The organism is Rhodococcus sp. F64268 (genome assembly GCF_023015605.1).
Taxonomy (GTDB): Bacteria; Actinomycetota; Actinomycetes; order Mycobacteriales; family Mycobacteriaceae; genus Rhodococcus.
On the sequence record NZ_JALKAI010000014.1, the window covers coordinates 1 to 57,671 of the forward strand.

Genomic DNA, 57,671 nt, shown 5'->3' on the forward strand with positions numbered 1-57,671 from the left:
GGATCGGACGGTGGCGTAGGAACTTCCATCCAATCCCGTAGGTCGCACCCATCACAGTCGACACGCCGTTCACATGGCGACAAATCCCGAGGTCACAGGGCTACGCGCCGACCTTTCCGGGACCCTGGGACTACTCCCGAAATCAAGAAAGGAAACCTTATCCCCCTCAACGGAAACACGAACCCTGTCATGCAATTCAGGAATAATCCATTTGCGTTCCACCCCAGATAATCCTTCGAGGGCCGATGACATAACCTTGGTGAGGACGAACACCCTTGAGAGCAGTTCGAAGCCGTGGAAAAGGTCCCGCTTCGGTGCTCAATCCAGTGCAGCCGCCAATCGTTCACCCAACGCAACGCGGTGATCGTGGCCCGCATTCCTGCCTAGAACCAATGTCGCGGCGGACCATCGGCCCGCCGCGACATTTGACTCAGCCCCCTCAAAATCTACTAGGGAGGATCCCATCCATCGACTTGAGTACCTTAACGATGGACATCTGGACGTGCCCGAGCTGTGTAAGTCCGCACTGTGAGCTTCTAGGCGACTGCCCTAGGGATCCTCACCTCCAGCCGGTTGTATTTTGAGGGCATTGAACCTATATCCATCGATATTAGTGGAAGGCTCCCATTCGAAGTACACTTCCTGACCGGGACTCAATTCATGAAATCCCTTCATATCGATGACGCTAAAGTGCGCCCAGCAGCCACCTGGGGTGTCCTCCGATTCGATCACACCCCACCCGTCCGTTTTTTTCCAGAATGTAACTGACCCAACGCTCATCAACTTCACCACCATATTAGTCGATCCCACTCTCATGATGCATAGGAATCACGCATCAAAGTCGAGCACTGTATACACAAAATACCAGTCTACGAATGATATTCCACCCCACTTATCATCGAAAGAACAGTATCCGTACAATTCTTGCGCAGCCCCTATTGTATTGAATTTTATGGTGGAGTGCATAGGATAATCCACAGTAATTATCGTCTCTGGACTGTATTTGTCGTAGTGGTAATCAGTCGAATTTCCATCTTCATTCCGGAAGGCTTCGCATTTCGCAGGTGTAGCTCCGCCAGCTGCGGCGACAGACTCCACGTACGGGCTGAGCCTCATTCCCCAGGACATGGGGTAGTAGCTAGGAGCCTGACTATAATCTACTTGCCCGCTAAACTTTCCGATTTCGTCCTGTCCGACAAACGTGGTGTCATTCGGATGGAATTGATATCCCCATTCCCCCGGGTTGGGGTCAGAGACAGAACTCAAATCTAGGGTGCTCATTTTCTTGTGTTGAAATTCCTGACTTCTAACCCCGGTTGGAGAGGTCGTCTCATCAGTGGTGGGGTATCCATGTTCCCCATTTTCATATCCGGAATTCTCGTACTGCCATAGGAACATTCCCGTGATGGGGTGTGCCCCGGTGGTTGGGTGCCAGTAGATGACACCGCGCTCGAACCGGCTCATCCGCCCCTGACCGTCCGGCAGATCCAGCGGGTCCTGGATCGGATAACCGAGCAAACTACCAGGCGTTTCGGCCCCGACGGTGTTCCACTTGTCCCGAATCAGGCCGTTGCGGATCGCAGAACCGATCGCATTCTGGAACGCGACGTAGATCGCGCCGCGCTGGAACTCCTGACGACGCCCCACCCCATCGGCGTGCACGATCTCATCGGTCGTCGGATACCCGAGCATCCCGGTGGTGGACTCGTAGCCGTGGATGCCCCAGCGGTTGAGGAAGCTGTTGACCACCGGGTGCGCCCCTGTGTTGGGGTGCCAGTAGATCGGCCCATTCAAAAACGTTACCCGCTCCCCGGTCCCATCCGGGTTGACGATGTTCCCGCTCGACGGGAACGTCAGAAAGCTCGCCGGACCACCGAGGGAGTTGTACTTGTCCCGGATCGCCCCGCACACCTGGAACGGCGACGGCCAATAGGTTTGGCAGGTCACCGCCGCAATCGACATCCGCGACAGAGCGGAGCGTTCCTGCGCCTCCATCATCTCGGCCTTGTCGGCGTCTTCCTTGGTGAACGGCGCCGGGATCTCCTCCCGATCGGAACGCATCTGACCGGGCACGATCTCGGATTTCGGGTTCTGGGTCGGCGCCCAATCCAGATCCGGCTCGGCAGTCTTGGACGAGAGTTCCGGATCGTCCGGGGTAACCGGTTGATCGGCGGCCGGTGCGGCGGGCAGCAGCTCCGCCGGCAACGGTGCGAGGTTCTCCTCGACCGGCGACACCTGCTCCGGCGCAACCTCGGGTGCGGCGGGAGCCGAGACCGTGTCGGACGCCGGGGTGACCTCCGGTGCCACGGGTTCGGGCACCGCCGTGTCGGTGATGCATTCCACCGGCACAGCAAGCGGCGTCGTGGTGGTGGTCGGAGGGGGCGTCGTGGTCGTAGTGGTTGGTGGTGTGGTGGTGGGCACCGCGCACGGATCCACCACAGCGGTCTCCGCTGGTTCCTCGACTGGCACCAGCTCCGGTGCGGCCGGGGTTGTCGTGGTCACCGGCGCGGTCGGTGGTGTCTCGACCGGCTGGGCGAAGGCTGCCGATCCCCCGGCGGCAACCATCAACACCGTCGTGCCCGCGACCAGAGACCGCCGCAGCCATCTGTGTCGGGACATGACGGAGCCACCTGTGGTGTGCGAATCCATCTGTTACCTACTTCTCGTAGTCCGATAGGTACAGCGGTGGCGCCATCGCTTCATTGCAACGTAAACGGTTTCCCAAAAACCACAAACGCAACAGATAACACTTTTGTCACAGAAACCGTTCGACCTGTATTTTTCTGCAAACGGGTACCGAACCCGACATTCGGTGCTAGACAGACAAGATCGTCTCCACCCGGAGACGAGGGGCACCCCTGCGGGGGATGGCCGCGAATTGATTTGCAGGAGAGCGTAATGCGGATGCATGACGGCGTGACGAGGTCGAGGATGCTGCGACAGCGACGGATGACCACCGGTGTGGCCGCCGCGGCCCTGGCGGCGGAGGTGCCTGACCGGCGGTGGTGTGGCCGCGGCCGCGCCGCTACAGCCAGCGGCAGACTGCCAGACGTATTGGCCGTCGCCATTCCAGGTATGCGATCAGATCAAGGACCTGTACAACAGTCTCGGTGGGGCGGCGAGCCCGCTCGGGTTCCCGTCGTCGGCGGCGCAGCCGTACGGCACCGACGGGCTACGGCAGACGTTCACCGGCGGCGCGATCATCTGGACACCGGGCACCGGCGCCTACGTCGAATAACCCCGGCGGCTGCGGCGCGGGCGGGCAACGGACACCCGGATCAGAAAAAGATCTGCCGGACATCCTCGATCCGGGCCAGCTCACCCGCGGCGGTGTCGGGGTCGCTGGCGGCCAGCCGCACCGCTGCCTGCGCGGTCTCAGCGATCCAGCTCGAGTCGTCATCGCAGGTGTAGGTGGCGTGATCACGCATCCGCCCGTGTCGGTCGACGTCGAAGACCATCACCCGTTCGTGCGGGTCGGCGAACATCGCTCTGCGGATGAAATCAGCGGCGCCGGGGCGGCGTTTCGGCGGTGCAAGCTGTGTCAGCTGCCAGCCCAGCAGCTGTAGCTCGGCGAACGGATACTGCGTCAGGAACTTGTACTGTCGCGACCTCATGATGGCGAGGATGCCTGCCGGCACCGACACGCTCCCCCTACAGACGCACTCCCTGACACCGGGACTGTGAAAGGAAAGTCGGGTGCGGGGTGCGTCGACTCGCCAAGAATGCCGTCGGAGTCGCCGGGGCGAGCCCGACGGTTCGGGGGGTGGAGGGCGGGGTGCAGAGGACACTTCGGGAGTGCACCACCGTCATGGTGGGCACCGGCTGTGACCGTTCGAACGGTGTGGCCGCCTCAGGTGCAGGTGTGGCGGCGTCGAACTGGTCGAGGACATCGCGCGGAACCCGGCCGCGGGAGCTGACCGCGATCTCCTGGCCTTTCGCCCATGCGCGGATCAGCGAGCTGATAGCGGTCCCGGCCTGGTTTGCGGGTCTGTGATGTCCGTCGCGCATTTTGTCGGCGTTCTTCGCTACACTGGGTAGCAACACGGCCAGCCTTCCGCTCTTTCGAGGGGGAGGCTGGTTTTCTGGTTTCCGTGAGTCGCTCCACCTACGGCAAACCGTTCAAGACCATCCCCGAGCAGCGCCAACTGCTGGAATCGCGAGGGATGACGATACCGGACCACACCGCGGCTGAACGGTGGCTGGGTTCGGTCGGCTACTACCGCCTGAGCGGCTATTGGTACCCCTATCGCGTCCGAACTCAGGCTGCCGGTGCACCGCCGGTCATCGGCGACGACTTTCAGCCGGGCACCTCGTTCGAGCAGATCGTCGAGCTCTACGACTTCGACCGCACACTCAAACTTCTCGTTCTCGACGCCATCGAAAGCGTCGAGGTCGCGATGCGACTGCGTGTCGGCCACACCCTCGGTCGCCGCGGCGCCTTCGCTCACACCGACCCGAACATGCTCAGACCGAGTTCGTCGGGGTGAGCAGTCCGTCCCTACCGCCAGCGCACGCCGAATGGCTCGAGAGCGCGCACGCGAAATGGATCCGCAAAGTCGCACAAGAACAGTCTCGGTCGAAGGAAGAGTTCGTCAAACACTTCACTCGTAAGTACGGTGGTCCCCTCCCGGTGTGGGTAGTCACCGAGATCCTCGACTTCGGGGGCCTGTCCCGACTGTACGAAGGGCTCCAACAAAAAGACCGCGACGACATCGCCTCCGGCTTCGGTCTGACGGACAACTCCGGAGCCGGTCACGGTGCCGCCTTGGTGAGCTGGATGAAGAACCTCAACTACATTCGGAACACCTGCGCACACCACTCGCGGCTGTGGAACCGCAACATCGACGTCCAACTGTCCTACCGTCATCTGCTGGTGGTCCCCGAGCTGCACCACGCCGCGTCACCGACCGTGACGAAGCGGGTCTACGCATCGTTGGCGGTGCTGGCCTACCTTCTCGAACGCATCAGCCCGGGATCGACATGGGCGGCGAACATCATTCGCCACATCAGGACCGGACTCGCGAAGATGAATCGATCCGAGGCCGAGATAGGCTGCCCGTCAGGATGGACGACCGAAGCCCTCTGGGTGCAGCAGACCGATCCGTGATGGACAGCCCTCGCTTTCCACTCCGTCCCCGCCGACCGATCAGGTCAGATGTGGTCGCCGCACACCGGACTCGTGTCGACGGTCCAGCCCCGCTCTTCGAGCCACCGCACAATCGCAGCAGGCAACGCACCGCCGCCCTCGATGCCGCTGATCAGCGCCCCCTGCCCGCAGCGCGTGCAGGTGACCGCCACAACCTGCTCGTGGGGCTGACAGCGGGCGCAGTGCCGCCGTTCACGGACCTGCCCGCCTGGGTCGAGGTGCAGCCAGAGCGTGTCGAGGTCGTCGAGATGCGGGATCATCTCCCGCCGCGTCGACGGCCGGTATCCGCAGGTTGGGCACTCGAGCCGATCCGCCGACGCCGACGCCGACTCCGGCACCGTCACAGCCGATGAAGCAGGCACGGGCTCCGGCGAATCCGCGGCGGTAACCGGCTGGGCCGGCCGCGCAGGCAGGTGCCGGTAGAGGGTCGAGCGGGTCAACCCGGTCTTGGCGACGATCTCGGCGACGGTGGCGCCGCCGTCCCGGAGTTGGATCGCGTGCGCGATCTGGGATTCGGACACCACTGACGGGCGGCCGGTGCGCCGGCCTTTCGCGGTGGCCACCGCCCGAGCGTGGGCGGCCCGTTCGAGGCTGTAGGTGCGTTCCATCTGCCCGAACAACGCCAACAGCACCACCGCCAGCTGCGCCATCGGATCGTCCGGATCCGACGAGTCGATCCGGATCGGATCGGCGAGGTTCCGCACCCCGACACCGCGTTCGTGCAGGTCGTGGATCAGGTTCAAGGTGTCCCGCACGGTGCGGCCCATCCGGTCCAAAGTATGAACAACGATGACGTCCCCGCCGCGGGCGTACTGGAGCAGCGCCGTCAGACCCGGTCGGTCGAGGGTGGCCCCGGACTTCTTGTCGACATAGATGCGCTGCGGGTCGACCCCCGCCGCGGTGAGAGCATCGATCTGCCGGTCGAGGTCCTGCTTGGTCGTCGACACCCTCGCCTAGCCCAGCTCCATGCGCCGGACAGTACCGAAAGTTGTGTCCGTACGAATGTTTCGACACGCAGTTGTGGACTCAACTTTTGAGACGCGGTTTCCTGGCCTTCACCACAGGTGGACCGGTAATCGTGAACCGTCCTGAAAGCAAGGAAATGAGACACTACGCAACCTCAATCCCTTGGCGTTGGACCGGCGGCGCCGACGAGCTTCTCCGCGGTTCAGCTTGCGACTGGAATAGGCCAGTGGTCGATCTCAGTCTCAGTGGCGTTGTCCTGATCCTAGGATTCCTGCCGGAACCGTCCGGACGCTACTGGATGGGCCATCGAAGTATCGCTTCGGACCAGGGGTAGCCGTAGTACTCGGACAGCGACACCATCAACCCTCGTCCGGAGCCCTCCTGATCTCGGCCAGTCAGGCAGGTTCGCGGCGCGACGCCACTCAGCCTGCGAGAAAGCTACGTCGAGCGTGTATTCATCCCACCGCGTTACTCATCCAAAGTGCCCGCGTACGGCTCCGAAGCGGACCTCGCGCATCTTGATCGGTGGCTGCAGCGCGTGGATCCTCACGAAGACCTCGGCCTGATCCGCCGTTTCAGCTATGCGCCGGTTGCGTCGGCCGGGCCTGCGCCGGCCAGGATTCGCGACGGAACATGGTTCGCCCAGCCGGATTCGGGCCAATTGAACCAACCTGACGATGCGAAGGTCCCGCCGTCCGGGTGCAACGTCGTCCCGGTGATGAATGCCGACAACTTCGATGCAAGGAAAACCACACTGTTCGACACATCGGTGACGTGTCCTGCCCGGCCCATCGGGATCGCGACACGGAGCCCGTCGGGAGTCGACAGGGACGAATCACCGCCGCCGAGGGAGGCCAGCTTGGCGAGGTTGGGAGTCGGAACGTAGTCGGGCGCCACATTGTTGACCCGGATGCCGTCAGGGGCAACCTCGATCGAGAGCGTTCGCGCGAACTGCTCGACAGCCGCCTTCGCCGCCGAGTAGACAGCGAAACCCGGCGCCGCCCGGTGCGCTTCGATTGTCGTGAGATTGATGATGCTGCCACCGCGCCCACCGGCCTGCATCCGGGGCACTGCGAGCGAACACGCGTGGAGCACGTGCGAAAGGTTGGTGCGCAGAATCGCGTCCCACCCCTTCGCGCCGGTGTCGACGAACTGCGCCCGAAACGTGCCTCCGACGATGTTGACGAGGGTGTCGACCCGGCCCCAACGCTCGTCGACCTGCTCGAACAGCGCCGTCAGCGCGTCGGGTTCGCGGACGTCGCCCTGCGTGACGATGCAGTCGACGCCCTGCTTGTCGAGCGAGTCGCGTAGCTCCTTCACCGCAGAGTCATCGAGGTCGATGACAGCGGGACGCACGCCGTTCGCGGAGAGATCCTCCACGATGGCGGTGCCGAGGCCTCCGGCGCCGCCGGTGATCACGGCGACGGTTCCGTCCAATCCAGCACGTTCTTCGAACCAACCCATACCGCTCACCCTCGCCCGATATAGGTGGATCCGAAGGACTCGAGGAATTCGACGGTGGCCGAAAGACTCTCGATGGGGCACGACACCAGCACCCAGTCGACTCCGGCCTTCTCCAGTCGGTCGAGCACGTCGCGATGCCTGTCGACGTCGACAGTGGGCGAGGAGATCTCACTGCTGTACGAATAGACGACATCGATGTGGTCGGTGCGGCCTGCGGTGACCGCCTGTGCACGGAGCTCGGCGATATCGCCGCCGAGTTGCTCGACCGGGCCGAGTTCTGCGGTGCGTGCCGTTGTACTCAGGGTCGCGCCACCGGACATCGGCATCCACCCCTGGGCGCGCTGCGCAACCCGGCGCCTGGTCAGTTTGGAGTTGCCTCCGATCCAGATCGGAATCGGATCCTGAACGGGGCGGGGTCGGGCGATGATGTCCTGTGCGCTGAAATGCCGCCCCTGGTACGAGAACGGTTCGCCGCTCCAATGCATCGGGAGCACATCGAGCGCCTCGTCGAACAGTGCGTTGCGCTCGTCGAAGTCCACGCCGAGCGCATGGAATTCACGTTTCTGATAGCCCGTTCCGATGCCGAGGGTGAACCGACCACCGGACAGCTTGTCCAAGGTGGCCGCTGCCTTCGCGAGCAGGAACGGATTGCGGTAGGGAACTACTGCGAGATAGGTGAGCAGCCTCAGCCGCTCGGTCGCGGCGGCCACGTAGCCGAGCGCGACGAATGAATCGAGAGTCTGATGCCCGCCGCGGTCGAGCCACTTCGCACCCGGTGCCGGATGTTCACTGAACGAGAGAGCATCGAATCCTGCCCGTTCCGCCGCGACGGCGACATCGCGCAGCGGGCCCGGGTCGAGAACATCGCCGTCGGAACCGCTGATCTCGGGGTAATGGAAGATGAAGCGCATCGCCTGCCTCGTCGCACCTGAGAATCCAACCGGGATTCTGAATCGAGAAAACTATCCTTCCGATTCAAGATAGTCACATTCTCAGGTGATGCAACAGGGTCTGCGCGCAGTCCGGCCGCGGGCTCGTGGTCGCTACTTCGCGTCGGCGCCGTCGAGCATCCACTTGCCGTCGATGCGCTTCAGTGTGATGAGGAACCTCGTCGCATCGGTTCGCCCCTCCGGGACGACGACGTTCTTCACGTCCTGATCCAGAAACACCAGCACCGTGGCCGTGTCGCCGTCGAGCGTCTCGAGTCCGGCGTGCGAGACCGTCGCGACCGACGCGCCCTGGCCGTTCTCGACAAGTCCGCGCAGGTCACCCGCGACACCCGAGTACTTCGCCGCGAATTCCTCGGTGGAGGCCGCAGTCACGGCCGCGAGTGAATCGTCGAACGACTGGTAGTCGTAGGTGCCCAAAGTGGTCGCATACTCCCGAGCAGCGGCGACCGCATCGGTACGCAGAGACTCGGCCTGCTCGGCCTGCCACCACCGGAAACCGAAGAAACCCGCGGCGAGAGCCAACAGCACGATCAACGCGATGGCTACCGTCCGTCCCTTCCCGGAGCGGCGAATGGGCTCCTGTTCCGATGCGTCGCTCTCGGTGGCGACGGAGACGTCGATCGGTTTCTCATCAATCAATTCCCGAGTCCTTCCAGGAGTTTCTGCCAGTAGTTCAGGACCTCGACGCCCGTCGGGATCAGGAGGGGGTCGTCGGCCATATCCGGCCCGGACACGGCGCCCGGAGTGGTCTGCCCCTGCAATCCCAGATCATTCGGCCTCGGCGCAACACGTGCGCCGCGTTGGGAGAGATCTTCTCCTGGCGGGCAGTACAGGGAGTGGTTGGGCTCACGCGGACTCTCGTCACCGACCATCATCCGCTGGGTGTCGTAGACGCAGACCGGTCCCTGCGTCCCGACCAGAGAGAAGTCGGCGCGGTCGCCGTCGACGATGCCCGAGAGGTCGGCGAGCGTCGCGGGCATTGCATCGAGGAGCGCAGAGGCCGCAGGCGCACGCGGACCTGCCACCTCTCCGATCGTGACGAGATTGGTCATGAGCACACCGAAGTTGTCCTTCGTACCGGCGAACAATTCTTCGGTACGTGCAAGCGCATCGGGTGAACGGTCGAGCAGGTACACCAGCGATTCTCTACTCCCGACGAGCTGGTCCGACACGTCGCGGAAGGCACGCATCGAACCGGGGAAGCTCTCCGAGTTACGCGCGAGAGAGTCGATCAGTCCGAGGCCTTCGTCGAGCAGTGTCGCAATGGTCGGGGCGCGTTCGGCAACCATTGCGGACAGGGAGTCGGCGTTCTCGAGCAGTGCCTGGAGTTCCGGTCCGGTGTCGCGGAGTGCAGTGCTCCATGTATCGCCCAGCGACACGATCGAATCGGCGTCGATGCTCTCGACGAGCTCGGTCATGTGCAGCAGCAGTTCATCGAGACGCATGCCCTGCATCTCCTCCGGCACCCGGAGTGTGTCGCCGCTGCGCAGATACGGTCCGTCGGCGGTCTCGGGCTCGATGTCCAGCGCAAGGATGCCGATGGCCGTCGCAGTGGACACCCGGCCCACGCTACCGACAGGGATCTGTGTTCCAGGATCGAGCGCGAGTTCCGCTGTGGACCCGACACCGCCGGAATTGATCGTGACCGACTCGACCGTTCCCACCGCGACACCGCGATAGGTGACCGAGGTGCCCGGCCCGATACTGCGTGCATCGGCCAGCGTCGCTGTCAGCTCGACGGCGCCGCCGAGACTCTGCGGTCCGAGCACATAACGGACGCCGAACACGGTCGCGAAGATGCCGACCAGCACGAACGCCACCAGCTGAACGAGAACGGGGCGGGTCATCGGAGTCCACCTTGCAGCAGGTCGGCGAGGTCCGACGCGATGTCGACGGGCTGCGATGCGTCGGTCTCTGCGCCGGGCGGCAAACCACCGGTGACGAGCAGATCGATCGCGGCAGGGATGTCGAAGGCACCGTCGAAGAGCAGATAGTCGCCCCGCACCGCCGAGTTGAAGCCGGCGATGAAACCGTTGACGTTGACGAGCATCGACCCCACCGTGGCGTTGAAGTCACGGATTCCCGCAGTGATCTCTGCGAGGTCGTCGACCGCGGTACCGATCGTGGCGTCTTCGGCCATCACCGTATCGATCGACGACACCGCTGTTGCCGTGCTCGACACCAATGTTCGGAGGTCCTGTTGCTGCGCGGCAAGGAGCCCCATCAGAGCCGTACTGTCGGCGATCCCGTTGTCTATCAGCTCCTGCTGCTGCGCGAGCCGCGCGGTCACCGAATCGACGGCCGCGAGAGTCCGGTCGAGATACTCGGTGTTCTCGTCGGCCAGCGCCATCGTGGAGTCGAGCTTCGTGAGCATCGTACGGATCGACGCCCCGCGGCCTCCGAAAGCAGCATCGAGCTCGGTAGTGATGGTGCTGAGTTGGTCCAGCCCGCTGCCGTTGACGACATTGCCGAGCATCGCGAAAGTGCTCTCGATGTCAGGTCCGAGCTCGGTCCGGGTGATGGTGTCTCCTTCGGCGAGCAGTTCCTTCGATGCCTCTTCAGGCAGGTCGATCTGGATGTACGGGCTGCCCAAAGCCGAGGGCAGACGAACCGACGCACCGACGTTCGCCGGGAGATCCACGGACTCGTCCATGCTCAGCTCGACGAACGCCTGCTTGCCGTCGGTGGACATCGAGTACACGCGACCCACGATGGCCTGCCCGGCCCGGACCTCCGCACCGAGATCGACACGGTCGGCGCTCTCGAAGACCGCGGTCACGATGAATGTGGATCCTGGCCCGGTACGACCCATCGGCAAACTCTGGAAGCTCAGGCCACAACCCGACGTCAGCAGCCCGACCACCACAGCGAGGGCGACGAATACGATCCTGCTCCGCCGTGTCATCGCGGACCTCCCTCTCCCAGAGCGCGATCCAGCGACTCGGGAACAAGGTCCTCATACGGATCGGACAGGTCGAACGGCACGGTGATCGGATTGGTGAAACCTGCGCCGGTACACAGCGGCAGGCGTTCGCGAGCGCACAACTCCTGCGCGCGAGGGAATTGACTGATCTGAGTCGAGATGTTCAGACGGATCCGGCCACGTCCGTTCTCCCCGATCGCCTGGTCGATGTTCTGCATTGCCAGGGGCAGGACGTCGAACAGCTCCGCGAGCCCCACCTCGTTCGCGGCAAAGGTGTCGGTGAGGACACGGGCATTCGCCATGACCTGTTCGACGTCACCTCCGCGCTCGGTGAGGAGGGTGTCGAGCTGATCGAGGATCGTGCTCAGCTGGGAGATCGGTGCCGACACATCGAGGTTCTGCCGCTGCAGCTCCTCCCCGAGTTCGGCGACACCGTCGACCAGTTCGGTGAGTGATCCCTCACGAGAGTTCACCGCGCGCACAGCCACCCCGAGATCATCGATCAGTCCGCCGATGTCCTCGGACTTTGCTCCGACCACCGAGGTCGCCTGCCCCAGCGCGACGATGGCACGGTTCATCTGCTCACCGAGGCCCTCCGTCGCGTCGGCGGACACTTCCAGCGTGCGACCGAGATCGCCGCCTTCAGGCCCCATCGCCGCTGCGAGCGTGTCGATGCTCTCGAGCATCTCGTCCCAATTGATGGGTGAATGACTACGTTCGACGGGAATCACGCCGTCGTCGCCCAATTGGGCTCCACCGCGGTAGGCAGGCGCGAGCTCGACGAACCGGTCGCTGATGACCGACGGGTTCATCACGAACGCCGTGACATTCTCAGGTAATGCGATATCGGACGGGACAGACATCGTCACTTCGACGTATGTCCCGGCGGGACGGACCTCTTCGACGGTACCGACGGGCAGGCCCAGCACCGCAACGTTGCTCCCGGGGTAGATTCCGCTCACGGTGGCGAACTGCGCAGTGACGGTGCGGGTCCGGTCCGGGCCCACCACGTACCAGACTCCGGCGGCGCACAACGCCAGCACCGCAACGATCGCGACTCCGCGAATCAGCCATGTCTTCGCAGTCGGATTCACTTGCAGCCCTCCATCACTGCGATGGCGCACAGGAAATTGTCGGGTATGGGACCTGCGGGTGCGTGCACGTCGACCCACGTCCCGTTACCCGACGCATTGGTGGCCGCGCGTAGAGCGGACGGGAATTCGAGGAGGATGCGGTCGATGTTATCGGCGTTCGCCGCAAGCGTGTCGGTCACCGAACGCATGTTCCCGACGAGGGCGTTCAGGTCGTCGGAGTTGTCGGTCAGGAACGTCTCGGCCGACTCTGTGAGCGTTCGAAGATCCTCGACCAACTGGAAGAGCGCGTTTTTCCTCGCGGTGAGGATGTTCACCACCGCGGTAGAGTTCTCCACGAGCGCGGCGACATCTTCGCTCTGATCGGTGACGATCGACGTGAGCGATTTCGATGCCTGCAACAGGGAAGTGATGCGAGCGTCGTTGCGCACCAGCATCTGCGAGGTCGCTTCCACCCCCGCGAGCGCTGAGGAGATCTGCTCTGAATCGGATGGCATGGTGTCGGCGAGAGTCTGCATCATCGCCTCGAGTCCTTCGACGTCGAGGCCGTCGGCCACACGCTCGGCATCGGTGGCGAGCTCGTCGAGACTGTATGGAACACCGGTGCGGTCCAGGGGAATCAGACCGTCATCGAGCTCACCTGCTCCGGCAGGCTGCACCGAGAGATACACCTTCCCGAGAACGGTCTTCAGTTTGACCTCGGCGCTCGTCCGGTCGCCGAGTGTCTGCGACCGGTCGATTCGGAAACCGACGATCAAGCGATCACCGGACAACTCCATCGACTCCACCCGTCCGGCCGGAACTCCCGCCACATACACAGGATCATTCGGCTCGAGTCCTGCAGCGTTCGCGAGTTCGGCCGTGTACGAGTCCGTGCGCAACCAGTACACCACCGTCGGGGCTGCCAATGCCGCCAGCATGAGCACCGCTACCAACGCCATACCTGCGATACCCAGCACGATCGGGTTCGCATTCCGGTCGTGTCTACCGGAGAAGATCGCGGCGAAGGTGTCGCGAAGTGTGCGCCCGAGACTCATCGGCACACCTCCGAATAGGTCGACCCGAAGATGTTGGTCTCGAAGTCGTTCGATTCGATCGTGAAATTGCACATGTAGAGGTTGAGCCAGCCGCCGTAGTCGCCGATCCTGTTGATCTTGTGACCGAGTTCGGGCAGCAACGCCATCGAGCGGTTGAACTCGTCTGTCTGTGGAACCCAGGCATCGGTCATGGCTCGTAGGTCGGTGACGGTGGTATCGAGCGGTGCCATCGCGCCGGCCATCAGCACCGCGGTGGACCGCACCGCAGCGGAACCGCGATCGATGAGGGTGGCGAGCTGATCGGTGTCGCCGGCGAGCGCCTGCCCCACCACATCCATGCCCGAGATGAGTTGTGATATTTCGTCGCTTCGCCGGTCGACGACAGTGACGAGTTGTTCGAGGTTCACGATGACGTCGTTCAACACCTGTTCCTGCTCGACGATGTCCGTGCTGACGGAAGCCACGTGCAGAAGCAGTGATTCGAGGGTCGCGCCCTGTCCTTGGAAGGCGTCGACGACCGAGGCGGCAAGGGAATTCATCTGCGCCGGGTCGAGCGCTTCGAAGAGCGGCTTGAATCCGTTGAGCAGGGCGGTGAGGTCGACGGGAGGGGTGGTCTGCTCGATCGGGATCGTCGAGCCGGGTTCGAGCACCTGACCGGCCGTGTCATCGGGCAGGCTCAGGGCGACGTACTTGACTCCGATCATGTCGCCGTAGTTGATGTCGGCGAGCACGTCGGTAGTGAGCTCGTGTCCGGCCTCGATTTCGAAGTCGATTGCAGCACGGGATGTACCGTCGTCCTGCGGTTCGAATCTCACATCGGACACCTGGCCGATGCGGACCCCGGCGAGGGTGACGTCGCTGCCCGGGGTGAGACCTTCGACATCGGTGAATTCCGCGGAGTAGTCGGTGGTGGATCCGACGATGGGGCGTTCCAGGGTGTTGCCGACCAGGACCGCTGCAAGGACCCCTACCAGGCAGAACCCGGCGAGCTGGATTCCCGGGCCGATATTCGATCTCACGGGATACTCACCGCCGCTCCTCGGACCAACGGGCCGAGCAGGACCGAAGCCGCGGTGGATGGATCATGCAGTAGTGCTGCAGGATCGGCCGGGTCGATACCGGCAGAGATCTGTTCGAGAAACCCGAGCGGCGCGCTCTCTGCAACGCCCGACACGACCTGTCTGCGGCTGGTTGCGGAAGTCTGCACCGGGTCGCCGCAGTTCGAGCCTTCCATGCCGGGGTACCGCGGGCAATCCGCACTGGTGTACGGCATGGGATCAGCGAAGTCGGCGATGGCGGTGATGTTGAACCGGCCTGTGGAGAATACTCGTGCGCCCGCTTCACCGAAGATTCCCACGTTCTTCAACGTCGCGTCGAGTCCCTCCGTGTTGCCTGCGAAGGCGCCGACGACCGGCGCTCCGTTACGCACGACTGCGATCATGTTGTCGGTGTTCGCGGAGAGCAGGTCGGCTCCCTGCGTTCCGAGCGCGGCGCCGCCGGACAGGAGGCGGGCAATTCCGTCCTCGTGTTCGAGCGCGATTCGTGACAGTTCCGAGGCATTCTGCATCACAGAGATGACGTCGTCGGTGGCGGCAGACATCGACTCCGCCACGGCCGCCATCTGCGGCGCCGCCGCGATACCGGTGTCGACGAGCGGACCGAGGTCTTCCGTGAGCGCGGCCATCCGATCGATCGTGACACCCAGCGCTTCTCCACGCCCCTCCAGGGCTTGGCTCACCGCATCGAGTGCGATGGACAATTGTTCGGGACGCAACTGTTCGAGCATGTCGGCGGCACGATAGTAGAGATCGGCGAGTTGCACGGCCTCATCCGACGTGTCGAAGACGACCTCGGCGCCGTCCGACAGCCGCGGGCCGATCTCCGGATTCTCCGGCGGGACGAGCTCGATGAACACGTCGCCGAACAGCGTGCGCGGCACGATCCGTGCTACCACGGACGCGGGAATCTCGGCGATCCCGTCCTCGCCCAGTTGCATGGTGAGGCGAGAGCTTGCGACACCTGCGTCGATTCCGATGACGGACCCGACGTGCACCCCCTGGTACTGCACACCCGCGGCCCCCTGGATCAGGCCGGCTTCGGCCGGAACTGTCGCGTTGACCTGCGGATCACGCGAGAGAACACCTGCGCCCGACGCCACGAGCAGGCCGCCGATGATGATCAGGACGACGGACGCGATCGCACCGATCACGGCGAGCGCGCCCCTTCCCGGCCCTCCCGTCCGGTTCCTGCGTTGCCTTGCGACTGTGCTTCCGGTTCTCGACCGTTCGATGGTGGCAGTGCTTGTCACGACAGCCCGACCCCCGGAATCGTCGGGACCAAGCCCCACAATGCAAAGGTGAGAACCACATCGGTGACACCGATTGCGAGGATGCTCGTGCGCAGTGCCCGCCCGGCAGCGCGGCCGACGCCTTCGGGTCCGCCGGACGCATAGAACCCGTAGGAGCAGTGGACGATCGCGACGATCATCGCGAACACCACGGCCTTGGTGAGTGAGTACCACAGGTCGGACGGGGACAATGCGAGGTGGAAGTAGTAGTCGTAGGTTCCCGCCGAGTTCCCCTGGAAGTTCATGACGACGAGTCGGGTCGCGACGTACGATCCGAGCAGGCCCACCATGTAGATCGGGATGACACATACCGCAGCGGCGATGAGACGCGTGCTCGCAAGGAAGGGCACCGATCGCACGGCCATCGCGTCGAGTGCATCGATTTCGTCGGAGATCCGCATCGCCCCGAGCTGTGCGGTGAACCCGGTACCGACCTTGGCGGCCAACGCGATCGACGCGACAACCGGAGCGAGTTCGCGGGTGTTGGCGATCGCCGAGAGCATCCCCGACAGCGACGTCATACCGATGAGTTCGAGCCCTCGCTGGGTTTCGACCCCCACCATCATGGCGGCAACCGCGGACATCGCGAGCACGATGCCTATCGTGCCACCACCGGCGAGCAGCGACGCGTAGCCGAAGCTGACTTCCCCGATGTGACGCAGGACGTGCGAGAAGTACCGGTGCAGCGCCGTGGGAATACCGGCGACAGCACGGAAAGCGAACACGACGTGGCGGCCGACTTCGGCACATCCGTCGACCACTGCGGTGAACGGACGCCCCACCGCCGACCGCGCTCGTGCCGCGGTGGAATACGAGATCATCAGTACGTACCCACTGCCGGTACCATCACCGTGTACATCTGGGACAGAACGGTATTGACGACGAACACCATGATGAAGGCGAGCACCACGCCTTCGTTGACTGCATCGGCAACACCACTCGGACCGCCTTTGGCATGAAGTCCCTTGAACGACGCGATGAGAGCCGACGTGACACCGAAACAGGCCGACTTGACCATGGCCATGACGAAGTCCGACAGGCGTCCGTACTCGGACAGGGTACGGAGGAATGCTCCGCCGGACCCGTCGTTGAGATAGATCTCGTACAGATAGCAGGCGCCGATACCGACGACGGTGACGAGCGCGCACAGGACGATCGACACGAGCACCGATGCGATGAGGCGGGGGACCACAAGCCGGTCGATCACGTTGAGGCCGAGGACCTCCATCGCATCGATCTCCTCGCGAATGGTGCGCGAACCGAGGTCGGCGCAGATTGCAGAACCACCGACCCCGGCGAGCATCAGCGCGCACACCAGCGCCGCCGCCTGCCCCACGACGACGAACGATACGATCGCGCCTGAATAGGCGCCGGCGCCGAGTTGCCCGGCGAGGGATCCCACCGACACGGCGATGAGCACGCCGATCGGCAGCATGAGCAGAAGTGAAGGTCCGCTACATACCCTCGCGATGAACAGTGCCTGCGTAAATGTCTCCCCCAGAGACAGTTTCCGCTGGGCGACTACACGGAACGCCGCGACGAGCGTCTCGAGCGAAAAGCCGACCAACGCACCGACCTGGATAGCCAGGTCGTGCGCAGGGCCTTTCGCCTTCGGAAGCTCGAATGCCACGTTCCCCACCCCCCCCCTCGGTGTCTACTGTTCATATGCCGGGCATCGACGGCCGGCGCCTGGTCCATCCCCTCCGCATGCCGTCCTGCAGTGTTGCGGAACGGACTTCAGGAGTTCAGCCCTGCGTGACGGCGGACAGCCCGCCGCGCAGTTCGCCCTTGACGACCTTGCCACTCGCGTTGCGCGGCAGTGCGTCCACGATCACGATGTCCTTCGGATGCTTGTAACGCGCGAGATGCTCGTCGAAGTACGGCTGCAGGACTTCGAGGGTGAGGTCGTCGTTGCCGGGCTTCGGCGCAATGACCGCGACGGGTACTTCACCCCACTTCGCGTCGGGACGACCGATGACAGCCGCCTCGAGAATTGCGGGATGTCCGAACAGGACGTTCTCGACCTCTGCGCAGTAGATGTTCTCACCACCGGAGATGATCATGTCCTTCTTGCGGTCCACGACGTAGACGAAGCCTTCGTCGTCGATGCGCACGAGGTCTCCGGAGTGGAACCATCCGCCGTGGAATGCCTCCGACGTGGCCGCCGGGTTGTTCCAGTAGTCGCGCATCATGGTCGGACCGCGGTAGACGATCTCACCGACCTCACCGGGAGCGACATCGTTCATCTCGGTGTCGACCACTCGTGCCTGGATGGTCGGGATGACGCGCCCGACCGAGCCGAGCTTGCGGATCGCATCCGCGCCATCGAGCACGCACGTGATCGGCGACATCTCGGTCTGGCCGAACACCGCGACGTTGAACGCATCCGGGAAGGTCTCGGCCATGGCGCGCAGGATGGTGTCCGAGCTCGGGGCAGCGCCCCAAGAGATGTTGCGCAGGGCGAGCTTACGCGGATTCGCTTGCTGCGCAGCACACACGGCCTGCCACTGCACCGGCACGAGGAACAAGCTGGTGACCTGCTCGGCCTCGAGCACGTCGAGCAGCGCACCCGGATCGAATGCGCCGACGGGGTGGATCACGGTGGTGGTGCCGAGCATCAGGCTCGGTGCGATCGATCCGAGCGCAGCGATGTGGAACATCGGCGAAGCACAGAAGCCGATGCCCGTCTCGTCGAACTGCTGGAAGGCCCTGATGCAGGTGAGCGCTTGGGCTTCCATGTTGGAGTGGGTGAGCACTGCCCCCTTCGGGCGACCGGTGGTGCCCGAGGTGTACATGATCAGCGCCGGGGTGTCGTTCGGGATATCGACCTGCGGGTGCGGGTCGCCTTCTTCGGCCACGAGGGCGTCGTACGATACTGCGTCGCCCTCGGGCTCCGCACCGATCGTGATCGCCAGGTCGATGCCTTCGGACTGCGCGCGGGCGGCAGCAGCGAGCGGCACGAGCGGGCCCTCGGCAACAATCGCCTTCGCGCCCGAATCGGCCACCAGGAACGCAACTTCGGATGCGGTGAGACGGAAGTTCACCGGCACGGCGATCGCTCCGATTGCGTTGGCCGCGAGCACGATCTCGATGTACTCGGGTCGGTTGAGCATCAGGACGATGATGCGATCGCCGAAGCCGATGCCGCGACGCGACAGCGCATCCGCAAGCTTCTCGACGCGCTCGTCCAGCTGCGACCACGTGATCGACTCTCCGAGGAACCGGAACGCGGTGCGATCAGGTGTCATCAGGGCGTGACGCGCGACCTGGTTGTTCCAGTTGTTGCTGCGGTAGCGGTGCGCATCCGAGACAGAAGGGGAAACCATCGACGGTCCTCTCGAGACAGGAAAGCTTCAGGACGAAGGGGCGCGGCAAATACCGGCATCCGGTGTGATGCACCCTACATGCAAATTCCGATCGTGACCAGACATTTGTTAATCGAAATTCACATCGGATTCGATGAGAAATCCGATCAACGGACACGCGGTGCATCCTTCGGCAGGATGCCTGAGAAATAGTGCATGAACAGCTGTTGGAGGCCCCGGAGGGCGGGTGACGAAACCGCATCCGCCACCCGCACCCGGGGTTCACATGTACACGCGGACTCTAGCCGAAATCGGGCCGCCGCTTCTGCAGCACGGCCATTGCACCCTCGGCGAAATCGGCGGAGGCGAGCAGTTCGACCTGGCCGGTCTTCTCGAGCGCCAGCGCATCATCGAGAGCGGGAAGAGTCGCATTGTTGAGTGCCTGCTTGGTGAGCGCGAGAGCGCGGCGAGGACCTCGTGCAGTGCGAGCCGCCACTGCATCGACATGCGCGGTGAGTTCGCCGTCCGGCAGGGTGCGGGCCACGAGACCGTAGTGGGCGGCGTCGGCCGCCGACACACGTTCGCCGAGCAGCGCCATCTCGGCCGCACGGGCCCGGCCGATGGCCGCGGGGATCAGCATGCTCGATCCACCATCGGGCATCAGTCCGATGTTGACGAAAGCCAGGAGAAAGTAAGCACTTTCGGCTGCGTAGGTGAGATCGGCCGCCACGGCGATCGACACACCGACACCGGCGGCGGGCCCGTTGACCGCCGCAACGACGGGCACGGGCGATTCGACGATCGCGCGAATCAACGAGTTCGCGGTGTCCATGACGACATTCGGGTCGGTCGGGTTCGCCCCCGCAGCCGCAAGGTCGGCCCCGGTACAGAACGCGGTGCCCTCACCCGTGAGAACGATGGTCCGGACGCGCTCGTCCGTTCCGGCCGCTGCCACCGCGTCACGCAGTGCGCCCATCGTCCCGAGATCGAGCGCGTTCATCCGCTTCGGGCGGTTTATCGTGATCCGGAGAATTCCGCCCTCCAGGTGTGAACGAAGACCTTCCACGGTGATGCCTTCCGCCGTCTCGGTCATGCTCGTACCCCTGCCTCGGCCGCAACGATGCCGTTCAGACGCCCGGTGATGAGCGCCTCGGCCTCGGAGACCATCCTCTCGACGAGCGCGGCTACCCTCGGAATGTCGTCGATCAGCCCCTGACTCTGGCCCGATGTCCAGATACCGGCATCGACATCGCCCTCTTCGAAGACGGTGCGACCACGAGCGCCTGCGACGAGGTGCGCGATGTCGGCGAATTCTGCGCCGCGGGATTCGATCTCGACTACCTCCTTGCTGACCGCGTTCGCCGCGACACGTGCTGTGTTGCGGAGCGTACGGAAGATCAGCTTCGTGTCGAGCTCGGTGTTCGCCACGATCTGTTCTTTGACCTGCTGTGCCACAGGGGACTCGACTGTGCACATGAAACGGGTGCCCATGTTCACGCCGTCGGCGCCGAGGGCGAGCGCGGCGACGAGGCCTCTCGAGTCGGCGATGCCGCCCGACGCGATCACCGGAATCCTGAGTCGGCGGGTTGCGGCGGGGATGAGAACCAGACCGGGGACGTCGTCCTCGCCGGGGTGCCCGGCACACTCGAAGCCGTCGATGCTCACAGCGTCGACGCCCACACGCTCAGCTTTGAGGGCATGCCGAACGCTCGTGCACTTGTGGATGACCTTGATTCCCGCATCCTTGAAGAACGGCAGGTGATCGACCGGGTTGGAGCCGGCGGTCTCGACGATCTTGACGCCCGACTCGATGATCGCGGCGCGGTACTCCTCGTACGGCGGCGGTGTGATCGACGGCAGGATGGTGAGGTTGACTCCGAACGGTTTGTCGGTCATCTCCCGGCACCGTGCGATCTCGCGAACCAGGTCTTCCGGAGTGGGTTGCGTGAGCGCTGTGATGAATCCCAGCGCACCTGCGTCGGCCACTGCTGCGACCAGCTCGGCACGGCCGACCCACATCATGCCGCCCTGAACGATGGGGTGCTCGACCCCGAACGCCTCGGTGAATCGGGTCCTCAAGAGTCCTCCTCGAATCGGCGCGGGACGCGCCACTACGCCCCCACGTACCCGCTCTTCCAGAGTCAATCGGAAGAATCAGCATTAACTTTGGAGGTCGCGATTGTGTTTGTCAATACACTTTGTTCTGGGGTTTTGGTACGAGATCGGTGGTCGAAGTACATTCTGATTCACGGGTCTCAGCTGTTACCTTTAGGATGACTCTCCGCGATCGGTCGCGGGTCCGACACAATCGACGAGGAGTTCAGGTGGCCGAACACGCGCAGGTCGGGGCGCGCGCACGATCAATCGCCGATGGCAAGACCGCCGGGGTGCGCCGACGCCCCAAGAACCGCAAGGCGCAGATCGCAGCCGTCGCGGCCGAAGCCTTCAGCGAGCGCGGCTATCACGGCGTGAGCATCGACGAGATCGCCAAGACCGTCGGCATCTCGGGGCCCGCCCTCTACCGCCATTTCCCGAACAAGTACGCGCTGTTCCGGCACGCGGTCAATGAGCTGGCCGACTCTCTCGGAGCTGCCGTCGACGAGTTCGACTCCGGCGACGACACCGATCCGAGCGACACCCTCGACCGTCTGCTCACTGCGACGATCCGCACCACCATCACCAACCGTCGAACCGGCGGGCTCTACCGGTGGGAACGTCGTTACCTGTCCAAGGACGACCGTCTACAAGTTCGCGGCAAGATGGTCGCGATCAATCGACGCCTCGCCCAACTCACGGCGCAGCTTCGTCCCGACCTCACCGCCTCCGACTACGTGGTGCTCAGCACTGCACTGTTGAGCACGATCGGCTCGATCACCACCCATCGCGCACCGCTGTCGAACCGTCGGCTCCAGCAACTCCTGCTCGACGCGTGCCACTCGATTCTGGCGACACCTCTCGCTCCCGCCGATCCCGATTCCGGCGAGCCGCCGACCAAGTCCGGTCTCGCTACGTCCAACAAGCGCGAAGTGCTGCTGCACGAGGCAGTTCTGCTGTTCGACGCACACGGCTATCACGATGTGAGCATCGAGGAGATCGGTGCCGCAGCCGGAATCAACGCTTCCGGTGTGTACCGGCACTTCCCGAGTAAGGCCGATCTGCTCGCCACGGCGTTCCACCGTGCGGGCGACCGCGTTGCGATGTCCGTCGAGTCGGCACTGACCGAATCGTCGACCTCCGACCAGGCACTCGAGCATCTGGTGGACGTGTTCGTTCGGCTGGCGTTCGATCACAGTGAGCTGATGTCGGTCTATTTCGCCGAGATCGGCAACCTCCCGAAGGCCCACCGCAGCGACCTCCGCAATATCCAGCGCTTGAACATCGAGGAGTGGGCGCGCATCGTCGCCGAGTTACGCACCGATCTCTCGGCCGTCGAATGCCGCTTCCTCGTCCACGCTGCGCTCATCCTGTCCCTCGACGTCGGACAGGTGATGCGCTTCCGGAGTACGGAATCCAATCGGAGACGAGTGCAGCAGCTGATGCTGGCGGTGCTCGTGGGCAACCGCAGCGAGTCCGGTGAGGTGCTGCGCCCATGAGCCGTATCGCGCGGGCTGCCGTGTTACGCGAACACAGCGCTCCCATGCAGATCGAATCCGTTGTGGTCCCCGAGCTCCGGGCCGACGAACTCCTCGTGAGGATCCGCGGCGTGGGAATCTGTCACACCGACCTCACCGCAGCGTCCGGCGGAGTGCCGATCCCCCTTCCTGCGGTACTGGGCCATGAGGGTTCGGGGGTGGTCGTCGAGGTCGGTGCCAACGTCGTCGGCCTGCGCGTGGGCGATTCAGTGGTCATCGGCTTCGATTCCTGCCGGAGCTGCCGCAACTGCCGCCGTGGCCGTCCCGCCTACTGCGCGCGGTTTGCTCCGCTGAACTACTCGGGTACCCGACCCGACGGCACGTCCGTATTTCACGACGGCTCGGGCAAACCGGTTCACGGCAACTGGTTCGGTCAGTCGTCGTTCTCGTCGCTCGTGGTCGCGACCGATCGTAACGTCGTCCGTCTCCCTCCCGGTGTGCCCGTCGAACTCGCAGGCCCACTCGGGTGCGGACTCGCCACAGGAGCCGGCACCGTCCTTCGCGTCCTGCAGCCCGAATCAGGTTCATCGATAGCAGTATTCGGTCTCGGTGCGGTAGGAATGGCGGCGGTCATGGCCGCGAAGATCGCTCGCTGCGACACCATCATCGGCATCGACCCGAACCCCCGTCGGCATTCGCCGGCACTCGAGCTGGGCGCCACTGCGGTCTTGTCTCCCGACGAGGTCGACGACATCGGCCGCCACATCCGCCGCAGCACCGACGGAGGCGTCGACTACGCGGTGGAATCGGTGGGGTCCGAAGCAGTCATCCGCCAGGCGATGTCGTCACTCGCGAGCCCGGGAGTGTGCGCGACCCTCGGCCTACGCGGAGGACGGAACCCGATCACGATCGATCAGACGCATCTACTGAGCGGCCGCACACTGACCGGGGTCATCGAGGGCGACGCCGACCCACACGTCTTCCTTCCCGAACTCGCAGCATTCTGGCGCGACGGCCGCTTCCCCGTCGAGAAAATCACCAGCACATTCCCCTTCGACAAGCTCGACGACGCCTTCGCCGCAGTGACTGCAGGTGAGGTCGTCAAGGCCGTACTCACCTTCGACTGACAGGAACCGACATGGATGTCGCCTCGGAACTCGCAGCACTACGTGCCCGCACCGACCGAATCGACCCCCGTGAGCTCGACGCTCTCTGGGAGCGCCTGGAGCCCGCACGGATCGACGACCTGGTCGGATACCGGTGGAGAGGATTCAGTTTCGACACCGGTCACCGCACCCACCACATGCTCGGCGGTGCCCGCTGGTACGGGAAGTCCTTCGTCTCGGTCTCCGAGGTCCAGCCGCTCGTATGCCGGGACGACGACGGAGAGTTGTTCTCCGACAAGAAGACCGGTCGCGGCGAAGCGAGCCTGTGGGACGTCGTGTTCCGCGGCGAGGTGACCGCGACGATGGTCTACGACGGGATGCCGGTGTTCGACCATTTCAAGAAGGTGGACAACGACACCGTCATCGGCGTGATGAACGGCAAGGGTGGACTCGTCTTCGACGGCGGCGAACACTATTGGTTCGGGCTCGAACGCGACGTCGCGCTCTGACCCACCGCCCGTATCCGGATGTCGTCCTCGGTTCGATGAATCGGCCGAGGACGACATCCGTCGTGCTGGGGCGTCAGACGATGCGACGACCCGAGGCGAAGCGGCGCCGCATATCGCGCAGGTAGTACGTGGCGGACAGTTGCCGGATCGGCCGCGGCACCCTTCTGTACACCGGGGGCACGACCTTCCAGAACAGATCGAACCGGCGCTGGTCGCGAGGGCTCCACGGCAGGGAGAATTCGTCGCGCATGCGCTGGGGCAGAAGGCCGATGGTCATGAAGCGCTGTAACGGCATGAGCAGCTTCACGGGAAGCGGGGAGTCGCCGCCCCCGAGCAGACCGCGGGTGAAGGACCGCACCTTCTCATCGACGTCCATCGTCGCGATCATGTTGTCCCAGTATGCGTCGAACTCCGCGCGTGTGGCCGGCCACATGTCTTCTTTGACCTGCAGCGCCGTGCCGTAGACCGCGGATTGCTGGTAGATCCATTCGAGGTCTGCGTCGGAGAGTTTGTGGAACATACGCTCGTACATCTGGACGCCGTTGCGGTAGAGCGTTGCTGCAACCCACAATTGGAGTTCCGGATCGAACGCATTGTAGGTCTCGGATCGCACCGGTACGTGAGCTTTGTTGACCATCCGGACGATCTGCCTACGCTCTTCCTGCGTACCGAGAGTAACCGCGTATACGTATGTCATCGTGGTGCGCAACCGGTCGAGCGGACGCTGGAGAGTGGTGCTGTGATCGGCCACGCCGTGTCCGGTACCACGGTCGGCGAGTTGCAGCAGCACCGTTGATCCGGCACCGAGGAGAAGCATCGATTCGCCGACGAAATCCGCGAGATCGACCGAGCCACGCTCGACCGGAGCACGATCGACGGTGGCGTGATCGGCGAGGCCGTCAACTGCGCTGTCGGGCTCGTTTACTTCCACTGTTGATGCCATGGGTCGCCTCCTCGGCGAAAGTACGGATGCTGCAGTGTCATCCAAATTGTGCACGCCCGTGCTCAGATAGGCAAGGGGCCTTGTTCCCTATTTGCCGCCCGCACTCTCGGCGAGCCGCCTCCGGTGGGCCAGAAGCCGGGCTGCAGCGTCGTCGAACTGGACCAGGGTCTGCGTGATGACCTCGTTGTGCTCCCCCGCACGCATCGCAGCGATGAGCCGCTCGTGCGACCGCACGGCCACCACTCCCCACTGCGGGTCCCGGGCGAACAATCGATACGGCAGCGCACGGGCGGCAGTATCGAGAAACCATGCAAGCTTCGGACTGTTCGCGATTCGATTCACCTCGCGGTGGAAGCACCACTCGGCATCGGCAATTCGCTCGACGTCGCTCGATGCCTCCGAACCCGCCGAGGCATTCGACGCACTCACGCACACACGCAGGCGCTCGTTGAGATCTCCCAATCGCTCGAGATCGCCTGCAGCGGCGCGATCCGCAGCCCGCAGGGCGAGCTCGACCGCGAGTTGCCCTTGCAGCCAGAAGATGTCGTCGATGTCGGAGCCACTCATCGGCGACACGCGGTATCCCCGATTCGGTGCGGACTCGACCATGCCCTCACCTCGCAGTGTGAGCAACGCCTCCCTGACCGGCGTGACGCTGACTCCGAGTTCTGCTGCGGTCTCGTCCAATCGGATGAATTCGCCCGAGCGGAAGGAACCCGACATGATCGCGCTGCGCAGGTGGGAGGCCACCTCGTCGGAGAGCTGCGGGCGTCTCCGCATACGCGTCGGATCCGTACTCGATGTATCCCCAGTGGCAGCAACGGCATCGGTTGCGCGGGTCGGCGAGGCCATATGTTTCTCCTGACGGCCCGAAGCGAGCGGAGCGGGCTTGTCCGTTCGGTACGAGGCGCATAGTGTGAGCTCCACTACAGCTAATCACATCAAATATATGTGATGTGATCCGTCAGAAAGCGTCGAGGGATGACACAGAAGAGCAGCACGACGGGCCCGACCACCGAACCGACGACCGACACGTTCGCCAGCCTCGACCCCCGCTCGGGTGAAGTGATCGCCGAGTATCCGATCGCCGATGCCGCAGCGGTGGCCGAGGCCGTCGACCGCGCCCGGATCGCCGCACGATGGTGGGACGCGCAAGGATTCCGCGGACGTCGCGAGTGGCTCCTCGAATTCAAGAAAGCCGTCGCACAGGACGCCGCCTCCCTGGCGAGGTTGGTCTCGCGTGAGACCGGCAAGCCGTACGGGGACGCATTCCTCGAGGTGATGCTCGCGATCGAACACCTCGACTGGGCCGCGAAGAACGCGAAGAAGGTTCTCAAAGCCAGGAAGGTGCCTTCGGGGGTCGCAAGCTTCAACCAGTCCGCAACCCTCGAGTACAAGGCACTCGGCGTCGTCGGAGTCATCGGGCCGTGGAACTATCCGGTCTACACCCCGATGGGGTCGATTTCGTACGCTCTCGCCGCAGGCAACGCCATCGTGTTCAAGCCGAGCGAGCTGACGCCGGGCGTCGGCAAGTGGCTCGAAGAGAAGTGGAACTCCATCGCCCCGACCCAGCCGGTGTTCCAAGTCGTCACCGGACTCGGTGAGACCGGAGCTGCGCTCACCCGCGCGGGTGTCGACAAGGTCGCGTTCACCGGCTCCGGACCGACAGCCCGCAAGGTCATGGCCGTGTGCGCCGAGTCGCTCACCCCGCTCGTGGCCGAATGCGGCGGCAAGGACGCGATGATCGTCGCGGCAGATGCCGACATCGACAAGGCGGTGGATTTCGCCGCATTCGGTGCTTTCGGCAATGCCGGACAGACATGCGCGGGCGTCGAGCGCATCTACGTTGTCGAGTCCGCTTACCAGGAGTTCCTCGACAAGCTGACGGCCATAGTGAAGCGCGCCGAGCCGGGTGGAAGCAACGAGTCGACCTACGGCCCGATGACTCTGCCCCGCCAGATCGACATCGTGCGCAGTCATATCGAAGATGCTCTTGCAAGCGGCGGCACCGCGGTGGTCGGCGGCGCCGAGTCGGTGGGCGAACGCATCATCGAACCCGTGATCCTCACCGACGTGCCCGAGACCTCGCGCGCAGTGTGCGAGGAAACCTTCGGCCCCACCGTCGTCGTCAACAAGGTACGCGACCTCGACGAGGCAGTCGACCGTGCCAACGGCACGTCGTACGGGCTCGGCGCATCGATCTTCATCGGCAACAAGGCCAAAGGTCGTGAGCTGGCCGGACGCCTCCGCAACGGCATGGTTTCGGTCAATTCGGTACTCGGCTTCGCAGGCATCCCGTCACTGCCGTTCGGCGGTATCGGCGAGTCCGGCTTCGGACGTATCCACGGCGCCGACGGGCTCCGGGAGTTCAGCCGGCCCAAGTCGGTGACGGTCGAGAAGTTCAGTTCGCCGCTGAAGCTGATGAGCCTCGAACGACCCGAACGCGATCTGAATCTGGCCGCGAGGATGCTGAAGTTCATGCACGGAAGGTAGGAGCAGATGACAGCCACGGGATCGCGCGCGAAACGATCGCGCAAACCTGCCGTCGTCGCGTCACCCGAAGCACGGATCGAGAAGGCCGGTACGTTTCCCGGTCCGAATCGCGACCCGCATCCGAAGGCCGGACGACACGGCTGGTTGAAGGTGATCGAAGGTCTCGACCCGGTCACCCATCATCAGGACATCCTGCGGATCACCGCGGGTTACGAGTTTCCGTGGGACTACCAGCGGTCGCTCGAGTTCGCACTGTTCCGGACGTATTGTGTGCCGACCATCTCCGAGCTGCTCGCCCGGACCGGAGAGTTCGAGCATCGGCCGCAGAAGCGTTACGACGACACGTCCCTGTTGATGGCCGAACTCATCGAGCACGGATACGACGCCGAACGCGGACGTGAATCACTGCGCAACATCAACCGCATGCACGGCAAGTACTCGATCGACAACGACGACATGCTGTACGTGCTGTCGACCTTCGCGTACGACCCGCTCGACTGGATCGACCAGTACGGTTGGCGCCGCCTGCATCCGAAGGAGCGGCTCGCGTCGTTCTACTTCTACCGGCAGGTCGGCATCCGGATGGGTATCAAGGACATCCCGGAGTCGTTCCAGGAGTTCCACCGGTTCAAGCTCGAATACGAACAGACGATGTTCGATTACAGCGACGACAACCACGCCATCGGCACCTACACCCTCGAGCTGTTCAAATCGTGGTACCCGAAGGTGCTCGGTCCGGGTGTCGAGAAGGTCGTGTATTCCCTGATCGACGACCGTATGGCCCACGCGTTCGGATTCCCCAAGGGCTCACCGCGCATGCGTTCCGTCTCGGAAGGTGCACTGCGGATGCGATCCGCGCTCGTGCGCAGGCTCCCCAAGCGGAGAGTGTCGGTATCGGCAAGCAATGCCACCAATCGCACGTATCCCGGCTACCCGCTGGGCTACCGACCGCGGGATCTCGGCGTCTGACGCTGTCACCGCAACACCGAACCGGACGCCCGGTGTCGCAGACTCATACGTCTGCGGGACTGGGCGTCCTCGATCCGCGGGACGGAAGCGCGAACGCCGATACGAATACGACGATGGCGCACGCACCGCAGACCAGATACACGGCGACGAACCCGCTCGACGCGATTCCGCCTGCGATCATGTGCGCGGCGAGCACTGACGCGACCACTGCGCTGCACATCGTGCTCCCGACGGTCCTGAGCAACACGTTGACACCGTTCGCAGCCGCATTCTGGGACAGCGGCACAGCGCCGAGAAGGAGAATCGGCAGCGTGCAGTACACGAACGTCGTCCCGATTGCAGCGATGAAGATGGCTGCCACAACCATCCACAACGGCTTGTCCGGGACCGCGTGGATGGAGTAGCCGACGATGAGGAAGGTTGCGCCCACCATGATCGCCGATTTCGGCCCGAACCGGTCCGAGACGCGTGCGGCCACGAGCGCGAAAACCATCATCGCGAAGCTGGCCGGCAATTGGCACACTGCCGCCTGCAGAATCGTCAGACCGTACCCTGCACCGTGATCGGGCGAAGCCTGGAGCAGTTGGGTCGTGATGAGGGTGTTTCCGTAGAAGGCGAAGCCCACGAGCAGCGCTGACAGATGCGGCGCCAGAACCGAACGGCGCGCCGACACTCGCAGGTCGACGAGCGGGTTGCGATTGCGCAACTGCTGAAATCCCCACACCGCGAACAACAGGACGGCGCACGCGAACATGGTCAGGACAGCGGTGCTGGTCCACCCCCACGTGCTTCCCTGAGTGATGGGCACCAGTAGGCAGATCAACGCGCTCGAGAGCCCCACGGCCCCCACGACATCGAAGCGACCGCCGGTGCGCGTACTCGACCGGGGGACGACATACGCGGCCGCGACCGCGACTCCCGCACCGATCGCCGTGGTCACCCAGAACAACAGGTGCCAATTGGCGAACTGAACGATCGCTGCGGCGAACGGGATTCCCACGGCCGTACCGATGCCGAGGGTGGAACTGAGGACCGCGATCGAGCGATCGACGCGGTCGCGCGGCATCACCTCGCGCAGGATCGCCATGCCGATCGGAAGAACAGCGGCACCTGCCCCCTGGAGCCCGCGCGCGAAGATGAGCAATCCGATGTTCGACGTCACGGCACAGATCAGCGACCCGACGGTCATCAGCCCGAACGCGATGAGGAGCATCTGCTTCTTGCCGATCATGTCGGCGAGACGTCCGAAGATGGGTGTCATCACCGCACCGACGAGCAGCGTGCTTGTGACCAGCCACGACACTGCGGTGGGTCCGGCTCCGGTGAAACCGGGCAGACTCGGAAGCAACGGCACGATGACCGTCTGCATGATCGCCTGGAAGATCGCGCCCACCGCGAGGACGGGGAAAACGTACTTCGACAGATTCGACCGGTCGGAGCGGGTCGCGGTGCGCTTCTGCACCGGCGCACTGCGCCCCGAACCCGGAGCATGCAGCCGTAGAGGGAACGACACTGTCACGCGACTCCCTCCGGCGATGGTAAATGGCTGTTCACCACCTTAGGTGAACAGCCATTTACCTACAACCGGAGTGGGGATTGTCTCAGTGCCCGTCGCCGTCGAGCAGCGACTGCACGAGCGGCGCATACAGGGCAACCACCTCGTCGACCGACCCTGCCGCCTTCTCCTGCATCATCCGGCGGCGCATGAACGCGACCCCGAGAAGCATCGAGAACACGAGCTCCGCCCGCATCCGTGCATCCGGCCCCTTCATCAAGGCCACCAACTCGTCGATCATCTGGGACGAGTAGTTCTCACGAAGCTTGCGGTTGCTCTCCTCGCTGGATCCACTCATGAACAGCAACGCCATCGACAACGGTTTGTGCCGGGCAGACTGCCGCGCGAAGATCTCGACCATCCGCTCGCCCAGGCGCTCGAACGGGCCGTCGTACAGCAGGTGGGCCGCAGCCTTGAAATCCACCAGCTCGTCGTACAACTGCTCCTTGGACCCGAAGTACTTGATGATCAGCGGGGCACTGACCCCGGCGTCGTCGGCGATGTCCTTGAGGGTGATCTCGCGATACGGGCGCGTCGCAAACGCGAGACCTGCGGCATCCAGGATCAGCCTCCGAGTTTCCTCCGACGTCCGTCGCCTCTTCTCGGGTGTACCCGTGGCCACTGGCATCCGGCGATCCGTCACATCGTCCGCCTTCCGGACATTGCACGACCCAGTGTGAGCTCGTCGGCGAACTCGAGGTCGCCACCCATCGGGAGTCCCGATGCCAGCCGAGTGACGACGAGCCCCGGGAAGTCCCGCAGCATCCGCACCAAGTACGTCGCCGTCGCCTCACCCTCGGTGTTCGGGTCGGTCGCAATGATCACCTCGGAGACATCGACCCCGTCTTCCTGGTTGCCGATCCTGGTGAGCAGCGCACGGATGTTGAGTTGATCCGGACCGACACCGTTCAGTGGATCGAGCGCCCCACCGAGTACGTGGTAACGGCCACGGAATTCACGGGTCCGCTCGATCGCCTGCACATCCTTGGGTTCCTCGACGACACAGATCTGCGTTCGGTCGCGCCGCGGATCTGCACAGATTCGGCACCGCTCCCGGTCCGACACCGTGCCGCACACCTCGCAGAATTGCACGCCGTCACGGACCTTCTGCAACGCGGCCTGCAGCCGGTCGATCTCCGGCGGCTCGACCGACAGCAGGTGGAACGCGATCCGTTGCGCGCTCTTGGGTCCGATGCCCGGAAGCTTGCCGAGCTCGTCGATGAGGTCCTGAACCGGCCCTTCGTACACGCGTGCCTCTAGAAACCGGGCAGGCCGGGGATGCCGCCACCGAGTCCGCCCGCGAGCGGACCGAGCTTCTCGGCAGCGATCTCCTGGGCCTTGGCCGACGCATCGGCAACCGCAGCGACAACGAGGTCCTGCAGAGTCTCGACGTCGTCCGGGTCGACAACCTTCGGATCGATCTGCACAGCGATGACCTCGCCGGTGCCCTTCACCGTTGCGGTGACGAGACCGCCACCGGCCTGGCCGGTGACGTGGGCCTGCGCCATCTCGTTCTGCGCAGCCATGAGCTGCTGCTGCATCTGCTGGGCTTGGGCGAGAAGTTGCTGCATGTCAGGCATACCACCGGGTTGCACGGACACGTCCTTCCTGTTCGGGTCCTGCGTTGTCGAGCCGGTGGCATCGGTCACCCAGCATCCGACTACGGAGGTTTCTGTCTATGGAGATCGTCTACCTGGTGTTTCGTCAGCCAGGTTAGTCGCATGTCCACCTGGCCGACACTCACCCGAAGGTCAGTCGACGGTGTTCTTCAGATTCTCGAGAACCTGCTTCTGGATCTTGCGCAGACCGATCGGAGCAAACGTCTTCTCGAAGAATCCGCCGATGCCACCCGCGCCGTTCCACTGGGTGAGCGTCACGACCGTCGAGCCGGTGCCGTTGGGAACCACGCTCCAGGTCGTGACGAGCGACGAGTTCGCGTCGGTCTCGGTGATCGTGCTACCGGAGGTCGTCACCTTCGCCTGTACGTCGCGCACCCGCTTCTCGGTGGCCTGGAGCAGCCAGTGCACGATCGTGCCGTCTCCCTGCCCACCGGAGACCACACGATAGTCGCGGTAGTGATCGGAGAGAATGCGCGGACGCACAGTCTCGTAATCCGCAAGCGCCGCGAGCACCTTCTCGGGTGCGGCTGCCAGTTGGATCGAGCTGCTTGCACTGACCTGTGCCACGGTGAACTCCTCTGTGACTGTGGATTCGTTTCGAGCCCGTGCGGCTCGCCGACGCCCTACATCCTGCCTGTCAGTACCGCGACGTAGGTTCCCGGCAGGTCTATTGTGGGTTCCACCACTGATGCGCTGCTGCAGGGGAGTCGAATGCTGAGAACGTCACGAAGTGTCGGACCGTACGGCGACTCGGTCCATCGCGAAGGTGTGCACCGTCTGTTGCGCTCGTATCGCACCATCCCCGCCGATGCGCCGGTACGTCTCGCGAAAAAGACCTCGAACCTGTTCCGCGCACGCACGAAGGTCGACTCACCGGGTCTCGACGTATCGGGGCTCGGCGGTGTCATCTCCGTCGACCCGCAGGCACGCACGGCCGATGTCGCCGGCATGTGCACGTACCAAGATCTCGTCGACGCGACACTTCCGTACGGACTCGCGCCGCTGGTCGTGCCCCAGCTCAAGACGATCACTCTCGGCGGAGCAGTCACCGGGCTCGGCATCGAATCCACCTCGTTCCGCAACGGGCTACCGCACGAATCGGTCCTCGAGATGGACATCCTCACCGGGGGTGGCGAGATCATCACCGCCACACCGGACGGTGAACACGCCGACCTGTTCCGCGGTTTCCCGAACTCCTACGGGTCGCTGGGGTATGCCACGCGACTTCGCATCGAACTCGAACCGGTGAAGCCGTTCGTCGCGTTGCGTCACCTGCGTTTCACCTCACTTGCCGACCTGCAGTCGACGCTCGACCGGATCACGGCCGACCGCGTGTACGCCGGAATTGCCGTGGACTACGTCGACGGTGTGGTCTTCTCCGCCGACGAAAGCTACCTCACCCTCGGCGTGCAGACCTCCGAAGCCGGTCCGGTATCCAACTACACCGAGATGAACATCTTCTACCAGTCGATCCGGCACGAGTCCGTCAACCATCCCAAGACCGACCGCCTCACCATCCGCGACTACCTGTGGCGGTGGGACACCGACTGGTTCTGGTGCTCGCGCGCCTTCGGAGCCCAGAATCCTCGCATCCGGAGGCTGTGGCCGAAGAAGCTGCTACGCAGCAGCTTCTACTGGAAGCTCATCGCGCTCGACCACAAGTACTCGATCGCGGACCGCATCGAGGCCCGCAAGGGCAACCCGCCGAGAGAACGCGTCGTCCAGGACATCGAGGTTCCCATCGAACGAACTCAGGAGTTCATGCAGTGGTTCCTCGATGAGATTCCCATCGAACCGATCTGGCTGTGCCCCTTACGTCTCCGCGATCGATCCGCGTCGTACGACCCTCGCCGGCCATGGCCGCTGTACCCGCTCGAGCCGAAACGCACCTACGTCAACATCGGTTTCTGGTCGTCGGTGCCCGTGGTCCACGGCGAGGCCGAAGGTGCCGCGAACCGCCGCATCGAGCGTAAGGTGGCGGCACTCGACGGTCACAAGTCGCTGTATTCCGATTCCTTCTACAGCCGTGACGAATTCGAGAAGCTCTACTACGGCGAGGGGGAATATCCCGAGCTCAAGAATAGATACGATCCAGGGTCCCGCTTGACGGACCTGTTCGCGAAGGCGGTGCAACGACATTGACCACATTCAAATCGGAGGCCTCCGGGCATAAATCGGACAAGCTCAACCTTGCCCAGATCGTCGAGATCGCAACGGGCGGTGAGATGCCGCTGCGGTTCACTGCATACGACGGTTCCGAGACCGGGCCCGCAGACGCTCCGTTCGGCCTCAACCTAACCGCCCCCGAAGGCGCTACCTATATCGTCACCGCTCCGGGCGACCTGGGTATGGCCCGCGCATACATTTCCGGCACGCTCGAGGCGGAGGGTGTACACCCAGCCGACCCGTATCCCCTGCTCAAGGCACTCGGCGGTGTGCACTTCGAGCGCCCGCCTGCGCGGACCCTCGCGCAGATCGTGCGGTCACTCGGACCCGACCTGATCAGGCCGATCGCTCCTCCACCGCAGGAACATCTCCCCCGCTGGCGCCGCGTCGCCGAGGGCCTTCGCCATTCGAAGGCACGCGACGCCGAAGTGATTCATCACCATTACGACGTGTCGAACACGTTCTACGAATACGTGCTCGGCCCCTCCATGACGTACACGTGCGCGGTGTTCGAGTCGGAGAACCAAAGTCTCGAGGACGCCCAGGAGAACAAATACCGCCTCGTCTTCGAGAAGCTACGACTGAAGCCCGGGGATCGCCTGCTCGATATCGGCTGCGGCTGGGGCGGCATGGTGCGCTACGCAGCTCGCCGAGGTGTGAAGGCCATCGGCGCGACCCTGTCGAAGGAACAGGCCCAGTGGGCGCAGAAGGCCATCGCCGAGGAAGGTCTCGGCGACCTCGCCGAGGTGCGACACTCCGACTATCGCGACGTGTCGGAAACCGGGTTCGATGCGATCTCGTCGATCGGCCTGACCGAGCACATCGGTGCCGCGAACTACCCGTCGTACTTCCGGTTCCTGCACGACAAACTCCGCGTCGGCGGTCTACTGCTCAACCACAGCATCACTCGCCCTCACAACCGTGGGCGGATGAAGGCGGGCGGCTTCATCGACCGCTACGTATTCCCCGACGGGGAGCTCACCGGGTCGGGCCGGCTCATCTCGGAAGCCCAGAACGTCGGCTTCGAGGTGATGCACGAGGAGAACCTGCGGCAGCATTACGCGCTGACCCTGAAAGCATGGTGCGAGAACCTCGAGAAGCACTGGGATTCAGCACTTTCCGAGGTCGACGAGGCCACCGCGCGGCTGTGGGGTCTGTACATGGCGGGCTCGCGCGTGGGCTTCGAGAGCAACGGTGTCCAGCTCCACCAGATTCTCGGTGTGAAGCTGGGGGCAGACCAGGCTCCCCAGGTCCCCCTGCGCCCGTGGTGGGTCGCGTAGGCAGCTCCGCCGCCCGTGCGTGGTCACCCACACACGACAGAAGCCCCCGAACACGTTCGAGGGCCCCTGACTGTGGATAAGTTGTGCGTGGTTTTGGTAGTGGGTGCTACCAAAACCACGCACGGGCGCGTTAGCGCAGGCTCGCCGGCGGGGTGAAACGCTCGCCGTACTTGGCGGCGAGTTCCTCGGCCCGCTTAACGAAGCCTTCCTTACCACCCGGGTATCCGACGATGTACTGCGCGACACCACCGGTCCAGGCCGGGAAACCGATACCGAGGATCGAGCCGATGTTGGCGTCGGCGGTCGTGGTGAGCACGCCCTCGTCGAAGCACTTCTGGGTCTCGATGGCCTCGGCGAACAGCATGCGGTCGATCAGATCCTGCAGCGGCACGTCGAGCGTCGCCACGGTCTTGTAGTGATCGCGCACGCCCTGCCAGATGCCGAGACGCTTGCCGTTCTCGTCGTACTCGTAGAAGCCCGCCTTCTCGAGACGACCCGGACGACCTGCCTCGACCATGAAGTCGACGACGTCGATCGCGGGGTGGCGAGTGGTGCCGAGCTTCGTGTCGCCCTGCGCCGCAGCCTCCGCGGTCTCCTTCGCGATCTTCTGCATGAGCTTCATGTTCAGCTCGTCGGTCAGCTGCAGCGGCGGAGCCGGATACCCCGCCTGCGAACCGGCCTGCTCGATCGTCGCGGGTTCGATGCCCTCACCGAGCATCGCGATGGCCTCGTTCACGAACGTGCCGATCACGCGCGAGGTGAAGAAGCCGCGGCTGTCGTTGACCACGATCGGGGTCTTGCGGATCGCGAGCGTGTAATCGAACACGCGGGCGAGCGCCTCGTCGGAGGTCTTCTCACCCTTGATGATCTCGACCAGCGGCATCTTGTCGACCGGCGAGAAGAAGTGGATACCGATGAAGTCCTCGGGACGCTTGACGCCCGTCGCGAGACCCGTGATCGGCAGCGTCGACGTGTTGGAGCCGAGCAGAGCATCGGGATCGACGATGTCCTCGATCTCCTGGAACACCTTGTGCTTGAGCTCGGTGTTCTCGAAGACGGCCTCGATGACGAAGTCGACGCCCTTCAGGTCTGCGGCGTCGGCGGTCGGGTGGATCCGGCCGAGCAGAGCCTTCGACTTCTCCTCGGTGGTCTTGCCACGCGAGAGCGCCTTCTCCTCGATCTTGACCGAGTAGTCCTTGCCGCGCTCTGCGGCCTCGACGGTGACGTCCTTGAGTACCACATCGAAACCGGCCTTAGCCGACACGTAGGCGATGCCCGCGCCCATCATGCCCGCACCGAGAACGCCGACCTTCTTGATCTCACGCTTCGGCACATCCTTCGGACGCGACGCACCCGAACCGATGGACTGCATATCGAAGAAGAACGCCTGAATCATGTTCTTCGCGACCTGGCCGGTGGCGAGCTCGGTGAAATACCGGGACTCGATCGTCGACGCGTTGTCGAAATCGACCTGAGCGCCTTCGACAGCTGCGGACATGATCGCGCGCGGAGCAGGCATCGGGGCGCCCTTGAGCTGCTTGCGCAGGTTCGCGGGGAAGGCCGGGAGGTTCGCGGCGAACGCGGGTGACGACGGGGTACCGCCAGGGATCTTGTAACCCTTGACATCCCACGGCTGCACACCCCCCTCGGGGTTGGCCTTGATCCACGCCTTCGCGGCGGGAACGAGCTCGTCGATGCTGCCGACGACCTCGTGCACGAGACCGAGTTCCTTGGCCTTGACCGCGTTGTACTTGTTGCCCTGCAGCAGAAGCGAGAGCAGCGCGGTCTGCAGGCCGAGCAGGCGGACGGTGCGGGTGATGCCGCCGCCACCGGGCAACAGCCCGAGACTGGCCTCGGGCAGGCCGATCTGGATCCCCTTGACGTCGGCAGCAATTCGGTGGTGGGTCGCGAGCGCGATCTCGAGGCCACCGCCCAGCGCCGCACCGTTGATGGCGGCGACGACGGGCTTGCCGAGGGTCTCGAGGCGACGCAGGTCGGACTTGATGTCCTGAACCTCGTCGAACGCGGCCTGCGCGTCGTCGGGCCCGATCTCGATGATGTTGCGCAGGTCCCCGCCGGCGAAGAAGGTCTTCTTCGCGGAGGTGATGACGACGCCGCTCAGGGAGTCCTTCTCTGCGACGAGACGATCGACGGTCGCCTTCATCGAGGCCTTGTAGAGCGCGTTCATCGTGTTCGCGCCCTGGTTGGGGTCGTCGAGCGTGAGAACGACGATGCCGTCGGCGTCCTGATCCCAGGAAATCATGTTGTCGGTCACTGTATTTCGGATCCTTCCGGTATCAGACGCGCTCGATGATGGTGGCCACGCCCATGCCGCCACCGACGCAGAGGGTGAGCAGGGCACGACGCAGGCCGCGGCGCTCGAGCTCGTCGACCATGGTGCCGAGGATCATGGCACCGGTCGCGCCGAGCGGGTGACCCATGGCGATGGCGCCGCCGTTGACGTTGAGCTTCTCGTCCGGGATGTTCAGGTCCTTCTGGAACTTCAGGACGACGGAGGCGAATGCCTCGTTGATCTCGAACAGGTCGATATCGTCGACGGTCAGGCCTGCGGTGGCGAGAACCTTCTTCGTAGCCGGTGTCGGGCCGGTGAGCATGATCGTCGAGTCGGCACCCGATGTGGCGGTCGCGACGACGCGGGCACGCGGGGTCAGGTTCAGATCCTTGCCCGCCTGCTCGGAGCCGACGAGCACCAGCGCGGCACCGTCCACGATGCCCGAGCTGTTGCCACCGTGGTGGACATGGTTGATCTTCTCGACGAAATGGAACTTCTGCAGAGCGACGGCGTCGAAGCCACCGACCTCACCGACCGTGGCGAACGACGGCTTCAGGCCGGCCAGACCCGCGAGGGTCGTGTCGGGACGCATGTGCTCGTCCTGATCGAGAATCGTCAGGCCGTTCTGGTCCTTGACCGGGACGACGGACTTCGCGAAGTAGCCACCCGACCACGCGGCAGCGGCGAGCTGCTGCGAACGCAGTGCGTAGGCGTCGACGTCCTCGCGGGAGAAGCCCTCGATCGTTGCGATCAGGTCGGCGCCGACGCCCTGGGGCACGAAGTAGGTGTCGTAGTTGGTGGCCGGATCCAGGCCCCACGGGCCGCCGTCGGAGCCCATCGGCACGCGCGACATGGACTCGACGCCACCGGCGATGACGAGCTCGTCCCAGCCGGAACGCACCTTCTGTGCCGCGGTGTTCACGGCTTCGAGGCCGGACGCGCAGAAGCGGTTGATCTGGACGCCGCCGACAGTGTCGGGCAGTCCGGCCGCGGTGGCGGCGGCGCGGGCCATGTCCGCGCCCTGGTCGCCCACCGGTCCGACGATGCCGAGAATCAGGTCGGAGATGCGGTCCTCGTCGAGATCGGGGAAGCGGACCCGCAATTCGTCGATCAGGCCGGTAACCAGGGAGATCGGCTTGACGGAGTGCAGCGAGCCGTTCTTCTTACCGCGGCCGCGGGGGGTTCGGATGGCTTCATAGATGAATGCCTCGGTGGTCACAGTGCGCAGGTTCCTTCCCGTGCTGACGGTGTGGTGACGCGACATCACATGAGGACGTCCGCGCCCAACCTTCCGCCTCCACCGTAGGAGCGCAGCCCGGACTCGATAAGGACCGAACCGATCGGGCTCCGTGACCGAACCGAACCCGGCAACGGCGCCACACACAACATTCTTCTGCGACTCACTCTGCACTGACCTGCGGTAACAGGCGAATCTGCGGAAATTTCGAACTCTGCGGGAACTTTTCGCCCCGCCGGCGCCTCATATCACCGACACACACGAACGCCCCGTCACCGGCGCCCGAACGTACCGATGGAAAGTGAGCACACCATGACCAGCGGATTCTTCTCCAACACTTCGGCCGACTCCGCCACCGAGTCCACCGACAGCACCCGCTCCGACAGCAACTTCGGCGCCGCAGCATCCGGGCAGGCCGCAGAGTCGACCGACAGCACCCGCTCGGACTCGTCGTTCGGCTCGACCGCGTCCTCCACAGACTCCGCGTCCGCCGCGAGCGACCGCGCCGATTCGTCGTACGGTTCCGGTTCCACGTACGACAGCGACTCGTCCTTCGGATCGTCGTCGGCCAGCGACCAGGGCTCCGTGAGCTACGAATCGTACGAGCGTTACGAGCGGTACGACTCGTCGGGCTCGAGCAGCTCCGACTCGTCGTACGGATCAGCGAGCGACAGCGGCTCGTCGGCCTCGGTCGGTGCGTCCTCTTCTGCGTCCGATTCGAGCAACAGGGCCTCGTCGTCCGATTCCGCCAACGCAGGCGCCTCCTCCTCGGCTACTGATTCCGCCGACCGCTCCTCCGCGTTCGACACCGGTGTCACCGGTTCGAACTCGTCGGCTTCCAACTCGAGCGACCGCGCCGCGTCTTCCAGCTCGAGCGAGACAGGTGCGGCGGCGTCGGGCAACCCCGGTTCCGCACCGGCCGGCGCGTCCGGCTCCGGGCCGGTGGTCGTCGACGAGTACTCGGGCTCGGACGGAGCCCAGTACGTCGACTACGACACCGACGGCGACGGCGTGGTGGATCTGACCACCGTCGACCTCGAAGGTGACGGCCGCATCGACGCCAACATCAGCGACAGCGACGGCGACGGCGTGTTCGACCAGATCTCGATGGACACGAACGGTGACGGGCTGATCGACGTATCCGCGGTCGACTCCGATGCCGACGGCAGCCTCGATGTTGCCGCGGTCGATGCCGATGGCGACGGCGAGGTCGACGCCGTGATCGACCTGCACACCGGCGCAGTGGACTACGACGGTGACGGCACCGCCGACGACTACGTCGATGTCAGCGAGTTCGACTCCGGCAGCAGCTCCGAGTACAACACCGACCTCGCCTGATCCGTCATGACAACCGATGATGCAGGTACGACTCCGATCGCCGATCGGATCGACGACCTGATCACCGCGGCCGACGTGGCAGCAGAGGGCGAAGAGCGCACCGGCATCATCGACCGGCTCGCGGGGATGGGAGTCGAACGCGTGACCGCGCAGGTGGGCACGCCGTTCGACCCCACCCTCCACCGTGTCGTCGCGAGGGTGCCCGCACCGCGCGAGGCGGACGTGAACACGATCGAGCAGACCGTCCGAGCAGGCTGGCGGCATCGTGGTCATATGATCCGCTACGTCGAAGTGAAGGTACGAGTGCACCGATGACAATGAGGGAGAACTACCGATGAGCTGGGTCCTAGCGGTCGACTTCGGCACGTCCAACACCGCCGCGGCACACCGAATCGGACCTGACCGAGTCGAGACGCTCCCACTGACGCACACGGGCAATGCCCTGCCGTCCTCGGTTTTCGTCGGCCCGAATGCGATGTCCACCGGAGACGTGGCGTTCAACCAGGCCTCGCTCGACCCCGCCGGATTCGTGGTCGCACCGAAGTCACTGGTCGTTGCCGGTGGCATCGTCGTTCGGGACCGGGAAGTTGCCGTCTCATCGATCATCGCGGCAGTACTGCGCACCGTGTACGGGCAAGCACTTCGACGCCACAACAACGAACCGCCGGCCGAGGTCGTGCTCACCCATCCGGAGGCGTGGTCGTCACGAGAATTGTCGGTGCTGCGCGAGGCAGCATCGATCGCGGGGCTCGGTGGAAGTGTCTCGCTGATCTCCGAACCGCGCGCGGCGGCCTTCTACTACTCACGCCAGCACGACGCGAAGATCGTGAAGGGCTCGACGATCGCCGTGTTCGACTTCGGTGGCGGAACCCTCGATGTGGCCGTCCTCACCGCAACGAACGAGTGGACCTTCGAGGTTCTGCGTGCCGGAGGCGACAACGCCCTCGGAGGCAAGAGTCTCGACGGTGCGATAGCCCGATGGGTAGACCAGCATCTGGCCGAGGACGATCCGCAGCTCGCAGCGTGGCTGCGCACACCGGAGGGTCTCGAGACCCGACGCACTCTCGACGATCAGATCCGCAAGGCGAAAGAGCTCCTCTCGGAAGCTCCGTCGGCGACGATCCGGGTCAGGGGCAACGGGTCGGACAAGACCCTGACTCTCACGCGGGACGAATTCGAGCAACTGATCGAACCGCAGATCACCCGCGCCGTACAGCTGGCCCGCGGAGTGTTGCACGACTCGGGCATCGGAAGCGGCGGCCTGCAGGCGCTGTACCTGACCGGTGGCTCGTCCCGGATTCCCTACGTGCACCGCAGATTGGCCGAGCTCGGGCCGATCGCCACACTGGACGACCCGAAAACCGTCGTCGCGAAGGGCGCCGCCGGGTTCGTCGCAGGTGGTCGCGCCACCGACCCTCCCGCGATGGTCGACACCGAGGTGCTCGAACGGAGGCCGGCCGGGAACACCGCGTCCGCTCCCCCGCCGCCTGCCTCGTTCGTCAAACCGAATGCCGGTTCATCGGCGCCGACACGAACCAACCGGAAGACACTGGCACTCGCCGGAGGAGCTGTGGTGGCCGTCGCGATCGCAGCGGCAGGCTTCTACTACGGCACGCAGGACGACGCGCTGGCCTCAGAAGTCACCGCGACAACCGCCGAAGCCCCACCGGACAACGGCGGGAAGCCCCCGGCCACTTCCGACTCGAGCTACACCAGCGAGACCTACGACGATGTGACCGCGCTACTTCCGCGAAAGCTCATCGACGCGAGCTCCGAATGCAACAACTCGGGATTCAGCACCCAGGGGGCCTTGCAGATCCGCTGCCTGGTCAATCCTGATTCCTCGCTCGGTCGAGCGATCGGCATGGAGAAGAACGACTACGAGTCGGTCACCGCGTGGCGTGACGACCAATACGCGCGCTCGAATTTCATACGCCTGCGCGACAACAACGACGGAAATACCAAGATCGTCTCGCCGGACAACAACCGCATCATCGATCAAGGCCGGGACGGCACCTACTTCACGGCCATAGACCGATCGACGGGACTCCTCATCCAATTCTCCACCGACTCGGCCGACCAGGGAATGACTCTGCTCACCGAAATCGGTTTCGCACCTGCCTGACCCACCTCACGCCACCTGCACTGATTGCAGGACAAGGAGTATCGACTACCATGCGTACCTCACGCATCCTTATCGCCGCCACCGCTGTCACTCTGGCACTCGCCGGCTGCAGCACCACTTCCGAGGGCACCGCACTCGCCGAAGGGGAGGCAAACGAAAACGGCAGCACCACCGGAACGTTCGATATCGCAGCACTCGACACGGGGGAATACAGAATCGAACCCCGCGACTTCATCGCCGAAGGCCAGGCGGCCGGGGATTTCGGTCCCGCAGTCGAAGGTCAGCGCATGGCCGAGTTCGTGATTCACCCCTACACGATCGACCCCACGCTCACCAACGGTGGTGGCATGTCGACAGGTGTCGGTGTCGGCGGAATCGGCAAGGTCCTCAGCGGCGGCGGTGCCCCCGAGGTGGCCGAATCGTACGGGGTCATCACGGGATTCGGCAGTTTCAGCGGTAAACCCGATGGCTCCCGTCAGCTCGGTGTCGCGGTGTGGCGGTTCCCCGACGCAGACAGCGCCTCGCAGGCTGCTGCCGCCCTGCACGCCAACGCACTCGCCCCGGAGGATGACGGATTCGCTGCGGGACCGCAGACACCGGTATCGATCCCGCAACTGCCCGACACCTTCGCAACGACCTACTACTGGGAGAGCCTCGACACCGCAAGCATGTCGACTTTCACCGCGCGGGGACCACACGTGGTCTACACCTACACTTCCGCGGAAAACAATGATGTCGAGTGGGCCTCGGACACCACGGCTCGTGCCCTCGAAGAGCAGCTTCCGCGGATCGAGCAGTTTCCGTTCTCACCGACCGACGAAATCGAGTCGCTTCCGGTCGACCTCGACAAGGTCCTCGCGCGCGCGGTCGGGTACACCGAGAACGAGTACGCCAGGAACTCCGACACAGCAGTCTACGGGCCGCTCGGATGGCTGCACTTCGATTCGCATCCCGCGGAGACGGCCGACATCTTCGAAGCCACCGGCACCGACCGTGTCGCGTTGGCCAATTCGACCGTCTACCGCACCAGCGGGCCCGAAGCCGCCCGCGAACTGCGCGACGCGTTCCGCGAGCAGAGCCGCGAAACCTACCCTGACCTGGTCGACGAACCTGCGCCACAGGGTGTTCCCGACACCCTCTGCCGTGCCGGCGATATCGCTGAGGGCAGGTTGATGGACTGCATGATGATCTACGGTCCGTACGTCGCTCAGCTCATCGGACATCGCGCGGTCGGGAACACCGACCCCGACGATGACACCCTGCGGACGATGCCGCAACGAGTGGCCACCCAGTACACGAAGTTCGTCCGCGCAGAGGAGCTGGGGCTCGGCGAGAACTGAGCGGACACGCCGCCCGGCATCTCTCGTCACTTCGCGGGAGGGCCGGGCATACCGCTCGGCGGGGTTCCTCCCGGTGGCATGCCACCGGGAGGCATCCCAGCGGGAGGCATTCCACCAGGCATGTTGCCACCCGTGGGTTCCGTGGTCGTGTCGACACCGACAGCGAGAACGACGTGGTATCCGCTGGTGACATCGCCGGTGACCGCGCCGAGTTGGCTCACGCCGCCGTCGTCGCCGAAGACGTTGTCGGCCTCGAGGGTCATCGCCGCCAGATTGGCAACCGAAGCCTCGTAACCAGGCGTGGCGTACACCGTCTCGCTCACATCCTGCGGTAGCGCGACCTGAGAAGTGGCAACGGCCTTGGTGGAGTCGGTGATGGATTCCTCGTCCGGATACACCTCGAGGTGGATGTGCGGCCACCGGCCGGGATAGGCCGCGGGAAAGACACTGGTGAACCGCACTCGCCCATCGCGGTCCGCGATCTGCACACCTCGCAGGTAGTTCTCTTCGGTGATCCCCTCCGAGTACAGGGAGTAGCCGCCTTCGCGGTTGCAGTGCCACACGTACACCGCTGCCCCGGCCAAGGGAACTCCTCCCGCTGCCAGGTCGGCGATGGACAGTTCGAGCGTCATCGGGATTCCCTCGGCGGTCGCGGAGGCTTCCCCGAAGCTCGACCGGATGTCGCTCCGCACGATCCCGCTCTGCTCGAGTACGTCCGGACCGTTGGATCCGTCGCCTGGGTAGGGCCCGGCCGTCTCGTCGGGGATTTCCGCAAGACCCGAGGCAGCGGCCGTCGTCGACGTCGCGGATGCGGTAGTGCCACTGTTGGCGCCTCCGCATGCAGCCAGGCCGACCGTCGCGGCACCCAATCCGACGAGTGTGAGCATCTTGCGCCTGCTCAACAGAGTGCCGACGTCGAAGGCCAGTCCCTGGTCGACGATCTCGTCGTGCGGCCTGGGCCGGCTACGCCCTTCGTATGTGTCCTGGTGGGCTTTCGAGAGCTGTTTCCTCACCGTCTCTCCTTCCGGTGCACCTGGCCGGGGCTGTTGCAATCACCGCCTCAGTCTGGAGCGACACGCAGTGACTCGGCTGCGGTATCGCTGGCAGTTCGCTGTGAATCGCACGGTCTCTCGCTCAGCGGGAACGGCCGGGCCCGACCGCGACGACTGCCCACAGAATCGCCGGACAGGTACTCAGATCCGAAGGAGCCCGCATGACCTCGACCGGCCACTCTGCACCCCGCCGATTCGCGAGCAAGGTCGTGTTCATCACCGGGGCGGCGCGCGGCCAGGGTCGCGCCGAAGCCGTCAGGTTCGCGCAGGAAGGTGCCGACATCATCGCCGTCGACACCTGCAGTGACTTCTCGTCGACCGCGTACGCCGGAGCAACGCGCGACGATCTCGACGAGACCGTGCGCCTGGTGGAGGCGACCGGGCGACGCATTGTCGCGACCGTCGCCGATGTGCGCGACTTCGATTCGTTGTCGCAGGCGCTCGCAAAAGGAGTCGAGACCTTCGGGCGACTGGACGTCGTGATCGCCAACGCAGGCATCTGCTCGGGCGGGCTGTCGTGGGAGATCACCCTCGAACAGTGGAAAGAGACCGTCGACGTGAATCTGACCGGTGTGTTCCACACCGCGAAGGCCTCCGTACCTCACCTGCTCGCAACGGGCGACGGCGGCTCGATCGTGTTCACCAGCTCGGTGTCCGGTATCAAGGGCACCCCGTTCACCGGCCATTACGCCGCGACGAAGCACGGCATCGTCGGTCTCGCGAAAACCATGGCGAACGAGCTGGGCGAGCATCGGATCCGTGTCAACACCGTGCATCCGGCCGGCGTCGAGACGGGTATGACCGTCTCGGATCTGCACCCGTTGATCGCGGAGTACGCCTCGACGCTCGGACCCATCTACATGAATTCACTTCCCTACCAGATTCTTCAGGCCGACGACGTCGCCTCGGTGGTCGCGTGGGTGTGCTCGGACGAAGCCAAGTACATCACCGGGGCACAGGTGCCGATCGATCTCGGCAACCTCATCCGCTGACACGACCCAACAGCGGCCTCACTCAGGAAGCGGAATGTTCTGTAGTCGCAGTTGACCGCGAGCGAGTACCTTCTCGCTCGCGGTATCACTGATGACCACCTGCCACAGCTGCTGTGTGCGGCCCTGCTGGACCGGCTCGGCGACCACGGCCGCACGGCATCCGTTGCTGGACCGCAGGAAATCGGTGGCGTTGTGCACGCCGACGGCGAACTGACCGCGGTCGACGACTGCAGTGCTGGCTCCGATGCTGCCCGCGCTCTCCACGATCGTGGCGTAGACGCCGCCGTGCACGACGCCCCACGGGGTGAGGTGGTCCTCGCCGAGTTCGACGTATCCGGACACTCGCGTCGGTGTCGCTTCCTCGACGACGAATCCGCTCGCGGCGACGAATCGACTCGCGGCTGCAAGGGACGCGTCCGGCACCGCCGCAGTCCCCTCGGTCTCCGACATGGTTACTCCTCACTCCGCAGCTGACTTCTGAAATCACAGTTAGCCAGAACGCGGACCTGCCTGTCAAGACCACAGTCAGCTAGGCTCGCATCATGCAGTGGCTCGACTACAACACCGACAACTGCTCGGTCCAGCGAACGATGAGCATCATCGGCGAGAAATGGACGATGATCGTCCTGCGCGAGGTATTCAACGGTGTGCGCAGATTCGAGCAGATGCGACGGCACACCGGGATTTCCGAACCGATCCTCGCTGCGCGACTGCGCACCCTTGTCGACGCCGGCGTACTCGACACGGTGCCCTACCAGGAAGCGGGTCGCCGGGCCCGTCACGAATACCGGCTCACCGACAAGGGCCGCGAACTGTATCCGATTCTGATCGCCCTACTGCAATGGGGCGACCGCCACTGCGCCGACCCCGAAGGACCGGCCCTCACGGTGCACCACCACGACTGCGGTCAACCCGTCGCGGCCGTGGTGCAATGCGAGGCCGGCCATCGCATCGGGCCGCGCGACGCGGATGTGCGCCCCGGCCCGGGCGCACATCGAGCGGACTGATCGCCCGCTACTTCTCGTCGATCGGCCGCGCTCCCAGCACATCCTTGAGCAACTCCATCGCCACGTCCTCGGGGTCGCGGCGGGTCGACGGGTCGCCCGGGGTCGCGGCCTCGGCGAACATCTCGTCGACGTCCTCCTTGGAGATCTCCGACGGATCCGGTGGCGGAGCGTCGTAATTCGCATCCGGGCCGGGATCGTCGGGTAGATCGGGCGCGTCCGGCGGGGGAATATCGTCGTACTCGGAACGCTGCGACGGCGCTGCACTCACCCCACCGACGGGCGGAGGTGCTGCGTCCGGCGTCGGCGGCCGCTTGGCCTGGCTGGGCCGCGAGAACCGCGGCTGCCCCGTGGGGCGCGACTGCTTCGGCGCCGCAGCAGTTTTCGCAGGTGCAGGCGCGGCCGACCCGTGGACACAGGTGACCTCGAAATCGACACCGAACAATTCGCGCAGCGCATCGGCGATCACGGTCGCGTTGCGCGGCTCGGCGAGTCGCTTGACCAGCGGCGCCGAATCATGAACCAAGACAACCCTGGTGCCGTCGACATCGCGAACCGTGGCACCGGACAGCATGACCTCCACGGTCTTGCTGCGGGCACGCACCTTGGCACGAACCTCGGACCACACCCCACGGATCCCGGCGGCGTCGGGACCCGATACCGCAGCAGGCTCCGGAACTGGTTCAGGAGCCGGTTCGGCTTTCGGCTCAGGCTCCGGCGCAACAGGTTCCGGTGCTGGCTCGGGTTCCGGGGTGGGCACCACAGGCTGCGGTGGAGGCACCTCGGCGCGCGGCTCGGGAGCCCGAACAGGCTCCGGCGCCGGCGGCGGTTCGGGTTCCGGGGCGGGAGCCGGGGGCGGCGGGGCCGGGGCCTCGCTCGTCGCCGGATCGGCAGCACGACGCTGGGAGGGACGCTGGAAGCGCGCTGCCGGTTCGTCGGGCTCGATCGGGGCTGCGGCAGGCTCCGACACCGGCGGAGGCGGAGCTGCAACGGAACTCGCCGAGGCCACCGCCGCACTGTTCACGGCGGGGCCCGGGACGAACCCGTGCTCGAGCCGCTCCAGCCGTTGCAGTACTGCGGACTCTGCGTCGGATGCCGAGGGAAGCAACATACGCGCGCACATCACCTCGAGCAACAGGCGAGGTGCCGTCGCGCCGCGCATCTCGCCGAGCCCGGCATGGACGATCTCGGCGTAGCGCGTGAGCGTGGCCGGACCGAGCTTCGACACTTCATCACGCATGCGCTCGAGCACATCGCCGGGCGCATCGACGAGTCCGCGTTCCGCGGCGTCCGGGACGTTACGCATGAGGATGAGGTCGCGGAGACGTTCGAGGAGGTCGATCGCGAAGCGCCGCGGATCGTGCCCGGCGTCCATGACCTTCTCGACGGTGCCGAACAGTGCTGCACCGTCGCCGGCTGCCAATGCGTCGACGGCTTCGTCGATCAGCGCGACATCGGTGACGCCGAGCAGCGACAGAGCGCGCGGGTAGGTGACGCCCTCGGGGCCTGCTCCCGCGAGGAGTTGGTCCATGACGGACAGCGAGTCTCGGGGCGAACCACCTCCGGCCCGGATGACCAACGGGTATACCGTGTCTTCGACCGGCACATTCTCCTGGACGCAGATCTTCTCGAGGAGGCCCCGCATCGTGGTGGGGGCGAGCAACCGGAACGGGTAGTGGTGCGTTCGTGACCGGATGGTGGGGAGCACCTTCTCCGGTTCGGTTGTCGCGAACACGAAGATCAAATGTTCCGGTGGCTCCTCCACGATCTTGAGCAGGGCATTGAATCCCTGCGTGGTGACCATGTGCGCCTCGTCGATGATGAAGATCCGGTATCGCGACTCGGCCGGGGCGTAGAACGCTCGGTCGCGAAGCTCGCGGGTGTCATCGACGCCGCCGTGGCTGGCCGCGTCGAGTTCGGTGACATCGAGGTTGCCTCCCCCGCCGGGCCCGAGCGACACGCACGACCGGCACTGTCCGCACGGTGTCGAGGTCGGGCCCTGTTCACAGTTCAGCGACCGGGCGAGAATGCGCGCCGACGAGGTCTTGCCGCAGCCGCGCGGACCCGAGAACAGGTATGCGTGGTTGATACGGCCGGTGTCGAGAGCCGTGCTGAGGGGCGCGGTGACATGCTCCTGCCCCACCACCTCGGCGAAGGTCGCGGGTCGATACTTCCGGTACAGGGCCACGCGCCGAGAGTACCGGCGCGCGCCGACAACAGATCGAACGGCGCCTTCGTTGACAAACGATATATCGTGAAATATCGTGACTGCATCAACAAAGAAGGAGTTCGCACAATGCGCAACGAACGACACATGCGCGGCGCCCGCCGCGCACACGCGATGAATCAGTTCTTTTCCGAAGGCCCGTTCCTGGGCGAGGATCCCCGCCGCGGAGGTCCGTTCCCCGGCGGCGACCCCCGACGCGGAAGCCCCTTCGGCGAAGGCCCACACGGCAGAGGCCACCGCGGTGGCGGCCCCATGCACCGCGGCGGGCGCCGAGGACGCGCTCAACGAGGTGACGTCCGCGCGGCAGTACTGCAGCTACTGGCCGACGAGCCCATGCACGGCTACCAGCTGATGCAGGCGATCGCCGACCGCACGGGAGGTGTCTGGAAGCCGAGTCCGGGAGCGATCTACCCGACCATCTCGCAACTCGAGGACGAGGGGCTGGTCCGCGTCGAAAAGGATGCCGGCCGCAAACTCGTGTCGCTGACCGACGAGGGTCGCGCCTGGCTCGCCGATCCCGCCAACGAGCAGACCGATCCGTTCGCCGGCCACTCCGCCGACGAGAACGGCCCCGACCTGCGTGGCGCCCTCCGGGACCTGCAGACGGCCGCACGCGTCGTCGCCGTCAGCGGCACCGACACCCAGATCGCGGCAGCCCACAAAGCACTCGTCGAAGCACGGAAGTCGCTCTACCTGCTGCTCGCCGAAGACAGTGCCCAGACGACCGATACCACCGATCCGAGCTGACCGCCGATCACCGTTCACGAGGGTGGGCGAGCGCCTCGCGCGCGAGCCCCACTCTCGAACGAAGGCCGAGCTTCGCCAGAGCATGCGACACGTGCGTCTGCACCGTCCTCGGTGATATCCGGAGCCGCACCGCGATCTGCGGGCCGGTCAATCCCTCCCCGACCAGGATCGCGACCCGCCGCTCCGCCACCGTCAACGACTCCCAGCCGGTCTGCGCGGTTCTGCGCGACCCGACTGCGCCGAGCGGCACACCGCACTCCCGCACTCTGCTCGCGATCCGATCCGCGACGGTGCGCGCCCCGAGGTGTACCGCAAGATCGTGCGCGCGACGAGCGTGGACATGCGCCTGATCGCGCTTCGCCGAGGCCGCCGCAGCACATGCCGCCTCTTCGAGCGCCGCGAGCTCCGCAACGGCGTCGCCACCCGCAGCGAATGTGTCGGCCACCTCGGCCAGGCCCACATGGTCACCTTTGCTCAAAGCCTCGACGAACTCGGTCGTCGGTGCAATCGCCGGCGAGCGGTCCGCCCGTATCTCCTGGACAACTTCGTAGACCTGCGCGAACAGGCCCCTGTCGCGGGTCTGCACGGCGATCCGGGCGATGTGCGGCGCGAATCGGAGCGCCCACACCAGCCGGCCGCCGTCCACCGCAAGACGCCACGCCTGTGCGGCGCTCTCTTCGGCTCGCTCGTGTTCGCCGAGCGCACTCCACAATTCCGCACGGCCGTATTCGATATCGGGAAGCCCGAACATCCGTGGCGTGTTCCCCGCCTCCCACATCCGCAATCGTCGCTCGGCGGATTCGAGATCACCGCGGTGCACGTCGACCAGCGCAGCGGTCCCCACAGCACACGATGTCCAACCGGAATCCGTCTGTGCGGCAACGACGAGGGCATCGTCGCACGCGGCAATCGCCTCGTCCCACCGCCCCAGCGTGAACAGTGTCGACGCCGTGACCGAATGGTGTAGCGGCAGCAGCCACATCTCGGCCATCGTGTGTGCGCGGCGCGGCACAGCCGTCCGTCGCGCCAACGCCGCGATCGGTCCGTGTACGTAGAGCGATGCCCACATCGCCCACGCTCCGGCCACCGACGTCTCGCGATCGAGCACCCCGTGTCCGCTCGCCGCCTGTTCCCCGCGTTCGAACCATTCGAGCCCGAGTGTGGCGTCCCCGGAAAGCACTGCGTGGACGCCTGGCCCGATCGTGTCGAGGCCGAAGTCTGCCAATTCCTGGCCGGCGGCCGGTGGAGCCGGCGCGTCGCCCAGGAGTGGCTCGGCGCCCCCGATCAAAGCCAGCCACTCGCGGTACTGCTCGAACCACCCGCGTGTCTCCGGCGGCAACGACGATCGGAGCAGCTCGTCGATCGAGGCTCGGGCACGAGGTACGTCGCCGAGCACAGTGTGGGACGTCAACGACACCATCAGGGCAAATGTGCGTTCGTCATGTGCGGTCTCGAGCACACCGTCGGCGAGTTCCGCAGCCGCACGGAATCGGCCGGACTCCGCGAGCACGGCGGCACGCGCAAGAGTCGGGTTGCCGCGAACAGTGGCCGCCAATTCATCCGAATCGAAGGCCCCGAACGTCTGTACCGAACTGGGCTGGCGACTCGGCACGAATGTGCCGGGCGCGTCGGCCCGTTCGCGATGAGCCGACAACCGTGCGGCAGACCCACCACCTCGGGCCAATGATTCCGCGACGGCGTGATGCAGCAGTCTGCGGATGCCGGGCGCAACGGTGTCGTACACGATCTGCCGATAGGCGGGTGCGACGAAGTCGAGATCGCCGTCGTCCGACCAACGCAACACCCCCGCGTCGACAGCGGCAGCGACCGCACCTGCGCACCGGGCCGGTGCCTCCCCACCGATGTCCGCGAGTTCCTCGACGCCCATCGGACCGTCCGCAACAGCCAACACCTGCACGAGGTCACGCACCCGCGGCGACAGGCATGAGAGGTGGGATCGAATACTCTGTCCGAGCTGGTCGGACAGTTCCACTTCGGTTCCGCGGAGGGTGATGAGACCGGATTCGGTGTCGACGGTGGTGTGCTCGCGACTCGCGAGCAGGTCCACCAACTGCCCGACGTGGAGCGGATTTCCGCCGGCCTGGCCGAGATACCGGATCAGGTCGGGAGCGGGATCACCACCGAGATGCAGGCGAACGACAGCGGCTACCTCCTCGGAGTCCAGCGGAGCGAGCTCGATCGTCCGTGCGTGAGGCTGCGCGGCGAACATCGTCAGCGCCATCCGTTCCGGCACCCGGCGGTAGGCGAGGATCACCGTGAGCGGCAGTCGAGCCGAGACCGCACTGATCCTGTGCAGCAGAGCCAAGGACTCTCCGTCGGCGAGATGCGCGTCGTCGACGACGAGCGCGACAGGTCCGTCTGCGTAGATCGCATCGAGATTGTCGATGTTGTATCCGAGGATTTTCATGTCGGGTGTCGCACCGGCACCCGCAAGGAAGAGGCGGCCGACCACGGACGAAGGTGAGCATGAATCCAATTCGTCTGCGGTTGTCGCCACGACACGGACATCGTCGAGTGCGCAGGCGATTTCACGAAGGACCGTGGTCTTTCCGAGACCGATCGAACCGACCAGCGCAAGCGCACCGTGTTCGGTGCACCGAACGTATCGGCGCACATCGTCGGCGAGGGATCGGACCAGATTCGCACGAGGTGTCCGATCTTCCTCCATGAGATCAAGATTAGGTCGGTTATGTCCGTTGCAGGCCGATACGCGAGAACCGACTACGTCGTTCGACGGATGTTTCGAACGCGTTCCGGGGCGACGATGAGTCCATCCCACTCTGTACTTCGGCGCGACATCGACGCCGGAACCGACCGACAGGGACACGATCATGACCTACCGAAGGATTCTCGGATACGCGACGGTGGCCGCTGCTGTCGTCCCCCTCGTCCTGGCCGGCACCGGCGTCGCGACTGCGATGGGCGGGAACGACCCCAGAGACGTGTACCTCACCTCCGACTTCAACTCGATCACCGCGCACATCGGCCAGGACCAAGGCATCACCGACTGCAAATTGGTGGCGCAGGGCCCGGCGTCGTCGGACATCCACGAGACCGACTGGACAAGCAATGAGTCGATCACCCTCTGGCTACCGCAGAACAGGTACACAGCGACGGTGTTGTGCAAGTGGGACATGACCGGCCCCGACGGATGGATCGTGCGGCAAGAGGCGGTGAACACGCCTCCCTTGCTGCACGAGAGCGCGATCGACCTCATCGAGCGAGGCTTCGCCTGAGGGTGCCCCGCGATCGCCGATCAGCGACGGCATCGCCCCGTACTACCCAAGGAAAGAGACCAGAGAAGATCATGACAACCTTCCGGACGATCCTCGGATACTCGGTCGCGACGGCCGCGACCGTTCCTCTCGTGCTTGCCGGGTCCGGCATCGCACACGCAATGGGCGGAGCACTGCCTGGCTCGGTGTACTTCACCAGCAACTCGGATTCGATCACTGCTCACATCGATGCGAGCCGCGGCATCACCAACTGTGCGCTCTTCGTCAACGACGGGCACCCCGACAACGCGCCCGATTCGGGCTGGTCGAGCGACACGACGATCACGGTGTGGGTGGCACCGGGTACGTACACGGCCGCGTTGAACTGCAAGGAGGACGGCAGCGCCGAATGGCACAACGTCAAGCAGGAGCAGGTGAACGTGCCACCTTCACTGATCGATCAGCTGATCGACCTGCTGGAAACCGGTTCGAGCTGAGCCGACACTCTCAGGGTGTGTCGACGAGGGTGAAGCCCGCGCCGACTCCTCCCTGCGCGTCGATCTCCTCGACGATCCGATCCGCGCGCTGGTAGGCCGCGAGCCCTCGGCCGGTCGGCCGGTACCCGACGGAGAGCCCGATCCACTCGCCGGTGTCGGCCCGGGCCAACGGGCCTCCCGAATCCCCCGGCTTCATCAACAGCGCGGACGACATCAGGTTCGAGTCGACGAGCACGTCACCGGAGGTACAGGCCACCCCGTTGGTACGACCCGCGGCGCAGTGCACTCCGACAGCGCTGCCACCGGGTTGCAGCGACCCGATGGATTCGAGAACGACTCGTTCTCCACGGTCGTTCGGCAGCGAGGTATTCGAGCCGCGTACCTTCGTCTCGTCGAGCAGGAGGACGGCGTAGTCGGGTGCTTCGTCGGTGGGGAAACCGATGGGGTCCACCGAGCCGATGCTGGCGACATCCGTCTCGGCGCCGAGCGGTCCGCGATGCTGCTCGCCGACCTTCCACACCTGGGATGAGCCGTCCTGTCTGCAGTGGCCCGCGGTGATGGCGACGAGGCGGTCCGCGTCGTCGCGTCCCACCGCAGCGACGGAGCACCAGCCGGGTACCGGCTCTGCCGAGAACGTGATGCCGTCACCCGGACGAAGCACGACCCGGTCGTCTCCCCCACCTGCCGCGGCAACCCCCGGAATCGTCAATGCGAAGGAGAGAGCCGCCGCGGACGCAGTCAGGCCACGATTCACTTCTTTCCGGCCTTGGCCGCAGCCTTGGATGCCTTCTTGAACTCGCGCACTTCGTGCAACGACTGCGGATCGACGACATCGGCGATCGAGCGACGGGACCCCTCGTCGCCGTACGCCCCTGCCGCTTCACGCCATCCCGCAGGCTGCACACCCCGCTGCTTACCGAGCAGTGCCAGGAAGATCCGGGCCTTCTGATCGCCATACCCGGGAAGCGCTTTGAGTCGCTTCAGCACTTCCTTGCCGTCGGGGTCGCCCAAAGTCCAGATCGCGGCGGCGTCGCCGTCGTACTCCTGCACGATCGCACCGCACATCGCCTGAATGCGCTGGCCCATCGATTTCGGGAAACGATGCACGGCCGGCGGCTCTGCACACACCGCGATGAACTCGTCGGGGTCCATTTCCGCGATCCGGTGCACGTCGACTCCGCCGAGCCGATCGGCGATCTTCTTCGGACCCGCGAACGCCGTTTCCATCGGTACCTGCTGGTCGAGCAGCATTCCGATGAGAAGCGCCAGCGGGTTCTCGGAAAGCAATGCGTCGGCGTCCGGATCTCCGACCAGGTTCAACGTCGTTGCCATGGGTCGATCATGCACCCCGGGTCACTGTCGCCGCCACAGGACGACCCCGGCGATCACCGTCGCCGTGAGCGCGATCGACGCAATCAGCGCATACACCCAGTGTGGAAAGAGCGTGGGTTCCGACGTGCCCGGCACGGCAGCGAGGGCTGCGAACAATGCGACGACGGCAATCGCGCCGCCTGCGGCCGACCATCCGCGGGCAAGTCTGGAGTGGTGCGCTCCGCGTAGTTCGGCACTGCGTAGCACCGCGTGCTCGATCACCTCGACCGCGCTCGCGAGTTCGGCGTCGAGGTCTGCGATCTCGTCTGCGACCCTGTCGACGAGCACGGACCGCAATTGCGTCGGCTGCGTCCACGAATGGAACCGGTTGTTCTGGAGCGAAGATTTGCGGAGCAACGCCCGTTCCATCTTCCGGGCCTGCATGGCCGCGATATCGTCCAACGCCTCCACCAGCCGGTCGCCGGTGAGATCGTCGTGGTTGCGCAGGTGTCCCAGGACCCGCCAGAAATCGGTCGAGGCGTGGGCGCGCACGGCTACCCACGGCAGCAAACCGTAGATCATCTCGCTGGTGTCGTTGCCCACGTAGTCGCTGCCCGCCGGGGTTGCCTCGAGATCCAGCAGTATCGCGCCCGAATCCTCTCGCACCGCAATCGCCGCCCCCGGCTGCACGGGATGGTCCACGAGCGAGACCCGGTCCCAATCCCACAGCACCCCCCACATCTGCGCTGCGGCACGGGCCTGGGAGTCGCTGCGCCGGCCGTCGACGAGTTCGCGCACGCGGTCGCCGCCGCTCGATACGACTTCCACCACCAAGGCCTCGATGACTTCCCGGTCACCGACACCGCGATGGCGGTGCACCGCCAACTCACTCAGAGCGCGGTACGTGGTGGGTTCAGGCATCCGGCAGTTCAAGCCGGGGAACAGATCGTTGAGACACGCATTGCTGTTCAGCGAGAACGGTGCCAGGAACTCGTCCAGGGCAGGGCGGAAGCCTGCACCGTCGCGGTCCTGCAGAGCATCCGTGCGCCAGTCGATCAGCGGGGAGGTGTCGTCGGTCAGCATTTCCAGGGCCAGTACCAATCCGTGGCCCGGGATCTCCCACAACGACAGGCAGGTCGCGGGCGACCCGACGAACGGATGCGCCTCGCCGGTGCGCAGCGATCCGGTCGAGGCTCCGAACGACAGGGGTGCTCGCTCGCGATCGGTGACCTTCCGGTACGCGAGCAGGCTGGCCGGCCGCACGCCGTGGTCGGTGCCCGGCAGTGAACCGATTCGAGACGGAAGGAACGGTTCGAGTTCACCCACCGCCGCGACCGGCGGTGGCGACACCGCCGCGGCCTCGACGTCGAGAGCCAGGAGAAACACCTTCAAAACACCGTGACAGCCCGTGACGGAACCGACGGCAGCTGCGCCGGCTCCGGATCGTACGAGAGCGCGGTCTTCCATCACACTCACCACTTCCGAACCCGCCGCGGGAATGCGGCGACCCTGACATCGGAGTATGACAGCTATTCACAGGAAAGCGAATCTGCGGATTTCGGGAGGTCAGAGCGATGCGCTGAGAGTTGTCCACCGTCGGTCCACCTGTTTTCCACAGGTTTGTCCACAGCTTGGGAGAACGCGTGTGACGCCCGGCGCCGATGCGCTTCGGGATATCAGCGCTTCGGGATTTCAGCGCTTCGAGATTTCAGCGCTTCGAGATTTCAGTGACCGAGCGTCTTCTCCGTCGCGGCGAGCAGCACACAGGTCGCGACGCCGTCCATCGCCTTGGCGAGTTCGTCGAGCGACGGGAAGCTCGGAGCGAGGCGAATGTTCTTGTCGTCGGGGTCGTTCTTGTACGGGAACGCGGATCCCGCACCGGTCAGGGCGATGCCTGCGTCCTTTGCAAGCGCGATCACCCGCTTGGCGGTGCCGTCCACGACGTCGAGGCTGATGAAGTAGCCGCCTTTCGGCTCCGTCCACGACGCGACCTTCGACGCACCCAGCCGGTCTTCGAGGATTTTGCGGACCAGCGCGAACTTCGGCGCGAGAATGTCGCGGTGCTTCGCCATGTGCGCGCGCACGCCGTCCGCATCGCCGAAGAAACGCAGATGGCGGAGCTGATTGATCTTGTCGGGGCCGATCGTCTTGATCCCGAGCAGCTTCTGATACCAGTCGAGGTTCGCGGTGGAGCTACCGAAGAAGCTCACCCCCGATCCCGCAAAAGTGATCTTGGACGTCGAGGCAAGAGCGAAGACGCGATTCGGGTTCCCGGCTTCGGCGGCGAGCCGCAGGATGTCGATCGCCGGGGCGACCTCTTCGAGAACGGGATGCACCGCGTACGCGTTGTCCCAGAAGATCCGGAAGTCGGGAGCCGCGGTGGGCATCGACACGAGCGCGCGAGCGACGTCCTCGCTGTAGACCGCACCGGTCGGGTTCGAGTACGTCGGAACCGTCCACATGCCCTTGATCTGCGGATCGTTCGCAACAAGCTCGGCGATCGCCCGGACATCGGGGCCGTCGTCGTTCAGCCGGACCGGAATCATCTCGATGCCATAGCGCTCGGTGATCGCGAAGTGACGGTCGTAGCCGGGTGCCGGGCACAGGAACTTCACGACCGGTTCCTGCGACCACGGACGCGGCGAATCGACGGTGCCGTGCAGCAGCGACCACGTGATGAGGTCGTGCATGATCTCGAGGCTCGCGTTGTTCCCAGCGAGCAGGTTGTCGACGGGGATGGAGAGCAATTCGGCGAAGATCGCACGCAGCTCGGGCAGGCCCTTCAGCCCGCCGTAGTTGCGGCAGTCGGTGCCGGTGGCATCCCGGTAGTC

At 64.8% G+C, this 57,671-nt stretch carries 58 protein-coding genes (1 of these 58 running past the window's edge); 20 read left to right on the forward strand and 38 right to left on the reverse strand.

Annotation, left to right across the window (positions count from 1 at the left end; translation table 11 throughout):
- Positions 1-549 precede the first annotated feature (549 nt).
- Positions 550-816, reverse strand: coding sequence for a cold shock domain-containing protein (locus MWU77_RS22630; RefSeq protein WP_308198852.1), 267 nt, complete (start codon positions 814-816; stop codon positions 550-552).
- A 12-nt stretch (positions 817-828) separates the two neighbouring features.
- Positions 829-2,307, reverse strand: a complete 1,479-nt coding sequence (locus MWU77_RS22635; RefSeq protein ID WP_247274826.1) for an LGFP repeat-containing protein — start codon at positions 2,305-2,307, stop codon at positions 829-831.
- Here MWU77_RS22635 and MWU77_RS22640 point away from each other — a divergent pair.
- Together MWU77_RS22640 and MWU77_RS25060 are read left to right on the forward strand one after the other, a co-directional pair.
- Positions 2,276-2,677: a hypothetical protein gene (locus MWU77_RS22640; protein ID WP_247274827.1), complete on the forward strand. Its 402-nt coding sequence runs from the start codon at positions 2,276-2,278 to the stop codon at positions 2,675-2,677. The two genes, MWU77_RS22635 and MWU77_RS22640, sit on opposite strands and share 32 nt — an antisense overlap.
- A gap of 330 nt (positions 2,678-3,007) precedes the next feature.
- Positions 3,008-3,238, forward strand: a complete 231-nt coding sequence (locus MWU77_RS25060) for an LGFP repeat-containing protein (protein ID WP_247274828.1) — start codon at positions 3,008-3,010, stop codon at positions 3,236-3,238.
- A 40-nt stretch (positions 3,239-3,278) separates the two neighbouring features.
- Here the strand turns inward: MWU77_RS25060 and MWU77_RS22650 are convergent, their stop codons facing one another.
- Positions 3,279-3,614: a hypothetical protein gene (locus MWU77_RS22650; RefSeq protein ID WP_247274829.1), complete on the reverse strand. Its 336-nt coding sequence runs from the start codon at positions 3,612-3,614 to the stop codon at positions 3,279-3,281.
- Between the two features lie 37 nt (positions 3,615-3,651).
- Complete coding sequence (locus MWU77_RS25170; protein WP_374229960.1) at positions 3,652-4,008, reverse strand: histone-like nucleoid-structuring protein Lsr2; 357 nt, start codon at positions 4,006-4,008, stop codon at positions 3,652-3,654.
- Between the two features lie 83 nt (positions 4,009-4,091).
- On the opposite strand from MWU77_RS25170, the gene MWU77_RS24845 reads away from it, so the two are divergent.
- Together MWU77_RS24845 and MWU77_RS24850 are read left to right on the forward strand one after the other, a co-directional pair.
- Positions 4,092-4,487 carry an Abi family protein gene (locus tag MWU77_RS24845; RefSeq protein WP_308198853.1) on the forward strand — a complete coding sequence of 132 codons (396 nt, stop codon included), beginning with the start codon at positions 4,092-4,094 and terminating at the stop codon, positions 4,485-4,487.
- Positions 4,484-5,107, forward strand: a complete 624-nt coding sequence (locus MWU77_RS24850; protein WP_308198854.1) for an Abi family protein — start codon at positions 4,484-4,486, stop codon at positions 5,105-5,107. The genes MWU77_RS24845 and MWU77_RS24850 overlap by 4 nt, the downstream gene beginning before the upstream one ends.
- 44 nt (positions 5,108-5,151) lie before the next feature.
- Here the strand turns inward: MWU77_RS24850 and MWU77_RS25065 are convergent, their stop codons facing one another.
- The 15 genes from MWU77_RS25065 to MWU77_RS22730 form a co-directional block, all read right to left on the reverse strand.
- Entirely contained in the window at positions 5,152-6,093 is a 942-nt protein-coding gene (locus MWU77_RS25065; protein ID WP_247274830.1) for a recombinase family protein, read from the reverse strand.
- Between the two features lie 598 nt (positions 6,094-6,691).
- Positions 6,692-7,576, reverse strand: coding sequence for an SDR family NAD(P)-dependent oxidoreductase (locus tag MWU77_RS22665; RefSeq protein WP_169690694.1), 885 nt, complete (start codon positions 7,574-7,576; stop codon positions 6,692-6,694).
- 5 nt (positions 7,577-7,581) lie between these two features.
- A complete protein-coding gene (locus MWU77_RS22670; RefSeq protein ID WP_169690695.1) occupies positions 7,582-8,487 on the reverse strand; it encodes an LLM class F420-dependent oxidoreductase in 906 nt (301 codons plus the stop codon).
- Between the two features lie 132 nt (positions 8,488-8,619).
- Positions 8,620-9,165, reverse strand: coding sequence for a hypothetical protein (locus MWU77_RS22675; RefSeq protein ID WP_247274831.1), 546 nt, complete (start codon positions 9,163-9,165; stop codon positions 8,620-8,622).
- Complete coding sequence (locus MWU77_RS22680) at positions 9,162-10,373, reverse strand: MlaD family protein (RefSeq protein WP_169690696.1); 1,212 nt, start codon at positions 10,371-10,373, stop codon at positions 9,162-9,164. Before MWU77_RS22680 ends, MWU77_RS22675 begins: the two co-directional genes overlap by 4 nt.
- Entirely contained in the window at positions 10,370-11,431 is a 1,062-nt protein-coding gene (locus MWU77_RS22685; protein WP_169690697.1) for an MCE family protein, read from the reverse strand. The genes MWU77_RS22680 and MWU77_RS22685 overlap by 4 nt, the downstream gene beginning before the upstream one ends.
- On the reverse strand, positions 11,428-12,543 hold the full coding sequence (locus tag MWU77_RS22690) for an MCE family protein (RefSeq protein ID WP_247274832.1): 1,116 nt from the start codon (positions 12,541-12,543) through the stop codon (positions 11,428-11,430). Before MWU77_RS22690 ends, MWU77_RS22685 begins: the two co-directional genes overlap by 4 nt.
- Complete coding sequence (locus MWU77_RS22695) at positions 12,540-13,577, reverse strand: MCE family protein (protein ID WP_169690699.1); 1,038 nt, start codon at positions 13,575-13,577, stop codon at positions 12,540-12,542. Before MWU77_RS22695 ends, MWU77_RS22690 begins: the two co-directional genes overlap by 4 nt.
- Positions 13,574-14,596, reverse strand: coding sequence for an MlaD family protein (locus tag MWU77_RS22700; protein ID WP_169690700.1), 1,023 nt, complete (start codon positions 14,594-14,596; stop codon positions 13,574-13,576). The genes MWU77_RS22695 and MWU77_RS22700 overlap by 4 nt, the downstream gene beginning before the upstream one ends.
- Positions 14,593-15,786, reverse strand: coding sequence for an MCE family protein (locus MWU77_RS22705; RefSeq protein ID WP_247274833.1), 1,194 nt, complete (start codon positions 15,784-15,786; stop codon positions 14,593-14,595). Before MWU77_RS22705 ends, MWU77_RS22700 begins: the two co-directional genes overlap by 4 nt.
- 95 nt (positions 15,787-15,881) lie before the next feature.
- Positions 15,882-16,745, reverse strand: a complete 864-nt coding sequence (locus MWU77_RS22710; RefSeq protein ID WP_247274834.1) for an ABC transporter permease — start codon at positions 16,743-16,745, stop codon at positions 15,882-15,884.
- The gene (locus tag MWU77_RS22715) at positions 16,745-17,554 is read right to left on the reverse strand and encodes an ABC transporter permease (RefSeq protein ID WP_247274835.1); all 810 of its coding nucleotides are present in this window, start codon (positions 17,552-17,554) and stop codon (positions 16,745-16,747) included. The genes MWU77_RS22710 and MWU77_RS22715 overlap by 1 nt, the downstream gene beginning before the upstream one ends.
- A 115-nt stretch (positions 17,555-17,669) precedes the next feature.
- Positions 17,670-19,250 (reverse strand): fatty-acid--CoA ligase FadD5, encoded by a 1,581-nt coding sequence (gene fadD5 / locus MWU77_RS22720; RefSeq protein ID WP_169690703.1) that lies wholly within the window; start codon positions 19,248-19,250, stop codon positions 17,670-17,672.
- 280 nt (positions 19,251-19,530) lie between these two features.
- Complete coding sequence (locus MWU77_RS22725) at positions 19,531-20,322, reverse strand: enoyl-CoA hydratase (RefSeq protein WP_247274836.1); 792 nt, start codon at positions 20,320-20,322, stop codon at positions 19,531-19,533.
- Complete coding sequence (locus tag MWU77_RS22730; RefSeq protein WP_169690705.1) at positions 20,319-21,308, reverse strand: nitronate monooxygenase family protein; 990 nt, start codon at positions 21,306-21,308, stop codon at positions 20,319-20,321. The genes MWU77_RS22725 and MWU77_RS22730 overlap by 4 nt, the downstream gene beginning before the upstream one ends.
- A 245-nt stretch (positions 21,309-21,553) precedes the next feature.
- Between MWU77_RS22730 and MWU77_RS22735 the strand changes: the two genes are divergently transcribed.
- Genes MWU77_RS22735 through MWU77_RS22745 form a run of 3 tightly spaced genes read left to right on the forward strand, consistent with a single transcriptional unit; the run spans position 21,554 to position 24,416 of the window.
- On the forward strand, positions 21,554-22,822 hold the full coding sequence (locus tag MWU77_RS22735; RefSeq protein ID WP_374229955.1) for a TetR/AcrR family transcriptional regulator: 1,269 nt from the start codon (positions 21,554-21,556) through the stop codon (positions 22,820-22,822).
- Positions 22,819-23,928, forward strand: coding sequence for an NAD(P)-dependent alcohol dehydrogenase (locus tag MWU77_RS22740; RefSeq protein WP_169690707.1), 1,110 nt, complete (start codon positions 22,819-22,821; stop codon positions 23,926-23,928). Before MWU77_RS22735 ends, MWU77_RS22740 begins: the two co-directional genes overlap by 4 nt.
- An 11-nt stretch (positions 23,929-23,939) precedes the next feature.
- Positions 23,940-24,416, forward strand: coding sequence for a DUF4334 domain-containing protein (locus MWU77_RS22745; protein ID WP_247274837.1), 477 nt, complete (start codon positions 23,940-23,942; stop codon positions 24,414-24,416).
- A gap of 73 nt (positions 24,417-24,489) precedes the next feature.
- Here MWU77_RS22745 and MWU77_RS22750 read toward each other — a convergent pair whose 3' ends face one another.
- Both MWU77_RS22750 and MWU77_RS22755 read right to left on the reverse strand, forming a co-directional pair.
- Entirely contained in the window at positions 24,490-25,359 is an 870-nt protein-coding gene (locus tag MWU77_RS22750; RefSeq protein ID WP_169690709.1) for an oxygenase MpaB family protein, read from the reverse strand.
- A gap of 87 nt (positions 25,360-25,446) precedes the next feature.
- The gene (locus MWU77_RS22755) at positions 25,447-26,211 is read right to left on the reverse strand and encodes a GntR family transcriptional regulator (protein WP_374229956.1); all 765 of its coding nucleotides are present in this window, start codon (positions 26,209-26,211) and stop codon (positions 25,447-25,449) included.
- Positions 26,212-26,340: 129 nt separating this feature from the next.
- On the opposite strand from MWU77_RS22755, the gene MWU77_RS22760 reads away from it, so the two are divergent.
- Both MWU77_RS22760 and MWU77_RS22765 read left to right on the forward strand, forming a co-directional pair.
- Complete coding sequence (locus MWU77_RS22760; protein ID WP_169690710.1) at positions 26,341-27,852, forward strand: aldehyde dehydrogenase family protein; 1,512 nt, start codon at positions 26,341-26,343, stop codon at positions 27,850-27,852.
- A 6-nt stretch (positions 27,853-27,858) separates the two neighbouring features.
- A complete protein-coding gene (locus MWU77_RS22765) occupies positions 27,859-28,821 on the forward strand; it encodes an oxygenase MpaB family protein (RefSeq protein WP_169690711.1) in 963 nt (320 codons plus the stop codon).
- A 43-nt stretch (positions 28,822-28,864) separates the two neighbouring features.
- On the opposite strand, the gene MWU77_RS22770 is transcribed toward MWU77_RS22765, so the two are convergent.
- From MWU77_RS22770 to MWU77_RS22790, 5 genes are all read right to left on the reverse strand, one after another.
- Positions 28,865-30,340: an MFS transporter gene (locus MWU77_RS22770; RefSeq protein ID WP_374229957.1), complete on the reverse strand. Its 1,476-nt coding sequence runs from the start codon at positions 30,338-30,340 to the stop codon at positions 28,865-28,867.
- 82 nt (positions 30,341-30,422) lie between these two features.
- Positions 30,423-31,004 carry a TetR/AcrR family transcriptional regulator gene (locus MWU77_RS22775; protein WP_169690712.1) on the reverse strand — a complete coding sequence of 194 codons (582 nt, stop codon included), beginning with the start codon at positions 31,002-31,004 and terminating at the stop codon, positions 30,423-30,425.
- Positions 31,005-31,015: 11 nt separating this feature from the next.
- Complete coding sequence (gene recR, locus MWU77_RS22780) at positions 31,016-31,624, reverse strand: recombination mediator RecR (RefSeq protein ID WP_169690713.1); 609 nt, start codon at positions 31,622-31,624, stop codon at positions 31,016-31,018.
- A gap of 8 nt (positions 31,625-31,632) precedes the next feature.
- Complete coding sequence (locus MWU77_RS22785; RefSeq protein WP_169690783.1) at positions 31,633-31,956, reverse strand: YbaB/EbfC family nucleoid-associated protein; 324 nt, start codon at positions 31,954-31,956, stop codon at positions 31,633-31,635.
- Between the two features lie 171 nt (positions 31,957-32,127).
- Positions 32,128-32,562 (reverse strand): SRPBCC family protein, encoded by a 435-nt coding sequence (locus MWU77_RS22790; protein ID WP_169690714.1) that lies wholly within the window; start codon positions 32,560-32,562, stop codon positions 32,128-32,130.
- A gap of 144 nt (positions 32,563-32,706) precedes the next feature.
- On the opposite strand from MWU77_RS22790, the gene MWU77_RS22795 reads away from it, so the two are divergent.
- Together MWU77_RS22795 and MWU77_RS22800 are read left to right on the forward strand one after the other, a co-directional pair.
- A complete protein-coding gene (locus MWU77_RS22795; protein ID WP_247274838.1) occupies positions 32,707-34,137 on the forward strand; it encodes an FAD-binding oxidoreductase in 1,431 nt (476 codons plus the stop codon).
- Entirely contained in the window at positions 34,134-35,441 is a 1,308-nt protein-coding gene (locus tag MWU77_RS22800; RefSeq protein WP_247274839.1) for a class I SAM-dependent methyltransferase, read from the forward strand. Before MWU77_RS22795 ends, MWU77_RS22800 begins: the two co-directional genes overlap by 4 nt.
- Before the next feature lie 130 nt (positions 35,442-35,571).
- Here the strand turns inward: MWU77_RS22800 and MWU77_RS22805 are convergent, their stop codons facing one another.
- From MWU77_RS22805 to MWU77_RS22820, 4 genes are all read right to left on the reverse strand, one after another.
- Positions 35,572-37,704, reverse strand: coding sequence for a 3-hydroxyacyl-CoA dehydrogenase NAD-binding domain-containing protein (locus MWU77_RS22805; RefSeq protein ID WP_281499561.1), 2,133 nt, complete (start codon positions 37,702-37,704; stop codon positions 35,572-35,574).
- Positions 37,705-37,738: 34 nt separating this feature from the next.
- Positions 37,739-38,953, reverse strand: a complete 1,215-nt coding sequence (locus tag MWU77_RS22810) for an acetyl-CoA C-acetyltransferase (RefSeq protein WP_169690718.1) — start codon at positions 38,951-38,953, stop codon at positions 37,739-37,741.
- A 290-nt stretch (positions 38,954-39,243) separates the two neighbouring features.
- A complete protein-coding gene (locus MWU77_RS22815; protein ID WP_169690634.1) occupies positions 39,244-39,504 on the reverse strand; it encodes a hypothetical protein in 261 nt (86 codons plus the stop codon).
- 75 nt (positions 39,505-39,579) lie between these two features.
- Positions 39,580-39,873 carry a hypothetical protein gene (locus tag MWU77_RS22820; RefSeq protein WP_206040523.1) on the reverse strand — a complete coding sequence of 98 codons (294 nt, stop codon included), beginning with the start codon at positions 39,871-39,873 and terminating at the stop codon, positions 39,580-39,582.
- Positions 39,874-39,913: 40 nt separating this feature from the next.
- Here MWU77_RS22820 and MWU77_RS22825 point away from each other — a divergent pair, with 40 nt between their 5' ends.
- Genes MWU77_RS22825 through MWU77_RS22840 form a run of 4 tightly spaced genes read left to right on the forward strand, consistent with a single transcriptional unit; the run spans position 39,914 to position 43,774 of the window.
- On the forward strand, positions 39,914-40,309 hold the full coding sequence (locus MWU77_RS22825; RefSeq protein ID WP_247274841.1) for a hypothetical protein: 396 nt from the start codon (positions 39,914-39,916) through the stop codon (positions 40,307-40,309).
- 6 nt (positions 40,310-40,315) lie between these two features.
- Positions 40,316-40,624 carry a nucleotide exchange factor GrpE gene (locus MWU77_RS22830; protein WP_247274842.1) on the forward strand — a complete coding sequence of 103 codons (309 nt, stop codon included), beginning with the start codon at positions 40,316-40,318 and terminating at the stop codon, positions 40,622-40,624.
- Between the two features lie 19 nt (positions 40,625-40,643).
- Positions 40,644-42,434 carry an Hsp70 family protein gene (locus MWU77_RS22835; protein WP_247274843.1) on the forward strand — a complete coding sequence of 597 codons (1,791 nt, stop codon included), beginning with the start codon at positions 40,644-40,646 and terminating at the stop codon, positions 42,432-42,434.
- A 50-nt stretch (positions 42,435-42,484) separates the two neighbouring features.
- The gene (locus tag MWU77_RS22840; RefSeq protein ID WP_247274844.1) at positions 42,485-43,774 is read left to right on the forward strand and encodes a hypothetical protein; all 1,290 of its coding nucleotides are present in this window, start codon (positions 42,485-42,487) and stop codon (positions 43,772-43,774) included.
- A gap of 26 nt (positions 43,775-43,800) precedes the next feature.
- On the opposite strand, the gene MWU77_RS22845 is transcribed toward MWU77_RS22840, so the two are convergent.
- Positions 43,801-44,787 carry a 3,4-dioxygenase subunit beta gene (locus MWU77_RS22845; RefSeq protein WP_247274845.1) on the reverse strand — a complete coding sequence of 329 codons (987 nt, stop codon included), beginning with the start codon at positions 44,785-44,787 and terminating at the stop codon, positions 43,801-43,803.
- Between the two features lie 200 nt (positions 44,788-44,987).
- On the opposite strand from MWU77_RS22845, the gene MWU77_RS22850 reads away from it, so the two are divergent.
- Positions 44,988-45,818, forward strand: coding sequence for a mycofactocin-coupled SDR family oxidoreductase (locus MWU77_RS22850; protein WP_247274846.1), 831 nt, complete (start codon positions 44,988-44,990; stop codon positions 45,816-45,818).
- Positions 45,819-45,836: 18 nt separating this feature from the next.
- Here MWU77_RS22850 and MWU77_RS22855 read toward each other — a convergent pair whose 3' ends face one another.
- Positions 45,837-46,268: a PaaI family thioesterase gene (locus MWU77_RS22855; protein ID WP_247274847.1), complete on the reverse strand. Its 432-nt coding sequence runs from the start codon at positions 46,266-46,268 to the stop codon at positions 45,837-45,839.
- Positions 46,269-46,360: 92 nt separating this feature from the next.
- On the opposite strand from MWU77_RS22855, the gene MWU77_RS22860 reads away from it, so the two are divergent.
- Positions 46,361-46,825: a helix-turn-helix domain-containing protein gene (locus MWU77_RS22860; protein WP_247274848.1), complete on the forward strand. Its 465-nt coding sequence runs from the start codon at positions 46,361-46,363 to the stop codon at positions 46,823-46,825.
- Between the two features lie 7 nt (positions 46,826-46,832).
- On the opposite strand, the gene MWU77_RS22865 is transcribed toward MWU77_RS22860, so the two are convergent.
- Positions 46,833-49,010 (reverse strand): DNA polymerase III subunit gamma and tau, encoded by a 2,178-nt coding sequence (locus MWU77_RS22865; protein ID WP_169690726.1) that lies wholly within the window; start codon positions 49,008-49,010, stop codon positions 46,833-46,835.
- A 108-nt stretch (positions 49,011-49,118) separates the two neighbouring features.
- Between MWU77_RS22865 and MWU77_RS22870 the strand changes: the two genes are divergently transcribed.
- The gene (locus MWU77_RS22870) at positions 49,119-49,796 is read left to right on the forward strand and encodes a PadR family transcriptional regulator (protein ID WP_169690727.1); all 678 of its coding nucleotides are present in this window, start codon (positions 49,119-49,121) and stop codon (positions 49,794-49,796) included.
- A gap of 7 nt (positions 49,797-49,803) precedes the next feature.
- On the opposite strand, the gene MWU77_RS22875 is transcribed toward MWU77_RS22870, so the two are convergent.
- Positions 49,804-52,485, reverse strand: a complete 2,682-nt coding sequence (locus tag MWU77_RS22875; RefSeq protein ID WP_169690728.1) for a LuxR C-terminal-related transcriptional regulator — start codon at positions 52,483-52,485, stop codon at positions 49,804-49,806.
- Positions 52,486-52,648: 163 nt separating this feature from the next.
- Between MWU77_RS22875 and MWU77_RS22880 the strand changes: the two genes are divergently transcribed.
- Positions 52,649-53,053 (forward strand): hypothetical protein, encoded by a 405-nt coding sequence (locus tag MWU77_RS22880; protein ID WP_169690729.1) that lies wholly within the window; start codon positions 52,649-52,651, stop codon positions 53,051-53,053.
- A gap of 71 nt (positions 53,054-53,124) precedes the next feature.
- Complete coding sequence (locus tag MWU77_RS22885; RefSeq protein WP_169690730.1) at positions 53,125-53,529, forward strand: hypothetical protein; 405 nt, start codon at positions 53,125-53,127, stop codon at positions 53,527-53,529.
- Between the two features lie 10 nt (positions 53,530-53,539).
- Here MWU77_RS22885 and MWU77_RS22890 read toward each other — a convergent pair whose 3' ends face one another.
- From MWU77_RS22890 to MWU77_RS22905, 4 genes are all read right to left on the reverse strand, one after another.
- Complete coding sequence (locus tag MWU77_RS22890; RefSeq protein WP_169690731.1) at positions 53,540-54,283, reverse strand: serine protease; 744 nt, start codon at positions 54,281-54,283, stop codon at positions 53,540-53,542.
- Positions 54,280-54,861 (reverse strand): HhH-GPD-type base excision DNA repair protein, encoded by a 582-nt coding sequence (locus tag MWU77_RS22895; RefSeq protein ID WP_247274849.1) that lies wholly within the window; start codon positions 54,859-54,861, stop codon positions 54,280-54,282. Before MWU77_RS22895 ends, MWU77_RS22890 begins: the two co-directional genes overlap by 4 nt.
- A gap of 21 nt (positions 54,862-54,882) precedes the next feature.
- Complete coding sequence (locus tag MWU77_RS22900) at positions 54,883-56,226, reverse strand: hypothetical protein (protein WP_247274850.1); 1,344 nt, start codon at positions 56,224-56,226, stop codon at positions 54,883-54,885.
- A 338-nt stretch (positions 56,227-56,564) separates the two neighbouring features.
- Positions 56,565-57,671 carry the 3' portion of an aminotransferase class I/II-fold pyridoxal phosphate-dependent enzyme gene (locus MWU77_RS22905; protein ID WP_169690734.1) on the reverse strand. 183 nt of this gene lie beyond the right edge of the window, so 1,107 of the gene's 1,290 nt are visible here — the last part of the coding sequence; its start codon lies beyond the right edge, outside the window — the gene reads right to left on this strand; it ends in the stop codon at positions 56,565-56,567.

Coding starts and splice junctions, on each gene's coding strand:
- MWU77_RS22725 (WP_247274836.1), bottom strand. CDS start 20,322: ATGACCGAGACGGCGGAAGGCATCACCGTGGAAGGTCTTCGTTCACAC.
- MWU77_RS22875 (WP_169690728.1), bottom strand. CDS start 52,485: ATGGAGGAAGATCGGACACCTCGTGCGAATCTGGTCCGATCCCTCGCC.
- MWU77_RS22840 (WP_247274844.1), top strand. CDS start 42,485: ATGCGTACCTCACGCATCCTTATCGCCGCCACCGCTGTCACTCTGGCA.
- MWU77_RS22710 (WP_247274834.1), bottom strand. CDS start 16,745: ATGATCTCGTATTCCACCGCGGCACGAGCGCGGTCGGCGGTGGGGCGT.
- MWU77_RS25170 (WP_374229960.1), bottom strand. CDS start 4,008: ATGCGCGACGGACATCACAGACCCGCAAACCAGGCCGGGACCGCTATC.
- MWU77_RS22745 (WP_247274837.1), top strand. CDS start 23,940: ATGGATGTCGCCTCGGAACTCGCAGCACTACGTGCCCGCACCGACCGA.
- MWU77_RS22860 (WP_247274848.1), top strand. CDS start 46,361: ATGCAGTGGCTCGACTACAACACCGACAACTGCTCGGTCCAGCGAACG.
- MWU77_RS22680 (WP_169690696.1), bottom strand. CDS start 10,373: ATGACCCGCCCCGTTCTCGTTCAGCTGGTGGCGTTCGTGCTGGTCGGC.
- MWU77_RS22670 (WP_169690695.1), bottom strand. CDS start 8,487: ATGCGCTTCATCTTCCATTACCCCGAGATCAGCGGTTCCGACGGCGAT.
- MWU77_RS22775 (WP_169690712.1), bottom strand. CDS start 31,004: ATGCCAGTGGCCACGGGTACACCCGAGAAGAGGCGACGGACGTCGGAG.
- MWU77_RS22760 (WP_169690710.1), top strand. CDS start 26,341: ATGACACAGAAGAGCAGCACGACGGGCCCGACCACCGAACCGACGACC.
- MWU77_RS22750 (WP_169690709.1), bottom strand. CDS start 25,359: ATGGCATCAACAGTGGAAGTAAACGAGCCCGACAGCGCAGTTGACGGC.
- MWU77_RS22795 (WP_247274838.1), top strand. CDS start 32,707: ATGCTGAGAACGTCACGAAGTGTCGGACCGTACGGCGACTCGGTCCAT.
- MWU77_RS22695 (WP_169690699.1), bottom strand. CDS start 13,577: ATGAGTCTCGGGCGCACACTTCGCGACACCTTCGCCGCGATCTTCTCC.
- MWU77_RS22880 (WP_169690729.1), top strand. CDS start 52,649: ATGACCTACCGAAGGATTCTCGGATACGCGACGGTGGCCGCTGCTGTC.
- MWU77_RS22830 (WP_247274842.1), top strand. CDS start 40,316: ATGACAACCGATGATGCAGGTACGACTCCGATCGCCGATCGGATCGAC.
- MWU77_RS22785 (WP_169690783.1), bottom strand. CDS start 31,956: ATGCCTGACATGCAGCAACTTCTCGCCCAAGCCCAGCAGATGCAGCAG.
- MWU77_RS22740 (WP_169690707.1), top strand. CDS start 22,819: ATGAGCCGTATCGCGCGGGCTGCCGTGTTACGCGAACACAGCGCTCCC.
- MWU77_RS22630 (WP_308198852.1), bottom strand. CDS start 816: ATGAGAGTGGGATCGACTAATATGGTGGTGAAGTTGATGAGCGTTGGG.
- MWU77_RS22650 (WP_247274829.1), bottom strand. CDS start 3,614: ATGAGGTCGCGACAGTACAAGTTCCTGACGCAGTATCCGTTCGCCGAG.
- MWU77_RS22870 (WP_169690727.1), top strand. CDS start 49,119: ATGCGCAACGAACGACACATGCGCGGCGCCCGCCGCGCACACGCGATG.
- MWU77_RS22685 (WP_169690697.1), bottom strand. CDS start 11,431: ATGACACGGCGGAGCAGGATCGTATTCGTCGCCCTCGCTGTGGTGGTC.
- MWU77_RS22855 (WP_247274847.1), bottom strand. CDS start 46,268: ATGTCGGAGACCGAGGGGACTGCGGCGGTGCCGGACGCGTCCCTTGCA.
- MWU77_RS22835 (WP_247274843.1), top strand. CDS start 40,644: ATGAGCTGGGTCCTAGCGGTCGACTTCGGCACGTCCAACACCGCCGCG.
- MWU77_RS22765 (WP_169690711.1), top strand. CDS start 27,859: ATGACAGCCACGGGATCGCGCGCGAAACGATCGCGCAAACCTGCCGTC.
- MWU77_RS22895 (WP_247274849.1), bottom strand. CDS start 54,861: ATGGCAACGACGTTGAACCTGGTCGGAGATCCGGACGCCGACGCATTG.
- MWU77_RS22805 (WP_281499561.1), bottom strand. CDS start 37,704: ATGATTTCCTGGGATCAGGACGCCGACGGCATCGTCGTTCTCACGCTC.
- fadD5 (WP_169690703.1), bottom strand. CDS start 19,250: ATGGTTTCCCCTTCTGTCTCGGATGCGCACCGCTACCGCAGCAACAAC.
- MWU77_RS22665 (WP_169690694.1), bottom strand. CDS start 7,576: ATGGGTTGGTTCGAAGAACGTGCTGGATTGGACGGAACCGTCGCCGTG.
- MWU77_RS22755 (WP_374229956.1), bottom strand. CDS start 26,211: ATGGCCTCGCCGACCCGCGCAACCGATGCCGTTGCTGCCACTGGGGAT.
- MWU77_RS22850 (WP_247274846.1), top strand. CDS start 44,988: ATGACCTCGACCGGCCACTCTGCACCCCGCCGATTCGCGAGCAAGGTC.
- MWU77_RS22885 (WP_169690730.1), top strand. CDS start 53,125: ATGACAACCTTCCGGACGATCCTCGGATACTCGGTCGCGACGGCCGCG.